Source organism: Candidatus Neomarinimicrobiota bacterium (assembly GCA_018647265.1).
Classification (GTDB): domain Bacteria; phylum Fidelibacterota; class Marinisomatia; order Marinisomatales; family TCS55; genus TCS55.
Genome location: JABGTK010000004.1, coordinates 57672 through 113849, shown reverse-complemented (window position 1 = coordinate 113849; position 56178 = coordinate 57672). Strand labels below are relative to the sequence as shown.

The following is a 56178-nucleotide window of genomic DNA, read 5'->3' as shown; positions in this document are numbered from 1 at the left end:
GTATATGTTATTTCAGTACTCAGCTACTTTATATCCATAATGGGTAAGTATAATTTTTTATTAAAATGGACATTACCACTTTTTTTAGTCGCACATTTACTTGAAATATTTACGCCATTTGCACAAAAGGTTATTCATGCATCACCCAATAAAAATAGTGCCATTATACAATCATTGGTTTGGGGTGCAGCCTACTGGTTACCAGAGTATAAAAAATTAGAGCGGATAAATAATTGAGCTGGAAAACCCAACCCATATTAATCCGATTTTTGACATTCTTCTTTTTACTATTTGCTTGTGAAGATAAAGATGATGCACAAGAATTATCTGAAGCTATTTTAATTTGGGATGGTGAATACGCATCAGATGGTTGCGGCTTTTCTGTTGAACTGAATGGTAAAACATATAAGCCTTTTAACGAATCAAATATTGGAGCAGAGTTTAAAGAAAATCATAAAACTACTGTTATAATTGAGTATTCTTTGCCGAACAAAATGTTAGAATATTTATGCGGTGATGCACCTTCTTATCAAAAGAAAGATGCGATTGATATTATATCAATAAAAAAGAAAAATTAAATTATATAATTTGTTTTATATAAATCCCAAAAGATAAATGATTAACATTGTTCAGCACATTTCACACCATCAATTGCTGCTGAAATAATTCCGCCGGCATATCCCGCACCTTCACCACAAGGAAATAACCCTTTTATTTGTGGGTGTTGCAAAGTGTTTTTATCCCGTGGAATCCTCACCGGAGAAGATGTTCTACTTTCGGGTGCATGGACGATGGCCTCATTGGTCAAATAGCCCTTCATTTGTTTTCCAAAATGCTTAAACCCTTCTTGCAAGTTTTGATAAATAAATGATGGAAATACTTCACTTAATTTAGTTGATGTTGTTCCGGGGAAATATGAAGTCTTCGGAATATCACCTGACAACTTATTTTGGGTAAAATCAACTAACCGCTGTGCTGGAACGTTTTGTGTTTCTCCACCCATTCTCCAAGCCCTTTGCTCTATTTCTTTCTGAAAATACATACCCGCCAATGGACCATGTTCATTATATTTAGCAAAATCTTTAACATTGAGTTCTACAACAATACCTGAATTAGATGTTTCATAATCTCTTCTCGATGGCGACCAACCATTGGTTACAACTTCACCAGGACCTGTTGCACAAGGCGCAATTATACCCCCTGGGCACATGCAAAATGAATAAACACCTCTACCGTTTACTTGCTTCACAATTGAGTAGGATGCCGGCGGTAAATATTCTCCTCTATTTTTACACTTGTATTGTATTTGATCAATAAGCTCTTGAGAATGTTCAACCCTAACACCCATTGCAAATGCTTTAGCTTCTATCTCAATTCCTTTTCTATATAATAATTCAAAGATATCTCTGGCTGAATGTCCCGTGGCTAAAATTATTTTATTAGAATCAATTTCCGTTCCATTTTGTAATACAACACCATTTACAGCATTATTTTTAATAATAATATCTGTTACTCTACTATTAAATAATACTTCGCCCCCAAATTCAATTATAGCCTCCCTAATGGCTTGAATAATTTTTGGTAATTTATTTGTACCAATATGTGGATGAGCATCTACTCTAATTTCTGGCGAGGCACCAAATTGGACTAAAATATCTAAGATTACATTTACATCGCCTCTTTTTTTACTTCTAGTATATAATTTACCATCAGAGAAAGTACCGGCACCTCCTTCGCCAAAACAATAGTTTGAGTCCTCGTTAACAATATGTTGTTTTGTTAAATTCGCTATATCTTTTCTCCTGCTTTTTACCTCTTTTCCTCTTTCAAGGATAATGGGTTTAATTCCCCTTTCAATAAGTTTTAATGCAGCAAAAAGCCCCGCAGGTCCGGCCCCAACAATGATGACACCATCCTCATGACTTACATCTTTATAATCGGGTATATTTTCTCGTTTTTCTTTAAATGCTTCATGAATAAAGACATCAACAATTAAATTGATTTTTGTTACTTTTTGCCTTGCATCAATAGATCGTTTTAAAATCTGGATATGCATTATATCCGAGATTTCAGTGTTGATTCTTTTTGAAACGACTTTTAATAATTGATCAGAATTTTCAGCGACTTCAGGAAGGACTTGGAGTTGAATGTTTTTAATCATTAAAACAACATAGCACTATAGATATATCTAAACATCGTTATTTATAAATAGATTAATTCGTCTTATGTAAGAAATAAAATTAAATCCGCTCGAAGCGGCGGTCCAGTTCATCCATAGATAACTGAACAATAATCGGTCTGCCATGAGGACAGTAATATGGATGTTTGGTACCGAATAATCGATTCACCAATTCACGCATTTCATTAATATTTAAAACGTCCCCTGCCTTCACTGCTGCCTTACAGGAAAAACTTGCCGCCAATGCTTCCTGGAAAGATACGTTTTTCTTTTGAGTCTCTTGAAAATTATCCAACATTTCACGAATAATATTCTTCTCATTCCCCCATGACATTTCTGATGGAATAGCTTCAATCATAACTGTATTCTCTCCGAACTCCTTCATGCGAAAACCCATTTTTTCTAAATAGGGTAATACATCTAGAAGGACTGAATAATCATCGGGAGAGAATTCCATCTCTTCAGGAAATAACAAAGTCTGGGCTGCCATTGCATTGGCATCAAAAGCCGCCATCGCCTCTTCATAAAGGACACGTTCGTGAGCCACATGCTGGTCGATAATTACCAATCCACTTGAGATAGGCGACACAATATATTTTGAATGGACTTGCCAGATATTTTCCAAATCCACTTTACCCGAATCCGGTTCCGGCCGATTGGCTAATTGAGATGCATAAGATTTGGCTCGATCCACTGCCGGTTGAAATTTGATAGCAGATTCTGTGCCAGAGAATGAAAGAGGAAGTCCTTCCTGATCAGGATTCAACTGCCCTTCTTGGGGCGTAAATGTGGTGGGAAAATCAAATTTTCCTCCAAATTTCGGTTTTTCAAAATCAGGAATTGTATTTAAAATTGGGGTCAATGCTTCTTCGATTGCAGATTTCAATACATGGTAGATTCGCCACTCATCCTTAAAACGGACTTCCGTTTTCATCGGATGAACATTAACATCCACTTGATCGTGGGGCACACTAATATTGAGAGCAAAAAATGGAAATTCTCCACGATTAATAATGGATTTATAGGCGCCATAAACACCGGAATTCATCAATCGATTCTGGATAAAGCGGTCATTTAAAAAGATATACTGTTCACCGGGACGGGTGCGGATCAAATTGAGATTCCCCACAAATCCTGAAATTGAATAATCTCCTTTGGTGAAATTCACCGGCAACAGTTGATCCCGATAGGCGGGATCCATTACATGGACAATCCTGTTTTCTAAATCTTCAGGCAGAAGGTTCATAATATCCCGATTATCGGAAACCAGTTTAAAGGCACGATCGGGGTAAGAAAGAGAAAATCGCCGCACCATTTCTACCACTTTGCGGAATTCCATGCGGGGGCTTTTAAGAAATTTTTTGCGAGCCGGTGTATTATAAAATAAATTTCGAATTGTAACGGATGTGCCTTGTACCGCCGGCGCTGGTTGAACTTCACCCAATTTACCATTTAAAATGGACATTTCAGCCCCATCGCCACTTCTATTCGCCGATACAATATTTACTTCAGAAACAGATGCAATACTGGCTAATGCTTCTCCACGGAACCCCAGGGTGTCAATATTAAACAAATCATCCATTGAGCCGATCTTACTTGTGGTGTAGCGTTCAAAAGCGATGGGTAATTCGGCCGAATTTATTCCGGAACCATTGTCCGAAACCTGAATTAGTTGTTGACCTCCCTTTTCTACAACAATTGAAATTTCCGTAGCGCCTGCATCGAGACTGTTTTCCACCAATTCCTTTACCACCGAAGCGGGACGTTCTACCACTTCTCCGGCAGAGATCTTATTGCGTAAATCTTCTGATAATTGTTTAATCATGTTGTTTAGAATTGAAATTTGGAGCCTGAAACCTGAAACCAATTTTTCTCATTTTTTTAGTTTCAACTTTTAATTTTACTATGAGTTTTGTCAAAGACCACTTTATGCTTGGCTTCAGCCTTTTGGATTAATATTTCTACAGCCCTTCTTTTTTCATCGCAATAGGCTTCATCCACCACACCGGGTAAGTTGATTAGCACATTCATGGATGCGCCCCGTACGCCTGCCAAACCGACTTCTGCCGCTACCCCCCCATCGCTCACTGAATTTGGATTCCCCTTTTCTACCAACACTTCTGCTATTTCTATAACACGATAACATTTTTCCGCCGTCTCTAAGGGAATATCTATGGCATATTTATTCGAGTTTTCTACCGCTTTTTCTTTAGCCATTCGTTCTTCATTCGTTGTAGCTGACATTCGATTTGCGTCCATTACCTTGTTAAAGGCATTCGTATCTTCATCGACCAAAAAGGATAATCTATCTTTGAGTGCTTGTGCCTCTACGCCAATCTCATCCATTTCTGGTTTGCTGTTCAGCATTTCTTTTTTCTCGTGGGTTAATGCTGCCACCATGGATGCCAAGGCCGCCCCTAATGCACCAGCCAAAGCTGATACTGACCCACCACCAGGCGCTGGACTATTGGTAGATAATTCTTCCACAAAGTTTTTTCCGACCAATGACATTAATGGACGATCCTCAGATTGAACTGCATAATCAATGATCTTTTCCTCGGGATTAAATTCAGTCACATCATTTAGTCCTAAAGACTGGACGGCACATTCTACAATATCAGTTTCAGGCACACCAATGGATCTATTTTGCTTCTGTAAATAATGTCTCCCCGCCATAATCATCGCTTCCAATGGGATGAGTCCTACCAATTCACTTCCCGTAACTCTTATGCCTCGTACCTCGGCCAGTTTACATGCAGCGTCATAAACATCATGAATTGTAGAAACTTTATAATTATTAAAATTAATGGAAATCTGAGCACGGTTGAACGCATCTACATACCAGCCAATTCCTTTCACATATTTAAACATGCCAGGAACCTTTACTGCTGAGCCATCATCGTTTCGGACAATTTCACCATCTAATAAGTTTTTAGAATTTGGATTGGGTGTCCGCTTACTCCGTCCAGCTTCTCTTAATTCAAAAGCAATGTCCGTAGCTAAACGGTGGTCTTTTGTATTGAGATTAATGTTGTAGGCAATAAGGAATTCCCGACAGCCCATTACTATTGCACCTGCTTTTACATGGAGCGTTTCAGGTCCAAAATCCGGCCGCCAATTCTTATCTTTTAATTTTTCTGATAGTCCCTCGTATTCCCCTTTTCGGATGGTGGGCAATTTTTCCCTATCCGGTTTTTGTGCAGATTTTTCATACAGATAAACTGGGATTCCCAATTCTTCGCCAACTCGTTGACCCACTTGTTTTGACAATTCGATACATTCCTCAATTGTCACACCACTCACAGGAATAAATGGACACACATCTGTGGCGCCCATTCTTGGATGTGTACCAGAATGTTGACTCATATCAATAACTTCAGAAGCAGTTTTTATTCCTTGAAACGCTGCTTCCGCCACCGTATTCGGTTCGCCGACAAAGGTGACCACAGTACGGTTAGTATCGGCGCCGGGATCCACATCCAGTACTGTAATACCGTCTACAGCTTTAATCGCATTCGTTATGGTTTTGATTTTGGTGAAATCTCTGCCTTCACTAAAATTGGGGACACATTCAACCAGTTTCATCTATCCGCCCTGAGCAATTTGGATTAAATAATTTATAAGAAATATGACCACGATCAAGGTGGCGATTGTTCCGAATAAAGATCGTTTTGACCTTCTCGGTTCAATTAAATTTTTGAAAAACCGATCCATTACATACCAGCAAATAAGAACATGAAAAAATTAACGAATGGACTCATCACCATCCAAATGGGAGAAATATTGGTAAACATGCCAAATAAGATTAAGCCCATTAATATCTGTGGGCCGAAGGTCTGGAGTTTATAAACTAAATTCGGATTTTTCCTTATCATCAATCCTGAGAATATTTGGGAACCATCTAATGGTGGAATTGGAATCATATTGAATACGGCCAACATTATATTAATCTGGGTAAACATCATAAGCATCGAAGTGAAGGAACCCATATAACCAGTCATCCGGATCAATGTACCACCTACGAATGCCAATAGTAAATTTGCTGCAGGACCGGCAAAAGCGATTTTCATCATATCCGTTCGGGGATTGGCCAAATAACGTGAATCCACCGGGACAGGTTTGGCCCAGCCAAATCCCACAAAAAGTATCATGAGTGTACCAAACATATCCAAATGTGCCATAGGGTTCAGCGTCAGTCTGCCGGCATATTTGGCTGTAGGGTCGCCTAGTTTATTAGCCACCCATCCATGGGAAAATTCATGAAAAACCAGTGCAAATAAAAGCACCGGAATCAGCATAATGAGTACTTCTGGCGGTAAACGAAATAGCATTAATCAAACCTCGGGTGAAATGTGCGATGCACTTCTTTTAAATGTTCTTTGTCCAAATGGGTATACACCTGGGTGGTGGCAATATCAGTATGTCCCAGCATTTCTTGGACGGATCGAAGGTCAGCGCCGCCCTCCAAAAGATGGGTGGCAAAAGAATGTCTCAGCGTGTGTGGACTTACTTCTTTGTTAATTTCTGCAGCGTTTGTCCATTTTTTAAGCAATATCCAAATCATCATCCGTGTTAGTTTCCGACCATTTCTGCTCAAAAATACTTCAGCAGTATTTGGATTTTTATCTACCAATGACGGTCGTTCATGGTTAATATAATTTTTCAAATTTTCCCGGGCAATTGGGCCAATTGGAATAAAACGCTGCTTTTCTCCCTTTCCTTGAACACGGATCATTTCTGAATCCCATAAAATTTCAGTGGTCTTCAGATCACAAAGTTCCGTCACTCGCAAACCGCAGGAATACATTAATTCAAAAATGGCCAAATCCCGAAGTGCCATAGGCGCCTTTTTGGGAATTATGCTCAAGATAACATCTATCTCTTGAATTGTAAGCACATTAGGCAATTTCCGTGGAATTTTGGGTGTATCAAGAAGTTGGGCAGGATTATCATTAATATGGCCTTCTGCCGATAAAAAATTATGGTAAGTGCGGATTGAAGATATGGCACGTTTAATAGAATTAGCTGCCAATCCTTTATCATTTAATTGGCGAATGTAAGAACGAATATGTCCCATTGTAACATTAAGTACAGTCGTTAAACCAAGATCAGATTCTAAAAAATGATGGTATTGCTTCAAATCCCGTAAATAGGATTCTAAAGAATTTTTGGCCAAATTCCGTTCGACCTTTAGCATGACCATATAGTCCCGGAGATAATTTTCCATTTATCCCGCCAGGATTGCCGCTTCGACAGATTCGCACATTATGTGTTCAGCCAATAAGTGACCTTCTTGAATTCGCTGGGTATCGTCGCTTGGAATACAAATTGTTACATCGCCCACGTCTGCCATTTTACCGCCGGATTTTCCTGTTAAAACAATTACATGAATTCCCTTCGATTTGGCTTCATTAATAGCGCGAATCACATTGGCAGAATTTCCACTGGTAGAAATAGCCACCAACACATCTCCTGCATTTCCCAATCCTTCTATCTGGCGGGAAAATATAGATTCATAGTCTGTATCGTTGGCCCAAGCTGTGACAAAAGATGAGTCTGTTGTGAGTGCAATAGACGCAATGGCTGGACGATCGTGGTCACGGAGTCCACCCATAAGTTCTGCAGCCATGTGCTGCGCATCCGCAGCTGAACCACCATTACCACACCATAATATTTTTTTACCCATTTTCGCCGCATTAATCATCATTTGTGAAGCATTTGAAATATCATTAGCGCAATGGGTAAGCATGGCTACTTTTACATTAGCGCTGTCCTGGATAATACCTTTTACATCAAGCATGATTAACCGATCAATTCAGCGTATTGGTCAACTGTGAGCAGTTCATCTAATTCACCAGCATCAGAAACGGAAACTTTTACAATCCATCCTTCACCGAAAGCATCTTCATTCACTGTTTCAGGACTGTCTTCTAAACTTTCGTTTATTTCAGTAACCGTGCCGCTAACCGGCGCAAATAAATCTGCAACAGTTTTAACAGCTTCGATGGTGCCGAAGGGTTCATCTTTTTCAATCTTTTGATCTACATCGGGAAATTCAATAAAAATGATATCACCTAATTCTCCCTGGGCATGGTCAGTGATGCCAATGGTTACATTCTCACCATCAATCTTTATCCATTCATGTTCTTTGGTATATTTTAAATCCTGTGGAAGACTCATTCTTCTTTAACCTCTTTTTTGTATTCAAATGTTTCTAAAAAACTCGTATCGAATTCTCCCGAACGAAATTTTTCATCTTTCATAATAGCCTGGTGAAAAGGGATTGTCGTTTTTGGTCCCTCAATAATTGTTTCTTCCAGAGCACGTTCCATCCTGTTAATGGCCGCTTCCCTTGTTGGTGAATGGACAATTAATTTTCCAATGAGAGAATCGTAATGAGACGGAATTTCATAACCGGCATAAGCATGGGAATCAACCCGTACACCCTTGCCACCAGGCATGTGATAACTGGTGATTGGCATGGGCGAAGGGGCAAAATTCATATCGGGGTTTTCTGCATTAATCCTGCATTCAATGGAATGGCCCCGCAGTTTCATATTATATAAATAATCGGGAAATTTATCGCCCGCATGGGTTCGAATTTGCCACTTGATCAAATCTGCACCAGTGACCATCTCTGTAATGGGATGCTCCACCTGGATTCGGGTATTCATTTCCATAAAATAGAAATCTTTATTTTTATCTAACAGAAATTCAACGGTACCCACACCCACATAATTCACCGCTTTGGCGCCAGAAATAGCCGCATCTCCCATTCGTTTACGAAGATCTTCATCTACAGCAGCGGAGGGCGATTCTTCCAGTAATTTTTGATGACGTCTTTGAATTGAACATTCACGTTCACCCAAGCTTACTACATTCCCATAGGCATCGGCTAAAATCTGAATTTCAATATGGCGGGGATTTTCGACGAATTTTTCTATATACATGTCCCCATTATTAAAAGAAGTAAGTGACTCTGAACTGGCCATGTTATAGGAATTAATTACTTCACTTTCTTCATGGACGAGTCGCATTCCTTTACCACCACCACCGGCTGATGCCTTAAGCATTACAGGATAACCCATTTCGTTGGCCAATTCACGCGCTTCTTCTGCATCCTTCAAAACACCAACATTTCCGGGGATGACGGGTACACCAGATGCTTTCATTGTCTTTTTTGCCTGAGCTTTATTTCCCATGGCGTTAATAATCTCAGCTGAGGGTCCTATAAAGGCAAATCCATTATCTTCGCAGATTTTAGAAAAATCTGCATTCTCAGCTAAAAAACCGTATCCCGGATGAATCGCATCAGCGTTGGTGATTTGGCCCGCTGCAATGATACGCGGAATATTCAAATAGGATTCAACACTTGGGGGCGGGCCAATGCATACAGCTTCGTCTGCAAATTTCACATGGAGGGAATATTTATCTGCAGTGGAGTATACAGCAACAGATTTTAATCCTAACTCGTGGCAGGCACGGATGATTCGAAGTGCAATTTCACCACGGTTGGCGATTAGTATTTTTTTGTACATACCGATTCTGAGGTTAAATCAGGAAGGATCAATCACAAATAAGGGTTGGTTATATTCCACAGCTTGCCCATCATCCATAAAGATCTTGGTAATGGTACCGTTTGTTTCAGCCTCAATTTCATTCATAATCTTCATGGCTTCGATGATACAAAGGGTATCCCCTTCTGAAACTGAATCACCGACTTTAACAAATGCATCTAAATCGGGAGACGGAGATTTGTAATATGTTCCCGGCATGGGGGATAATATTTCTTCTCCACTAACTACTTCTTCCTCAGGTGCTGTTGCTTCGGGAGAAGAAGATGCCGGCGGCGCGATAGGAGCAGCGGGAGCATGAACAACGGACGGCGCGGAACTTACACCTGCCGATTTTACAACGCGAAAACGACGACCCCAAAAGTTGACATCAATTTCATTAACATTACTGTTTTCTAATAAATAGATTATTTCTTTAAGTTTATCTTGCCACATGTTTTACCTTCAATATTTATGTATAACGGTTGAAACTACGATTAAGATTTCACACGTTCAATATATTCTCCGGACCGTGTGTCAATTTTTAACACTTCACCTTCATTGATAAATAAAGGTACCTGAACAGTGTATCCAGTCTCCACAGTAGCCGGTTTAGTGGCTCCTGTGGCAGTGTTTCCTTTTAAGCCCGGATCCGTTTGAGTTACTTCTAATTGAACGTGGGCCGGCATACGAATATCCAAAACTTCTTCTTCATCAAAAAGAATATCAACATTCATACCACCCTTGAGAAACCTTTTTGCATTTCCCACTAAATCATTCATTACATTAATTTGGTCATAAGTGAAATTATCCATAAAAATATGGGAATCACCATCTTCATAAAGAAACTGCATTGTTTTTGCTTCAATTTTCAGGAAAGATAGTTTCATACCTGCGTTGAATGTTTCGTCAAAAATTTTCCCTGAAGCAATATCCTTCAGTTTGGTGCGGACAAAGGCGGGACCTTTACCTGGTTTTACATGGAGGAATTCTATAACGCGCATGCGTTTATTTTTGTGCAAAATAACTGCACCGTTTTTAATATCTGATGTGGTTGCCATTTTTCTCCCTTAATTAGCCGGGGAATTTACAATCTAGAATAAGTATATCGAGGAGAGTTTTCTCAAGAGATTGATTCAATCTTCCAGTATTGAACAGTGTCTTTAACCAAAACCTGGGAATTTGTGAGATCATTCGCACATTGATCTAAAGCGGCTATATGTTTGGCATATTTAGCCATGTCCGCCCCAGAGAGGATATTGAGATAGGTTTCTAATTGAGAATCAGTATAGGGAAATCCAGAGCGATGGGTCCGAATTTCTTCTGTAGTCATTTCCAAAGTACGTATGTAGAGACTGCTTTCCGTATACTCCCTAAGGATCAGGGAAAGGCGTGCATAAAATTCTTTAATATCCCCTTTGTCCAAAATATCGGACTGATTCAATTCATCCAACTTTTGTAATGCAACCGTATCCGGCTCTTCTAAAAATTCCGGTTTATCTTCGAATGAGATTTCCAATTTCTGTCGCTTTTTCCAAATAAACACGATACCCACCAGAAGGGCCACCAATATCAAAACTAGCATAATGGTTTGCCAAGGGAGTGGAAATCTTACCGGCACCGGATCTTTGATGGGCATTATGCCGCCACCGGATTGTTTATAACTTGGGTCTTGCTCGGTGATAGAAACTACTTCAATAAACATGGAATCGGCGCTCATTTCATACGCGAAAGTACTATCAGCATTTAAAACAGAAACTGTCACCCCAGGAATAGCCACTTTTCCAGTATCCCAGAATACCAATTCAAATTTGCCTAGGCGACCCATATCTTCATCATAAATAGAAAAGGACCGAATCTCCAAAGGATCTTCCAATACCCATTCAGGGAATTGAATAATCTTATCTTTTGGTGCACGAACCATAACGGCATAAGTAACAGGACTACCAATAGTGGTATAGGTGGTATCCAATTCAACTATCATTTCTACTGATTTGGATGGTTGATCCTGACTACAAGCAATTAAGAGAATCAGACCTATATATGTTATTTTTCCCACGGAGCTAATACCGTTTTTCCCTACGGCGGAAATAAGTCATAAGTGGTTCTACATAATCTTTATCAGTCCCTACATTGATTACATCAAATCGACTACGGCCACACTCATTTTCAAAATTTTCCCATTTTTCCTTAATGGAATTTGAAAAATCTTTCCGTTCACTTTCAGAGGACATATCGGCCCAAAACTGCTCCCCCGTTTCAGGGTCATGGACTTTAATTAATCCTAAATTCGGTAAATTTTCCTCCGCTGGATCCGTAATCCGGATTCCGATCATATCGTGCTTTTTGTTAGCCAGTTTAAGGGATTTCCAATAGCCATCATCCAGAAAATCAGAAATGAGAAAAACCACTGCTTTGCGTTTGGCCACATTCATGAGAAAATCTAAACCGGATTGGAGTGATGTTCCCGTCCCTTCCGGTTCATGAAATAATACTTCCCTCACGACTCGTAGAATATGTGAGCGGTCTTTTTTAGGCGCAATATATTTTTCTACATGATCGGAAAATAAAATGAGCCCCACCTTATCTTTATTCTTGATGGCCGAAAAACCCAGGACGGCAGCAATCTCCGCCGCCATTTCGGATTTAAATTGGGCCACTGTACCGAAATGACCGGAACGGCTTACATCTACCATGAGAAATACGGTCAGTTCACGTTCTTCTTCAAAAATTTTAACGAAAGGTGCATTGCTACGAGCAGTTACATTCCAATCGATCATGCGAATATCATCACCGGGCGTATATTCACGGACTTCAGAAAATGTCATACCACGGCCCTTAAAGACAGAATGGTATTCACCACCGAAAAGGTCATTCACCAATCCTTTGGTGCGAATCTCAATATGGCGGACTTTTTGTAGTATCTCTTTTGGAATCATTGGTTAATTGATTAGGGCAGATTGAAAAAGGGTAAAGTGGTCCTTCTAGGGCAAAAACAGCTGTTTCGGAATTCCCTCTCTTTTCTCCTTTTTACTTTTTCCTTGGTTACGGAATTTCGATTGAATCAAAAAGTCTTTGAATAACATCTTCAGAAGTGAGTTCTTCCGCTTCCGCTTCATAGGTGAGAATGACACGATGGCGTAAAACATCTTTACCAATATAACGCACATCTTCTGGGGTGATATAACCCCGATGTTCTATAAAAGCCCGCGCCTTGGATGCAAGAATCAAGTTTATTGTGGCCCTGGGACTGGCGCCATACTCAATCAATTGAGATAAATCTCCCAATCCAAATTCATCAGGATTTCGTGTGGCAAAAACTAAATTCAAAACATAGTCCTCTACCTTTTCATCCACATAAATATCATTTATTGTTTTTTGTGCATTGAGGATATCTTTTGCTTTGACGGCAGGTTTAATCGGTTTTGATTGGCCAGTCCTGGCCGCCTGTCTAAGGATTTTCCGTTCTTCATCCTTCTTAGGATAATCCACCTTTAACTTCATCATAAATCGATCCACTTGCGCTTCTGGCAATGGGTATGTCCCCTCTTGCTCAATGGGATTCTGCGTAGCTAACACAAGGAATGGCGCATCCAATTTAAATGTTTCTTCACCGATGGTGACTTGGCGTTCCTGCATAGCCTCCAGCAAAGCGCTCTGAACTTTTGATGGGGCACGGTTAATTTCATCCGCTAAAATTATATTAGAAAAAATGGGGCCTTTACGAATTTCAAATGCACCAGTTTTTTGGTTAAAGATCAATGTTCCTAATAAATCTGCCGGAAGCATATCGGGTGTAAACTGGATACGTTGAAATCCCGTGGCAATGGCCTGTGCAAGCGTATTCACCGTTAAGGTTTTGGCTAGCCCTGGAACACCTTCCAACAGCAGGTGACCATTGGCAAGAAGACCGATTAAAATTTTATTAATAAGTTCATCCTGGCCGACGATTACTTCGCCCACGGATTGGCGGAGGGGATCGATAAACGCTGATTCTTTGACGATTCGATCGTTAATTTCTGATAGACTGAATTCTGACATATTGTGTTACTTCGTAAGGTGTTTGAGTTCTGGGATATCCTTAACATCTCGGCCAAGGTATTTCAATTCAAATGATACGGATTTTGCTAATTCATGTTCCGCATACATTTCTAAAAATTCGTTATAGTGGGACTCAGCATGGGCAAAATCCGACAGCATGTTGGCATAAATAAAGCCCTCCATAAAAAGGGCAAACGGTACTTGCCTGTCCTCAGGATAAGATTTTCTAAGAGTACTATATTCTTCGATTGCTTTTGAAAAATCGCGCATATCCCTGTAATAGATTTCAGCAATCAAATATTGTGCTTCTGGTGCAATCTCATCATCTCCATATTTTGAAATCACTTTTTCCAGAAGCGCCAGTGCCGCTTTGGCTTCGCCACTATTGCGTTTAATTTCAGCTTCGGAAAATAGGTCATCAGCTGTTTTAAACAGTCCGCAACTAGATATGGCAAAGGCGACAAATAAGATGAATATATGTTTTGATTTCATTTGATTTCTTTTGATTTAAGGGCGGTGAATTTATATGATATCTTTCGCTACCACCACCTCGAATTCTACCTTACGATATGATATATTATTTGTTCCATTAAAAGGAATACAAAAATCCCAAATGAATTTGGTTTATTGTAGGATCCTCTTCACTCTCGGCATAATCTATTCGAATTGGCCCAATAGGCAGATCAATGGTAATTCCTATGCCCCTATTCCATTGAAGATCTTTCCATTGGACAGATTCAATTGAATCAGAAATATAACCACCGTCATAGAATAACACACCTCCCAATCTCCAAAAGAGAGGAAACCTTATTTCCAAATTGGAGAGAACTTTGGCTGTCATCCCAAGAGGTAAAGTGACCCCTCCCTCCGATTTATATGTCATGAATTGCAATGGTTTCCAGGCTCGAAGGGTGTTGCTTCCTCCTAAATAAAATTTTTCAAAGAGTACTGTTTCATATTGATCGTAAGCTTCAGTCCAAGCTGTAATTAAACCAGCATTTATTCGGCCGGCAATTGTAACCTTTTCCAAAGGAGATATATATTGCCTATAATCTAAATCGTACTTGCTATAAGAGCGATTGCCACCAAGCCATCCTCCAAAAGCATCCATTTTAAATACAATTACATTTCCTTTTGTAGGATAAACAGGATTGTCACGATTATCCTGATGCAAATGTAAACTAAATTTTCGCTGTTCAATGTTATCCTTGAATTCATCCGATTCATCAAATCGTTCTAATCTTATACCAACATCCAGAAACGATCGTTGACGATTCCATCTAAAAATATTGGAATACTGTAAACCAATCCGCCTCACGTAGGGTCCTTCTTCATCACCAAAATTTTTAAACTGCTGATAGAACACTTTTACTTGCGTGGGCAATTTCAATGAGAAAGGACGCTGGTTTGAAATTTTAATATCAATACTGAAGCGAGGATATACAAAACCTTCTTCAGTTGGCATGACAACAGATCCACGAGCATCAAACCTATTTTTTGAACCAAATATCATCCGATCTGACCACTGTACAGACCCACCCATACCCACCATTGAGTTCACCCCAGGGACATACTCGATATCCTCATAACCGAAGTCAATATCCTGAACGCCCCGATTTTGAAATTCTTTCATGCGGACTTCTATATTAATGAGGCTGTCTACCTCTGATATAACAGGATGTGTAATAAGACTAGCAGAAGAAAAGAATCCTGCCTGGAGGAGGGTACGTTTTGTTTTATCCATAAGGCTTTTTCGAAATAGATCACCTTTTTTAAAAGCAAATTCCCGACGGACATAACTGGAGTCGATCAATTCTGTCCCTGAAACCCATGATTCATGAATAAAAACATCTGCACCTTCATTAATCTTGATTGTAAGGTTGACTGAATCTTTTATTTCCTGTTGAATATCTATTTGGGCAAAAAGCTTTCCCACTTCCTGGAAGGCTTCATAGGCCATGGCAAGGTTGGTATTGATTTGCACCGGGTTATAAGGGCTACCCTCCTTTAATCCCAATAATGAAATAACCTTTTTTTCTTTTAAGGTTTTAAGTCCAATAATTTCTACAGAATTCAGGTAATACCGATTACCCTCATTGATTATAAAATATATATCTGCTTTATCCTCATTTACAGAAAAAGAATCCTTTACAGTCGCTTCTAAAAACCCGTTTGAGTTGTAAAAATTTTTAATAGAGATTGCATCCAATTTGAGGAGTCTTCGATCAAATTCAATTTGAGCAAATTTGAGAACCGACAATGGTTTTAACTCAATCTGCTCCCTTAATGCACGTTGATTGAATGAATTATTATCTATAAAATTTACTGTATTGACTAATACTATCTCCTCTTGTTGAGCAGACAGCGGTAGTGTAGCGACGGCTGTCGCCAGGCATAAAATTATTTTTCGCATTGATATTTAGTAGATTCGACGAATGCGGAACTTCATGTGGACTTTTCCCGTCTCATCCACATTTCCAATAACGGAGAAATTAGGATTTAATTTATATTCTACACCCACCTTCTTTTTATAAGCACCTTGCAATGAAAAAGATCGGCGATAACTAAAACTAAAATTTTGATTTACTTTGGCGCTGATGCTGAATTCTTCACCCTCTCGTTGGCTCAAATAATCTGTTGAACCGGATATCTCTACATCTTCAATCAATCCAGCAGATTTTAAACCCGTAGCCCGGACGAAATTCCGCTCTAATTGTCTTTCTAAATATGCTCCAAGGATTGTTTGTGCTTGGGTACCAAGACCTTCTGCAGTGAATCCTTCTTCAGCAACACGAGTGTTAAATGTTAGCAACTGAAGAATATCGCTTTCCGTATAACCCTTATTACTCTCGAAACGCCATTCAGGATTATCAAAAGGTCCAAACACGCCAAGCATGATTTCAGCATCTCCTATTCTTGTGGATGCAGATACATCCAAAGTCGGGTTAAAGCCTTGGCCGTCCAGGGTCATTACACCTTGTAAATTCTCAAAAACATCTCCAAGATAATAATAAATTTTACCCTCAACAAATTCGATTTCACCGGAATAATTCCAATCACCGTCAAATTGTTTAGACATGGCTATTTCACCGGAAATTTTCGCATCAATCTGTGAATTTCGAATTGAAAATGTATCTTCAATCGGAAAACGAATATTATAATTGGTAGTCGTCCGCCCCTTTTCTTCAACAGCTTCAAGTGCATCATCGCCGGAAAATTCCATATAAATAGCGCCTGTTTTTGCAGCCACCACACCGGTGATCTCTAATGTATCCTTTCCTGAAATTGTTACATCCACATCACCATATCCTTCAATATCACCATTCAATGAACGGAAAAATACCTGATTACCAACGGCATGCAGATCAAACCGAGGTTCAAAAAACTTGGTGAAATCCATACTGCCATTGAGGGTGAAATTTTGGTCGACATCCACCTTGGAATGAGAATCATAAATGTTCCCAGTGAATGATTGAATAGACAATTGGTTATCGTTTAGACTGCCCATGGTGGAAATCTGGCGTATGGGTTCATCCATGAGAACAGTATAAATTTCTCCGTTTACAATACGAATACTACCATTGCGCATCAATGCATCGGGAGGTCCGGAAATATCCAATTTTATATTAATATCACCAATGATGGAATCAGTCTCGGCTAAATATTCTGATAAAAATACGGCCGAATGGATATTCCCCTCTGTCTTTACCATTAATTCAGCCCCCGGATGCCATTTTTGCACATTAGGAGATGTAATGTCATAATCAATGGGTAATGACGCTTTCCCAGTTAGAAGATTGTTATTCCATGTTGAACTAAATTGATTAATTTTCAGTTTTTTATTTGAATAATGGGCCTCACCTTTCACAGTCCCTAATGGTATGGGACCAAAGAAAGTATTATCAATTTTTCCCTCCAAATCAAAACGTGTTCTTTGGGTGCTTCCACCCATATTGAAATTGCCCGTAAATTGACCAAATAATAAGGTTTCCCATTTTGGGGCGAATTGGGTTAGAATAGTTAAATCCACATTTTTAAAACTAGATTGGACGTCTACCATTGTCGGCTTGGTGGAATCAGCTTTAACTGGGAAGGTCCCCGTAACTTGGAGGCCTGTTTTTTCACCATCCGTTAGTGTTAAATCTTCCAAGTGTAAAATACCATCTCGGTATAATGAAGAAATATAAAAGTCATCAAAGGGTTGATTTGCTATTACACCATTTTTTAAAGTTATGTCCAAACTCACATCATCAGGATTTAAATCCTGCCCAATAGACACTTCACCAAATATATCTCCGGTCAAATCATAACCAAAATCCCGGTTGGCCAATTTTAATAATTCTGTAGAAACATTGGAGAATTTCAAGCGGCCTTGGAATGGATTGGTTTTAATAAAACCTTCAATTATACCGTCATCCATATGAATTTCAAATGGTTCAAAAGAAATTCGGTCATCCGTACTAACGATGGTTATGGGACTTGGATTAATCAAATAATGCCCTTTGTTGGCGATTTGGAATCGTTCCAAAATAAGGATACTATCTTGCTCTACCGACCCGTTGAATTGGAGATAATCCTGGCCATTTTTCAATTCAAAACTGGATATTTCGATCTCATCTTCTCTGAATTGAAATTCTCCAGTCCCATTTTCAAAACCATATTCATTCCATGTGCCATTGCCAAACTTTACCTTTATAGCACCACCGCTAAACGCATTTAAATTATCCAGATTACCCAACAATTCAAATGATGATAGAGATATATTATTATACTCAAGACCGACAATAACCAAGTCTGTTGATACACCTAAGGTATCTATTGAACCATTGAGTTTTAGCGATCCAGTTGCCCTACCACCAGATAATGAATCAGCCCAAAAATTATTAATTAAAAATGTGGATGCATCAGTGAGATTAAATTCGAGATTCACCGAATTATCTTCAAAATTGGTGGTTCCAATTACCGACACGATTGAAGGACCAATTGACATAGTGATGGGATTGGTAATGTTCAACTTAAAATCTTTATAGGAAATTCCACCAGAAAATGAAGATGCCTCTCGGTCAAATAGTAAAGATTCACTTATTTCAGCATTAATATCCAAGGACGTGATTGTCGTTTCATGTGCTTCACCATTGACCAAAACATAACCAGATAAATTTGTTTTGGGTTGGTCCAGAATCCATTGGCTCACATCCAATGCTTCAAGTTGAGCAGTACCATTGAATCTTCCTTTATCCTCAAATAATCCCTGTAATTTAAATTTTGCATCATTACCGGCCAATTCCAAGGATTCCAATCGAAAATATTCGGCATGCCTTACAAGGTCAAAACTTCCACCCATATCTAACCCAAGATCATTCCTTATAAACAGGTCCCCCACATAATGGGTAAGATCAGATTCAAAATGAAAGGTTGCCGAAAGTTTAGACAAATTTGGCTGGAGGGGTAACTTTGAAAATATTTGCGTAGGAATTTCATATTCCGACAATTCCAATTGTGATCGAATGGTAGACTTTTCACCTCTGTCATAATCAAAATGACCACTCACATTGAACCCATTTATGATTGCATTTTTTATATCAACTTCCAACTCTTTAGATGACAAACTCCCACTAATATTATTAATAACTATGTCAATTCTGGGACTTGCACAATAAACTTCAAATTCCTGTAAATCGATGACCATTTCATCCTTACCGTCACCCACACTTCCCGCAATCAAGAAATGAACAGTTCGACTGGAGTCATCAAAAGGGATGTATATATTTCCATCCACATTTAATTGGCGAATATTTAGAGGAATATTCTCTGGCGCAAAATTAAACGAATCGATGGAAGTAGAATCGTCATTAGGCTTGAAATAGGGTTGAATAGCCGCGTGGGAAACGGATAATTGGTCGATTTCAATTCGGCCTTTTAAAAGAGGTGCTACTTTAATTCTCGTCATTATACTAGGTAAAAATACGGTTGCACCATTTTCATGAATAAGAGAAACATTTTCAGAATAAAGTGTAGAAAATAAATGACCAGAAAGATCGTTGATCTCGATTGTCCACCCTTTCTCATTAACTTGTTCATTGAGGTAGGATTCTATACGATCTTGCCAAACGCCTGGTCTAAAAAGCAAAAAGCCCGCAATACTAATTGCGAAGGCAAGGATTAAATAAATGGTTTGGCGTTTGTTCATTATCAGATGAATCGCTTTGACTCTCATATGAAGTTACGTGTCTTCAGTTCCATAAACAAAAAAAGCGTCCCAAAGTTGGAACGCTTTTTTCAGTTTGATTTTTGACGGAAATTTAGTCTACAACTTCAAAGTCTGCATCTTCGATTTCAGCATCGTCTTTTTTCTTAGACTTTGATTTCGGTTCACCCTGAGGTGCCTCCGCATCTGGTGCAGCTCCTTCTTCTTTGGCTGCTTCATACATTTTTGAAGCGACGCCATTCCAAGCAGTATTCAGCTCGTCAATTGCAGCTTTAAGATCATCGGAACTGGATCCTTCATTGGCTGTTTTTACTTTAGCCACTGAATCTTCCAGGGATTTCTTTTCGCCTTCATCCAACTTATCTTTATATTCTTCCAGATTCTTTTCAGTCTGATAAATCAACTGTTCAGCCTGGTTTTGCATATCGATCATTTCACGCTTAGCTTTATCTTCACCTTCGTATTTTTTTCCATCATTCACCATTTTATCCACTTCCGAATCGGAAAGGCCGCTAGATGCTTCAATACGAATGCTCTGTTCCTTACCCGTTGCTTTATCTTTAGCATGGACATTCAGGATACCATTGGCATCAATGTCAAAGGATACTTCAATTTGGGGAACACCACGGGGTGCGGGCGGCATACCGTCTAAATGAAAACGGCCGATCGTTTTATTATCCACAGCCATTTCTCGTTCACCTTGCAAAACATGAATTTCAACAGTGGTCTGGTTATCCGCCGCTGTTGAAAATACTTGCGATTTTTTGGTTGGAATAGTTGTGTTTCTTTCAATCAATTTGGTAGAAACACTGCCTAAAGTTTCAATCCCTAAGGAAAGCGGAGTTACGTCCAGAAGCAGAATATCATCTACATCGCCGGCCAACACGCCACCTTGGATTGCAGCCCCAAGGGCAACAACTTCATCAGGATTCACACTTTTGTTTGGTTCTTTTCCAAAGATTTCTTTGACTTTTTCCTGGATTTTTGGAATCCGCGATGAACCACCAACAAGAATTACTTCATGGATATCAGAAGCAGAAAGACCCGCATCTTTAATCGCTTTGAGACAAGGATTAACCGTTCTCTCAATAAGGTCTGAAACCAATTCTTCAAACTTGGCACGAGTAAGAGTCAGGTTTAAGTGCTTTGGTCCGGAGGAATCTGCCGTAATAAAAGGCAAGTTAATTTCAGTTTGTTTAGAACTGGAAAGTTCTGTTTTAGCAGTTTCTGCAGCTTCACGCAAACGCTGCAATGCCATGGGATCTTTCTTCAGATCAATGCCGTCACTCTTTTTGAATTCAGACGCAATCCAGTTAATCACTTTTTGGTCGAAGTCGTCACCACCCAGGTGAGTGTCTCCATTTGTAGATTTTACTTCAAAAACACCGTCTCCTAATTCAAGGATAGAAATATCAAACGTACCTCCGCCTAAGTCAAATACGGCGATTGTTTCTTCTTTTTTCTTATCCATACCATAAGCAAGTGAAGCAGCCGTTGGCTCATTAATTATTCGGCGAACATTCAGTCCGGCAATTTTACCAGCATCTTTGGTTGCTTGACGCTGAGAGTCATTAAAATAAGCTGGAACTGTAATGACAGCATCTGTGACTGTTGTTCCTAAATGTTCTTCGGCAGTCTGCTTTAGTTTTTGCAAAACCATCGCACCGATTTCCGGTGGTGTATAATCTTTACCACCTGCTTTTACAACGACTGAACCTGATTTGCCTTTAGCAACTTGGTAGGGTACTTCTTCAATTTCAGTACCCACTTCATCGAACGTACGTCCCATAAAGCGTTTAATTGAAAATACAGTATTTTGTGGATTGGTCACTGCTTGGCGTTTAGCCGGCTGACCAACAATTCGGTCACCATCTTTAGTAAATGCTACAATTGACGGTGTAGTACGGCCACCTTCAGTACTAGTGATTACAGTTGGTTCGCCACCTTCAAGAACGGCCACACATGAGTTGGTTGTTCCAAGGTCAATTCCGATAATTTTTCCCATTTTATTACTCCTTAAGTGGGTGAAAAATAAATTCTGTCCACTTAAAGTCAATTACTGTGCCAAGGAGATTAGTCAACCGATATGGCAGACTTATGCTATATTGTCACTACATATGTCAGACGTGGGGTGAAACCAGGTCTAAGAGTCGAGGGAATTGGCTGGTTTTTTTCCTTCTTTGGATTTTTTTTGAGTTGGTGCTTTTTTTCTGGATTTTGGCTTAACAGGTAAAAATTCTAACTCTTTTTGCTTTGCGTCAACTTTGATGCCTTTTGAACCGCTGAAAGCCTTTCCCAACAATAATTCAGATAATGGGTCTTCCAGGGAACTTTGTATTTCCCTCCGTAGGAATCGAACTCCATATTCAGCGTTAAATCCTCTATCGACTATTAACATTTTTGCCTTTTTTGATACAGACAACGTTAATCCAATTTTATCCAAGTTTTCATGAAGGTCCATCAATTGCAAATCTATGATTTGCAATACATTCTTTTTAGTCAATGGGTGATAAACAATAGTTTCATCAAGGCGATTTAAAAATTCAGGATTAAAGGTGCCTTTAACACGGTCCAAAATACAGTCTCGCATAGCTTCATAATTGGCCTCTTCTGAGTCTTCTGCAAAACCAAATGATCCGCCACCTTGAATTTCTTTCGTACCAATATTAGAAGTCAAAATTATAATCGTATTTCGGAAGTCGACCTTCCGCCCCAATCCATCAGTCAATACACCTTCATCAAATAATTGCAATAACACATTGAATACATCAGGATGTGCTTTTTCAATTTCATCAAACAAAATTACAGAATAAGGATTGCGTCGTACTTTTTCCGTTAATTCGCCCCCCTCTTCATAACCCACGTACCCCGGTGGTGCACCGATAAGCCGTGAAACGGAAAAGCGTTCTCCATATTCACTCATATCTAATTTAATGAGTGACTCACCATGACTAAAAAGATAATTGGCCAACACTTTGGCTGTTTCAGTCTTTCCAACGCCGGTTGGACCTAAAAATAAAAATACACCAATGGGACGGTTCGGACTTTTCAATCCAGCTCTTGACCGTTGAATGGCTCGGCTTAATCCATTAATGGCCCGTTCCTGTCCAACAATGTTCTCGGACATTTCATCCTTCATCTTCAGCAATTTTTGACCTTCAGATTCAGCTACTTTCCTTACAGGAATTCGCGTAATCATAGAAACAACATCGGCAATACTATCTTCCGTCACGCGGATTGGATGGGAAGCTTCATCCAATTGCCAATCTTTCTGGAGATTTTTCAACTTCCGTATCAATTTTTGTTCTGTATCTCGAAGGTTAGCGGCATCTTCAAATTTCTGCGCAACCACGACTGAATCTTTTTCTGATCGAACTTTTTCGATTTCCAATTCAAGATCAATGACTTCTTGGGGTACTTTCATATTCAACATATGAGATCGGGAACCAGCCTCATCCATGATATCAATAGCTTTGTCCGGTAAATATTTATCGGTGATATAACGGTGGGACAAATGCACACAAGCTTCAATCGCATCGTCATCATAAATCACGTTATGATGTTTTTCATAACTAAGTTGAAGTCCCTTTAGGATTGCAATGGATTCGTCTTCTGACGGTGGTGCCACTGTAATCTTTTGGAAACGCCGTTCTAAGGCGCCGTCTTTTTCTATATATTTTCGGAATTCATCTAAGGTTGTCGCACCAATACAATGAATATCACCTCGGGCTAAAGCTGGTTTAAACATATTGGAGGCATCCAATGAACCTGAAGCACCGCCGGCACCCACAAGTGTATGGAGTTCATCAATGAATAATATCAAATTATCAGTTTTCTCTAACTCAACCATGATTGTTTTCATTCGTTCTTCAAACTGCCCACGATATTTTGTCCCAGCCACAAGTCCCGCCAAGTCCAAAGATAAAATGCGTTTATTGTGTAGTAGACGGGGGACGTCCTTATTTATAATTTTTTGGGCAAGTCCTTCAATGATGGCTGTTTTGCCAACACCCGGTTCACCAATTAAGACAGGATTATTCTTTTTCCGCCGGGATAAAATCTGGGCCACCCGTTCAATTTCATCTCTTCGGCCAATGACAGGGTCAAGTTTTCCCTGCCGCGCCAATCGAGTAATGTCCCTAGAAAAATGATCTAGGGCAGGCGTTTTAGATTTAATTGTTTTTTCTTTCCTTTTCGCAGGTACATTTGATTCAGGAGCCTGTTTATCATCTTGAATTAAATCTACAACACTATCATAACCTAAATTGTGGGCATTGAGAACTTCATAAGCAATTCCCTCAGTTTCTTTAAGCATGGCCAGCAAAAGGTGCTCATCATCGGCAATTGTGGCGCCAACGGATGATGCCTCATTAAATGCATTTCTCAGGATACGTTCAGCCCGGCGTGTAAGTGGTAAATGGCCTAAGGTCATTGTGCCACCGGAAGTTTTGATCATGTCCTCTACCATTGCGCGGATATCTTCGATATCGCAGTCATAAATATCAAAAATTTTGGCACCGAGTCCCGAATCCTCCCGCAGGAGGCCCAGGAGTAAGTGCTCTGAACCGACATAGCTATGCCCAAGACGGATTGCTTCCTCTTTGGCATATTTCATAATATTTTGAACGCGCTTGGAAAAATTTTCTTTCATACTACCGTGAAATTAAACAAGGAAAGTTCAGATTCAAATACTATCTGAAAAAGAAAGTGTTCCACCCTCTAAATAAAATCTTTTATTTCCGATGGCTGCCACTTCAGGATTATGGGTTGTGATTACAAATGCTTGGTTGAAATCATAATTGATCTTTTTAAATAGGTCCACCAATCTGTTTGCATTCCCTAAATCGAGATTTCCGGTAGGTTCATCTGCCAAAACTAGTTTGGGCTCATTCATAAGGGCGCGTATTACAGCGACACGAAGACGCTCTCCACCCGATAGTTGGGATGGAAAATGATCCATCCTTTCACTAAGACCAATATATGCCAACAATTCTTTACCTTTGTCAGTATTGCCATCTTTCCCCGCAATTTGATTGGGAATAAGCACATTCTCTAAAGCAGTGAATTCCGGCAACAAGTGGTGAAATTGGAATACAAATCCCAAGTATGAATTCCGAATTTTGGCAATTTTATTTTGAGATAACGTTTCCACATCCTCACCATCCATTAGGACAGAGCCAGTATCGGGTTTATCCAATGTTCCTAAAATATTCAACAATGTTGATTTCCCCGAACCGCTGGGACCCATGATTGTAATGAGATCACCTACCTCAATTTCCATGGAAATATCATGAAAAACGGACAAAGTTTTTTCGCCATTACGAAAGGATTTTGATAAATTTTCTGCTTTTAAAATCATTTTTCTAAATAGACTGCTTCTATGGGTGAAATCATCAAAGCCCTTCGGGCGGCAATGAAGGCGGATAAAATGACCATTCCTACTGAAATAGACAAGATAGTAATTACATCTTTTGTCAAAATAATCATGGGAAGTGTGGGTGTGAAATAAATGTCCTCTGGCAGTGTAACGATGCCAAAAACATTTTGCACCATTATCATCAACAACCCAATTCCAATTCCGGCTACAATGCCCATACCGCCAATCATGCCACCTTGGTGCATTACAATGGATCGAACCGATTCTTGTGTTGTACCCATAACTTGTAAAATACCGAATTCCCGCACTTTCTGAGCTGTGACCAGCACCAGAGTTGTAACCAAATTAAAACAAGCCACGAGGATGATTAAGCTGAGAACAGCCAAAGCACCGATTCGTTCAAATTTCATGGCACCAAATAATTCTCGGTGAAGGTCACCCCAAGTTTCTACTTTTGCATTTGGGAATTGTTGGCGGATTGATTCGGCAACCTTTTCCGCATTATCATTTTCATTGAGTCGAATATCTAAACCATCGGGACCATTTTTGCGAATAAATAATTTTCGCCCAAATTCAGCCGGAATAAATGCGATCTTATCATCCAAATCCAAAACTTGGACGCTGAATACACCGCCTACCACACATTGGATTTGACGAGGCAATCCCCATGCAGACCCTTGGTCGATGGGACTCATAATTCGTAAGCCATCTCCGATAGATAGGTTTAGTCTACGCGCCGTCATTTCGCCTAAAAATACTTGCGGCAAGTCCGTTTCTTTTGCTGTTATCATATTTAATTCATAAAATGATGTAATCAATTCTGGATTTACTGCTTTCAAGAGCACCATCCTTTGGGCATCGTCCCGCCCTAGAATCAATCCTTTTCGTTCCTGAAATGGCATCACTGTTTTCACCCCATCTATGGATTGAATCGTATTTACATCATTTGCCCAATCTGTAAGTGCACTCACGCGAATGTCACCTTCAAAACCAATGATGCGATTTATCACTCTAGATTCAAATCCGTTAAGGATTGAGACAGAAAGAATCATAGCCATGCACCCTACGGTAAGGCCGATAATGGCGATCCATCCAGTCAGACGACTGGGTCCGGCACCCTTTCCTCCCAACATAAAACGACGTGCAATGGCAAAGGGGAAATTCATTCGTATTTCAATGCTTCTGCCGGCTCGATTTGTCCCGCTCTTGCCGTAGGCCAAAGTGCAGCTAAAATAGAGAGAATTGTTGCAACAATCATCACGGACAACATGTTAGAAAAATTTATATCCATGGGAATGAAATCCATGAAATAGACATCCTCCGGCACGGTGATTAATTTAAAATTATTTTGCAGCCAAGCCACAACTAAAGCTAACAAAGATCCACCAGTTGTGCCGGCAACGCCAATGATCAGCCCATTGGCAAGGAATACCTGTTTTAATTTCCCTTGGGTTATTCCCAAAGATTTCAGTATCCCAATCTGGCGTGTTTTATCAATAATGATCATGGCCAACGCAGATATAATATTCACTACACCCACTAAGGCAATGAGTCCAAATATAAATATGATTGGCCAGCGCTGAACATCCATCCATTTAAAGAGGGCGCGGTTCTTCTCTTTCCAGGTCATTACCATATATGGATAGGCCAAATTGCTTTCGAGAGTTTCAGTAAGAAGCGAAACCTGTTTTTGATCTTTTAGCCTTAAAATATATCCGGTTACCTTACCCTCTAAGTTGAATAATCCCTTGGCTAATTCAAGATTCATAAAAATGAGTGATTTGTCGTATTCAGTCATTCCTGAGTGAAAGAGCCCACTAACGGTGAATTGCTTCAGTCGTTTCTTTGAACCACGCAAAGTGGCAATATCAAAAAGCACCACTTTATTTCCAATGGATAATCCCAATTGATCTGCCAATTTTTTTCCGATAATAATATCGTTTTTACCCAGAGAAACACTTCCCGAAACCAGCATATTACTAAGGAAATCAGCTCCTGCTGGTTCAATGCCTTCTACGATTACACCTTCGGCCAATTTACCTTTTCTAAGAAGGGCGGGTCCTTGAATAAATCCGGATTGAATTACATCGCCATTGAAATTAGAAATGACACTATCCATGCCGGCGATCTTAGGATTAATGGGATTATTTAAAAAATGGCGAATACGGATGTGCCCATCAAAATCGGCAATCTTCTGGGAGATAACTCTTTCGAAGCCATTAAGAATAAACAATGTTATAAGTAGGGCGGCAATACCGACAGCCAAACCGGCAACGGATAAAACGCCAGCGATGCGAGTGAAACTCCCTTTTTGGGTCGAACGCAAATAACGGGTCGATAAGTAAAAAGGGAAATTCACCGTATATAAATTATTCTTCCGTGCGCATGGCGGGGAACAGAATAACATCCTTAATGTTGATATTTTCTGTCAATAACATAACAAGCCTATCCACACCAATTCCTACGCCGCCGGTTGGTGGCATACCACATTCAACAGCTTGGAGAAAGTTCTCGTCCACTGGATGGGCCTCATCATCTCCACCTTCCGCCAATCGCGCTTGAGATTCAAAGCGCTCCCGCTGATCGATGGGATCATTCAATTCAGTAAAAGCATTAGCGAATTCTGCGCCGCCGATAAATAGCTCAAACCTTTCAACCAAATGGGGATTTCCATTGCGATGTTTTTTGGCTAATGGAGAAATAGCTTTTGGGTAATCCGTGATGAACGTCGGCTGAATCAATTTTGGCTCAACCAATTCACTCATGAGTCCATCAAGCATTTGACCATAATTGGCATTATCCTCAAAATCTACATGATGCGTTTTACACACTTCCTTCATTTTATCCACCGATGCTTCTGTAAGATCTTCTCCAGTGGCTTCTTTCAATAAATCTAAAATTGGTCGTCTCTCGAATGGCTTGGACAAGTCAATAGTCATATCACCCCATTGTAGTTCAATGGCGTCTATGCTTGTGGCAACGGCACGAATCATATCTTCTACTAAATTCATATTGTCTTCAAAATCGGCATAGGCCCAATAAAATTCCAGCATAGTGAATTCGGGATTGTGATTACGGTCCATTCCTTCGTTACGGAAATCTTTAGCTATTTCATAGACCCTATCGATACCGCCAATGATTAGGCGTTTTAAATAAAGTTCATCGGCAATCCGTAAATAAAGCTGCTGATCCAGTGCATTGTGATGGGTAGTAAAAGGCCGTGCGTTTGCGCCGCCATATAGGGGTTGAAGAACAGGCGTTTCAACTTCCAGAAAACCCATATTGTCCAAGTGATTTCGAAGACCTTTAATAATATTGGCGCGCTTCACAAAAGTATCTTTCACTTCTGGATTAACGATTAAATCCAGATGGCGATTACGATAACGCTGTTCTTTATCCGCAAAGGCATCGAAAGTTTCCCCATCTTTTTCTTTCACCACCGGCAATGGTCGAATGGACTTACAGAGGACAGTCAATTCACTGGCATGGATAGATGTTTCACCCATTTTGGTTTTGAATACGTATCCTTTTACGCCGACAAAGTCACCCATATCCAATAGTTTAAAATGGGCATAATTATCTTCACCCACATCATCTCGTCGAATAAAGATCTGAATCTTTCCTTTCAAATCTTGAATATGGAAAAATGAAGCTTTTCCCATTTTCCGCATGGACATAATACGTCCAGCAATATCCACATCCTGTTTTTCAAGGTTATCAAAATCGCCGAGAATATCAGCGCTGAAATGGGTGGGTTCATATTTCTGGGGATAAGGCTCTACACCCGCTTCTCGCAGTTTGGTTAATTTTTCTTTCCGAAAATCAATGATTTGATTTAGACTTTTATTTGATTCTTGGTTGGGTTGATTTTTATTCATTTATCTAATTTCTATGGGCTGTTTGTTTCTTAAAGTATTAATAATCTAACGTTGAAATTACAGAACAATTTTAATTCGATTGAACAGGAAACAATAATTTAATAGCAATTAAAAATTCTTTAATGTCGTCGGCATATTAATTTTGGATTCCATCAACCGTGTTGATGCTCAAGTAATCAATGAATTATACCTTCATCCTTTTCGACTTCTTTTTTCAACAATTTTGTAAACTGAGTCCTTGCTCCGTTTCCCGATGGCGATGACCAGAATGTATAATTCATTATCTATTACTTCATAAACAAGACGATAACCCCGCGATCTAAGTTTTATTTTATAATGGTTTTTAAATCCCCTGAGCTGACTGGATTTCACATGTGGATTTTCAAGCCGTTCTTTTAATTTCTTTTTTAATTGGGACTGAATGGAATTATCCAGTTTTTTCCACTCTTTAAGTGCCGTTGGAAGAAATTTCAGTTTATAATTCATCAATATCAACTTCTACAGCTAATATTTTTTCATTTTGCCTTTCTTTCACAATGATTCCCAGTTGATAATCTTCAATCCCTTCTAACAAATCTTCATATGTTTTTGCAGGAATTAGGTAAGCTGTTGGTTTATTATGATTGAGGATCGCAATAGGTTCTCCATCGGACTGGTCAATAAGCGCACTAGGGTTATTTTTTAATTCTGATATGCTTGCAGAACAGTTTGCCAAAACATTTTTCATTTCAATCACCTTATTTTTAGGTTTAAATACCGGTCTATATTATGGTCGTAATTTAGGTCTTTTTTATGAATTAGGCAAAAGTTTTTGATGAGGAAAATACCAGTGATTCACCTATAGAAGGGCAGATATTGCATGACTATTGGAAAGCTCTAGATACGCCTTAAATCTATCGTTCTGATAAATCGCTATTCGTTGTAATTAAAATGGCACCTTCCGCAAAGGTGGCTTTAGTTGGAAGCTATTTACAAATTTCTAACAATTCAAAATATCGGTGTCTAGACATACCGGCTGTACGCATATTTGCTTTTATAATATCTGCGTAAATTTCTTTATATCTCGAATAATAACAGGTCTGAATATTTTGGGTTTTGTATAATCTCTGTGATCACCCATTTCTCCGGCGAATCCACGTACCCATGTTTAACGGGATTATACCAAATATAATTTAATCGGGTAAAATATGAATTCTCATAAGTGATACAGGTATCCCAATAATTATAAAAAACTTTTTTGGACTGAATTAACCGTGTTAATTCGTTTTTCAAGTTTAACCATGTTAATTCTCCATCAACACTGTTGATGGACTCCAAAGTATCGAACTCCAAAATATTAGACTCCAAAGTATCGATATTAAAATTATTGGATTCTAAATTATTTAATAGAATATTTAGATTCTTTTTAATCCACAAGGCCGTAAAACGATGTGCTTCTTTAAAAATAGTTAGTAGTGTGGTTGAGTCTTCGGGAGCATTCACCATTAAATGGTAGTGATTATCCAAAATCACCCAATCTTCAATCTCCCAATGGTATTTAGTAAACTCGATTTGCAGAGAAGAATACAGTATTTCTTTTGCCGTTGATAACCTTAAAAATGGCTCCCCTTCAAAAGTAGAAGCAGTTATAAAATATTTTGCATTAGACTTAAATAAATGGGGCGGATTATGTTTGTATGTTTTGAATTCGGCCATTCTTCTCCCCACCTTATAAAGAAAATAAACGAATAATGACTTAGACTTCTTCTGGAATTTCTTTCCGTTCGCCCAGTTGATTCATCAAAAAGGCACGAATAAATTTATCAATATCCCCATCCATCACCGCCGAAACATTCCCAGTCTCTTCTTTAGTGCGATGGTCCTTCACCATATTATAAGGATGGAAAACATAGGACCGAATCTGGCTACCCCAGGCGATATCCATTTTTGTATTTTCTAAGTCCTTCATGGCTTCTTTTTCTTTTTCCACTTCCGCTTGGTAAAGCCGCGCTTTAAGAACTTTCATCGCCGATGCTTTGTTCTTATGCTGGCTTCGTTCGTTTTGGCACTGGACAACAATTCCTGATGGAATATGGGTAATTCGGATGGCCGAGTCAGTTTTATTTACGTGTTGGCCTCCGGCCCCGCTGGCACGATAAGTATCAATTCTTAGATCGCCTTGATCAATTTCAATTTCAATTTCATCCTCTGTAGAAGGATAGACAAATACGGATACAAAAGATGTATGGCGCCGGCTGTTGGAATCAAATGGTGATATCCGCACCAAACGGTGGACACCCGCTTCTGCTTTCAATAACCCATAAGCGTAATCGCCCTTGATCTCTATAGTAATATCTTTGATCCCAGCTTCATCGCCGGGCTGATAATCCATAATCTCTTTTTTAAACCCCTTACGCTCGATCCAGCGGTTATACATACGATAAAGCATCTCCGCCCAATCTTGGCTTTCTGTTCCCCCTGCCCCGGGATGAATCGTTATGATGGCATCTTGCGTATCTTCTGGATCGCCGAGGATCATCTTCAGTTCTAGATCTTCGATGGTCGTAACGAATTTTTGTAATTCAGTATGCACTTCTTCTAAGGATGATTCACCCGCATCTGCAAATTCTAAAAGTACCTCTACATCGCCTTGTGCCGTATCTAATTCTTGCCACAGTGTGATCTCTTTTTCCAAAAGGGATATTTTTTTCAGGAGTGCTGAAGCCGCCGCGTTATCATTCCAGAAATCAGGTACGGCGGACGCTTGACGCAATTTTTCTAAATCAGACCCTTTTGTGGACAGGTCAAAGGTACCTCCGCAATTCTGAGCATTTTTTCTTCGCGGCAGCGTATTGATCTTTTAAATCGAACAATTCCATGGATAAAATTACACTTTCATTATAATGGCTTCAGACGAAAATATTTAGAATTTCACAGCCAAAAAGGTCATGACTGCCACACCAGCAACGAGCATCAACAATTGGATGAATGACTTTTTCGCATCCGTATTATGATGAAGCTCTGGGATAAGATCAGAACCGGCGATATAGAGAAATCCACCGGCGGTAATGGGTACCAACGCATCGGTAAATCCAGTAATGCTCTTTCCCATTTGGAGGGCGAATAACGCACCCACCATTGCCAAAGATGCGCTCATAAGGTTAACCATCAATGCTTTCTTTACTGATAATCCCCCATTAATCAAGATTGAATAATCACTGATTTCCTGTGGAATTTCATGAAAAAGTACTGCCACAGTTGTGGCTACTCCCAAAGGAATGCTGGCGGAATAGCTAATTGCAATAAGTACACCATCAATAAAATTATGCATGGCATCGCCAAAAATATTCATCGGGACAATTGGATGAACATGTTCATTTGTGGTAGGATGGTGACAATGACGCCAGCGGAAAAACTTTTCCATAACGAAAAAGGTAGCGAGCCCACCGATTGTCCACAGTGAAACATGAAGGGGATTTGACGCAGAGGCAAAAGCTTCTGGCAGTAAATGAATCAGCGCACCGCCGAAAAGGCTCCCCGTGGCAAAACTGACCAAATAGGTCATAATTCGATCCAATAGTTTTCGGGATATAGATAGAGTTACAAGTCCCACTAGAGAGACGAGGCTTACCATAAGTACGCTAAGAATTGTGTATGTTAAAACAGTCATTATAAATAGTTGTCATTCTGGACACAGTGTCCGCCTGCCAATCGGGCAGGAACAATCTCATAAATTCGTTTAAAGGCATTCATATGCTTGAGATTTTTTCTTTCACTTTGTTTAGGTTCAGAATGAAAAGTTGATGTTAATCCCCAGAAGCGATGAACATTCTGTCGTTTAAATATTTTCTCAGTGCCAAATCGTCCATATCTATGTGAGCAAAACGGCCATTCTCAGCCACAGATATTCTTGCGCGTTCTTCCGAAATCAATACCACAATCGCATCCGTTTCTTCTGAAATTCCCAATGCGGCGCGATGGCGTGTACCCATTTCTGGATCAATCATTGTACTTTCTGTTAAAGGTAAAATACAAGCAGCCGCATCAATAATCTCATTTTGAATAATCACGGCGCCATCATGCAATGGTGAAGAGGGATTAAAGATTGATACCAATAATGGTGCCGTCACTTCTGCTTTGAGCTGTGTCCCCTGTTCTTTATATGTCCTTAAACCAGTTTCTCGCTGGATGACAATCAATCCGCCCCAGTGCCGTTCTTTCAATTGGGAGGCCGCTTCCACGATAGAGACGATGGATCTGGATGTGCCCACACGAAATATCTTCTGGAAAAATCTGGTTTGACCTACATATATTAGCAATCGGCGAAGTTCAGGTTGGAATAAAATCACAAAAGCCACCACCCATACCGTTTGGAATTGGTTCACCAGCCAACTGGAGGCGCTCATTCCAAATGCATTAAATAAGAATGAGGCTACCATAAGGATAATTAATCCTGCCAACATCTGCCCGGCGCGGGTGCCTTTGAAATATATATAGACTTTGTAGAAGAGCCAACTCACCAATAAGAGGTCGATTACATCAATTAAAGTGACGGTGAGAAAACCGATTTGGAAGAGTACCATTTAAATCATCCCCATAATTTTTTCTGTAATGGTGACGGCGCGGCGTGTTTCTTTTACATCATGAACGCGGACCATCTTTGCCCCATTAATTATTCCGGCAGTGATGGATGCCAAAGTGCCCTCCAGCCGTTCTTCAACCGGGAGGTCAAGAACAGTGCCGATAAAAGATTTACGCGACGGACCTAATAAAACAGGATATCCCATAGCGCAAATTTGCCTCAATTCACGGATGATTTCAAAATTATCTTCTAAGCGTTTTCCAAATCCAATTCCCGGATCTAAAATGATCATTTCATCCGAAACACCTTTTGCCTTGGCACTTGCCACTTGATTCTTAAAAAATTGACGTATCTCTCTCATCAGATTGTCATAGTGCGGGTCTTTCTGCATATCCCGAGGTATACCCTTAATATGCATCAAAATAACAGGAACATTGCGTTTTGCTACCAAGGGAGCCATGCCATTATCAAAGGTGAATCCTGAAATATCATTCACCATATCAGCCCCCGCGTCCAATGCCGCTTTAGCTACAGTTGGTTTATAGGTATCAATCGAAATGAGACAATCAGATTTTTGCCGAATCGCTTCAATTACTGGAATAGTTCGATTCAATTCTTCATCCATCGAAACCGGTTCAGCACCAGGACGGCTACTTTCACCGCCGATGTCGATCATATCTGCACCTTCATCTATCATTTGCAACGCATGGTCCCTAGCGATTTTCCTATCGGCAAATTTGCCCCCATCACTGAAGGAGTCTGGCGTAACATTAAGAATACCCATAATCAGTGTATGGGACGGGGCCTTTAGCCATGATTGAAATCGGGTGATATTCATTGTGTTTTTTGGTTAAACAAGTCCTGAATTTAAAGTAATACTTTGGCCCATATTGAATTAATTCTGACGAGAAAAAGAATGAATTAGTATTAAAATATACATCTATTTTAAATATTGTACTTATACAACATTATATATTATTTTTGCTATAAGTTATGTCAGAAAAGATTTACAACAGAATACGGTTGCTACGCCAGGAAAAAGGGATTAGTAGACAATCATTAGCCGGCGCCCTTGGGGTCAACTTCCAAACCATCGGCTACCTTGAACGAGGTGAATACAACCCCAGTATGAAGCTAGCTTTTAAGTTTAGCCGCTACTTTAACTTGCCCGTAGAAGCCATTTTTTCCGATAAACCGTTTGAGTCTCTAACAGAAATACTAAAACGGGAAAATGAATAAAAGTTAATTAGGAGTTATTAATGAACAATCTTAACCCACTCCTAAAACACAAGAAAATCGGCCGAGTCCTTGGCTGGGACGATTTTCAAAATTCAACCAAAGAAGGCATTAAAAAAGCCTTAAAAAAGGAACGCAATAAGGGGCGAATCGGTTCAATTATTTTATTATTTTATCCCATCCAATTTTCACTGGGATTGAAAATTGGTACATATATTCCGGGTATTTAGCGCTTTTAATCTCACCCCTCCCATTTCTTGGTTGGATATGGCAGCAAAAAAGAGCCACCGATGTTTCAGACGAAGAAATCGAAGAACAACTAGTGATCTATAAAAAATGGGCTGGAAAAAATTAACAATATTAATTGTTAAAATTATTCTCGCAGGCGTTTTTATCTTTTATTTTCTTCTAATAGAAGACTATACAACAAGAGAATTTTCGGCTGCCATCTTAGTATATGCTACAGTGGCGACTGGATTATATTTTCAATACAAAGATGATGATAGAGTGGATTGACTAAATCAATCCATGCATCAACACAGTTGATGCAAACCAAAATGCCTAAATAGATTTTACTCGATTTCAGGTTTTTTCTTTTTCTCCGGTGCCGGTTTTCGCCGAGGACGTTTTTTCTTCGGTTTCTTCGTAGCGCCGTTTTGTGAGCGCTTGATCTCTTTTCCATCCATCACTGCCAACACTTCTTCACCATCAATGGTTTCATGTTCTAGCAATGCTTTAGAAAGATTATGAAGATGTTCTACATTTTCTTTTAAAATACGGTTAGCTGTGGCCTGAGCTTTGCGAATAATTCTCACTACTTCTTCATCAATCATCCGTGCCGTTGCTTCAGAAAAGTCTCGATGGCTTTGTATTTCGCGCCCAAGGAATATTTCTTCATTCTTCTTCCCAAATGTCATGGGACCCAGCACATCGCTCATACCCCATTCACAGACCATTTTCCGGGCAATTTGTGTCGCTTGTTCAATATCATTACCGGCGCCGGTGGTCAGTTCGTTAAATATTAATTCTTCCGCCGCGCGACCACCCATTAAAATGGCCAAACGTCCTTCAATATATCCTCTAGAATAACCATGCTTTTCATCAATAGGGATCTGCATGGTAACACCTAAAGCACGACCCCGAGGAATAATGGAGACTTTATGAACAGGATCAGCACCTTTCGTTCGCCCTGCCACTAGCGTATGACCCGCTTCGTGGTAAGCGGTTGTTTTCTTTTCTTCTTCAGAAAGGACAACACTTTTTCGCTGAACGCCCATCATTACTTTATCTTTGGCTTCTTCAAAGTCGGACATATCCACGGAATTTTTCTTTTTCCGCGCCGCCAAAAGAGCAGCTTCATTAACAATATTTTCCAGATCTGCACCCACCATGCCAGGCGTACCTTTAGCGATAGCTTCCAGGTTTACCTTCTTTTTATTCATGACAATTTTCTTGGTGTGCACTTTCAGGATACCCAAGCGACCAATCAGATCCGGCACATCCACCACAACCTGTCTGTCAAACCGTCCGGGGCGAAGTAAGGCTGAATCTAAAACGTCGGGACGGTTCGTGGCTGCCATGAGGATTATATCCTCGTTGGGTTCAAAACCATCCATTTCAACCAAGAGTGCATTTAGTGTTTGTTCACGCTCATCATGACCGCCGCCTAATCCGGCACCACGCTGACGGCCTACCGCATCCAACTCATCGATAAAAATAATACAAGGTTGATTCTTCTTCCCTTGTTCAAATAAATCTCTCACACGAGATGCCCCAACACCAACGAACATTTCTACAAAGTCCGCCCCGCTTAAGCTGAAGAATGCCACATTGGCTTCCCCTGCAATGGCCCGTGCCAATAATGTTTTACCGGTCCCAGGAGGTCCCACCAACAAGACTCCTCTTGGAATTTTTGCGCCCAGCTTCTGGTATCGCTTTGGCTTCTTGAGGAAATCCACGATTTCTTTCAATTCTTCCTTCGCTTCTACACAGCCTGCCACATCATTAAAAGTGACTTTGGACATATCAGATGTCCATATTTTGGCTTTACTTTTACCAAAATTAAATATGTTTTTCATTCCACCGCCACCACCTTGCATGCGCCGCATTAGGAATATCCAGAATGCCAGTATGGCAATCCATGGTAGAATATTCAGGAAATAGCCCGTCCAATCGATAGATTTTTGTCTAAAGGTATAATCCACTTTGTATTGGTCCCACTCGGTCATGACTTCCCGATCAATGAATGGGAGTTTCAAGCGAAACTTTACCACTTCCTGGGAAATGCCACCCGCATTCAGAACAGTTTTTGTTTCAGATAATTCACCATGAAAAATGTCATCAACGATCCTGCCTTTGGCGATATGGCCGTCGGTCAAAAAAGTACGATATTCCGAATATTGAATTTCTACTTCATCGACGCCTTGACCGGTGAATATACTGGATAAAAAGACAGCAGATATAATTATCAGTACCCAAACGAAGCTGGTTTTTCCGGCACGTTTCCATTGGAACTGATCGTTCTCTTTTTGGTTTTTATTCGAATTCTGGGGAGACTTTTTTTGTCCCTTCAATCCGTTTTGTTTTGGTTTATTTTCTTTTTTAGAATTCACGTTACTCACTCTCAATTTCCCCCAGGCGGTAAACACCCCTTAAATTTCTTAATTTCTGGTCGTAATCCAGCCCGTATCCTACGACGAATTCAGGCGGAATTTCAAACCCTACCCAATCTATTTCAAAATCCAATTTGGCAATATCAGGTTTCATCAATAGTGTCGCAATTGCTACTGATTTTGTGCCCGCATTATGCATTCGGTCACGGATAAAATTAATAGTTAATCCTGAATCAATGATGTCTTCTACAATAATTACATGGCGGTCGGTAATGTCCGCCGATATATCTTTACGCAGGCGTACCGTTCCTTTTGAAGCAGTCCCTGCATAACTAGATACTTTAATAAAATCAATTTCACAATCAATATCAATAGCGCGCATGAGGTCAGCGGCAAATATAAAACTACCATTTAGGATACCGATAAGGATTGGAGCCTCATCCACATATCTATTTGAAATTTGGGTGGCGATATCTCCCACCCGTTTCAACACTTCCTTCTCCGAAATCAATTCGGTTAAATTTTCTCTTTTATTTGCCATGGCTATCCTACAAAAGATTCTATGTTAAGTTCCAAAAATTCAGTAGTGGATTGTGTGACTTTGGCGTTGTCACTCAAGCGCAGTCCACATACCCAAATAATTTCATCATCCGCTGTTAATACTAATTGATTCTCTTTAGAAAAACGATTCACTTTTTTATCCACCAATAGATCACTTACCTTTTTTCGTCCATTCATTCCCATTGGAGTAAAACGATCCCCTTTTCTCCAGGAACGGAGAACCAACTTTTTCCCGTTTACATATTCCGCATCAATTACTTCATGAAAAGGGTTGGAGTCCATCGAAGGTGAATCAATCTTACTCAAGGAAAAACTGAATCCATCAGACCCAAACTGACCCTGTTTATTAATGTCCATATTAATCTTTTTCTGAATTTCATGATTTATAATGAAACAGTCACGGTCCCGCAAAATTGTCCATTGTTTACTCAATTTGAGTATTGAACCAATTTTAGGTGATTTAAGCCACTGATTTAATGCCTCCCATTGATGCCGTCGCCATGAAATTTCTGTTTCACCCAATATATGTTTAATGAGCCGAACCATTTGGTTTGTAGTTATTTTTTTTACTAAATCATCATTAATTATTTTTTGATGATTCCGATCCTCAATATTTGCAGAAATTTCAATTATTATTTTATTCATACGATCAACTACATCTGTGGCTTTTTGGGATAAACTGATAAATCTATCTATAAATTCGTTTGTTTGATTTTCCCAAGGCTTCATTACTTTATGGCGGACAAAATTCCGCTTAATGGATGTATCGCTATTGGACTCATCCTCCATATAATTCAGTCTGTGGTGACGAGCATATTTTTCAATATCCCTACGACTGAATTTTAAGAGTGGACGTATAATGGATCCATTCTGTTGTGGAATGCCTCGAACTCCTTCTATGCCACAGCCGTCATCTAAATGCATTAATATCGTTTCCACATTATCATTGGCGTGGTGAGCCGTCAAAATAAAATCGCATTGAAATTCATTTCGGGCCAATTCAAAAGATTTTTGGCGAATTCGTCGGGCCCACATTTCCATACTTTCATTTGGGGCAATATCTTTTTTAGCTTGATGTACTGTTAAAGCAATATCAAAATTATGACATAGATTATGCACAAAATTTTCCTCTGAATCAGATGCATCTCTAAGTCCATGGTTAATATGGACAGCATAAATGTCATATTCCAGCTTCAGTCTTGAAGTAAGATGAAGCAGCGTTACAGAATCTATTCCGCCGGAGACGGCAACTAAAAGGCGGCTCTTTTTAGAAATTAATGAATTCAGTTCCCCGATAAATCGGGTAAATGTAAGTGACGAACCCATTTTAATTTTAATTGAATTGAGAGACAACTTTCGCTACTGAATTGGCAGAAGACATAATGTAAAAATGGACACACGGCACTTTTGCATCCACCAATTCCTGAACTTGATTCATGGCCCAATCAATACCAATACGTCGAATTTCTTCTTTCGATTGGCCTATGACTTGGTTGGATAATTCCTCGGGAATATCTACATAAAAGTTTTTCGGAATTACCCTCAAATGGGCTTCGGTGCTCAAAATTTTCAATCCCGGAATAATGGGAATATCAATCCCGGCGGCGTGGCAATCGTCTCTAAATTTGAAAAATGCATCATTGTTATAAAACATTTGTGTAACGATATAATCGGCTCCCGCATCCACTTTCGCTTTAAGATATTTTATATCGGTGGACATGTTAGGCGCTTCAAAATGCTTTTCAGGATAGGCACCCACACCAATACAGAAGTCCGTCGGTGCCGCATCCAACAATTCTTCAACGTAGTGACCCTCATTCATTTCTTTAATTTGTTCCACCAATCCTGCGGCAAATTTATGTTTTGTCTTTCCCGGTGCATTGGGTGGATCTTTCCGCAATTCGTCGCCACGGACTGCCAAGACATTTTTAATACCAAGATAATTAAGTTCAATGAGTGCATCTTCAGTTTCTTCCCGTGTGAATCCGCGACATAAAATATGAGGGACTGTTTCTACATTAAATTTATTTTTTATGGCAGCACTGATACCGATTGTACCGGGCCGTTTTCTGCGGATAAATCGAATGACTTTTCCGTCACCGGCGTCTTCATAATATACTTCCGCAGAGCGGCTGGTGAGATCGATAAAAGGTGGATCAAAGGGCATTAGCTCTTCAACCAGATTAAATATTTTATCAATTGATCCGCCACGGTTGGGTGGAATAATTTCATAACTAAATAGCGTTTTGTTCGCTTTCTCGAGGAAATCTATAACTTTCATAACTTTCAATTTAACCTGTCTTTTAAGGGAATTAAAAAGGGGTTTTCTCTTATTTCAAATTCTATTGTTGTATCGGGGCCATGACCAGAATGGACAATCCGTTCATGGTTTACAGTTTTCACCAAATGAATCAATGATGATTCTAATGTATTCCAATCACCGCCGGGCAAATCGGTTCGTCCTACACTTCCACGAAAAAGAGTATCACCAACAAAAATATGGTTTTCTATCTCCAAGCAAGTACCTCCTGGCGTATGCCCTGGAGTATTCACCGTATTAAAATGAAAATCACCGATTGTTATCTCAGTCTCATCCTTAAACCATATATCCACTGTTGGTGTTTGTTTTGGCGGCATTCCAAACATTTGACATGTCGCTTCATAGGTATCAAGAATATATTTTTCATCCTCATGGAGATAAAATGGAATTTGATACTTTTCTTTTAAAGGATGTACAGCACCAATATGATCCAAATGAGCATGGGTATTAATAATGGCAACGGGAATCAAGTTATGATTCTCAAGGGTCTGCATAATTAAGCTATCATCATCACCTGGATCCACCAGTACCGCCTGAGATGAATCAGGATACCAAGCAATATAACTATTCTCTTGAAACGGGCCCGTGACGACCGTTTCTACATTAAAGCTCAAATTTCGTCAAAGAAAAGTTCGTTAAGACACTGAATCTTATCCTCATAAGAATGGGGATAAAGGAATCGTTCTGCGGCAGAAATACTACTCAAGATGGAATTGCCATCCTGCGGTGTAAAGCAGAATCCATAGATCTCGTGTTCATTCCTTACATGAAGGGATTGTTCCACCACAACAGTTTGATTTAAAATGCGTCCAAAATGGCCATGATCTCTCCCGAATGAATAAACTGTACTGGTCATATTTTTAGTTGTCATAGCAACCAGATCATTGGCTGCAAGACGATCTTTTACTTCATTCAAATTGGTGGGTTCTTTTGTCTTTAGGGCAAACCAAAGTACATGCATATACTGGCTGTTCACCTTCATTGCTGAAGAAAATAAATTCAATTCATACCCTAAAGTGGCGAATAGCTCTGATGCATCTTTGGCATGGTGAGAACCGAACATTTCATCACTGTGGCCACCCACTGCTGGCGCAGGGATAAAACCCCCGGCCTGGCTCGTATCATTGGCACGACGGACACAAACAAAACGGCCTTCCTTGAGATTTTCAGGACCATGGCCATCTAAGGCTAGGGTATTTGTAATACATGAAATATTATGAGTATTGCAGGACACCACTTGGATAAATTGATTGTCTCCATTCTTAAGGACAGAATCATTGATACCACGGGCATACTTTACACCGAAGCCATCTTCACTGCCCTGCGCCATAAATCCTTTTACTTTATCATCAAATTTATGGTAATACCTTTCCTTATTCTGATGACCCACACCGGATGGCGTACAGTCAATCACAACTGAAGCACGACCAATGGCCTCTTCCGTTTCAAGTTCAGGATCCATTCCTAACACTTTAAATCCTTCAACTTTGTCCTCACCCACTGCAAGGCGAGCTCCTCTTTTTAAAAGATCTATAACTTTTGAACGATCGCTACGTAGAGGAGAATTTTTATTAAATGTGACCTCGTCAATTCCAAGTTGATCGCGATAATCACATAGCAAACCGATCAGCGGCTCACCTATAGTTCCTGTCCCAACGACATGGACAATTTTACGCTCCATTTAATACGACTCCTTATTCGAATTTTTTGTTTGATTTTTGTTCAGCAAACGACTTTCTGAACAAAGTTGAATGGTGAACCATACCACAATGGTTCCAAATACAATTATATAAACGGCCAGAAAATAACCAAAAAAATTATACATGAGCCACATTCCTGTTGTTAATTCGTATCACATGAATTCTATATCTCAACATTAATGTATACAGTAATGTAAAAATGCCTAAAGATAATAAAAATGGCACTAGGATTCCCGTAGGCTGTTGGGCCATTTCTACCTGAGGATGGGATTGAATTTCTGGTGACCAAAACTGGACCGATATAAAGATAATTGGAACATCCGCAAAGGCAATAATACCCAAGGCGGCGGCATAACGTTTTACACGTTCTGCATGGCCACCAAATGATCGCATCATGAAATAACCGATATAGATTAAGAATAAGATTAATGTTGTGGTGAGGCGCGGTTCCCATACCCATGGTTGGCCCCAAATTGGCGTAGCCCAAATTGGCCCTGTCGTTAAAACGAGTGCCGTAAATAAGGTGCCAATTTCAGCCGCCGCAAGACCTACATCATCCCAACGATCGTCCCCTTTGACGAAAAACATAATGCCTGCAACCATGACAATAAAAAAGGATAGGAATGCAACCCAGGCTGAGGGTACATGAACATAGAAAATCTTTTGAGCCCAGTGCTGATCAGGTACCATGGGTGTAACAAAAATTACATGCCATATATTGAACAGCATTAGACAGACTGTCAATAGAAACCAAACTTGGTTGGTTTTATTTTGAAAAAATGGTTTCATTATTCTTCAGTAATAAAGTCGAATAAAGTGTATCCAACTAGGCCGAAAATTACTATAACAGATAGGACGATTAACAACCATATTTTCCATAATTCAATGGGGTCTGCAGCCATGATTCCTGCAGATATTTTTGTCGCCGCTATTATTACAGGTGATACCAGTGGAAATAATAAAACTGGTAATAGAACTTCGCTCAATCTTGCCCGCATTGCGAGTCCGGAAACAAGATTGGCAATTGCCATAATAGCTAAATTAATCAACAATGTTGTTCCCAATGCAAATAATGGCTGTGCTGGGAAATTTATTAGTAAAAATTTAAAAAATGGAAGAACAATAAGCAGTTCCATTATAGATAAAAAGATGAATCCGCTAATCCATTTTGAAAGAAAAATGAGTCCTCGATCAACTGGTGCGCTAATCAACATTGAAAAAGCATCAAATTCTTTTTCATAAGCGAAGGATCGGTGAACACCCAAAACTGCTACAAACAACACCATAATCCAAAACATTCCCGGGGCATAGTTGGCCACGATCACCGGCGATACGTTAGATGTAAATGCGAAAGTAAGAATGATGGAAAGTCCAAAAACCAACATGGAAAGGGTAACTTCCCGAGATCGAAATTCAATAAATAATTCTTTTTTAAGTAATGTGAAAAACATCAAGATTCAAGGAATATTCCATCCTCCAGTTGAAGAATCCGATCACCATATTCTTCTGCCCGCTCTTTGTTGTGAAGCACCATGCAGATAGATTTTCCTATATTTTTCCAACCGTTTATAGCGTTATCCATGAGGTCGATTCCGTCCCTATCTAAACCTGAGAATGGTTCATCAATGAGCAACAAATCCCAATGAGCTAGTTCAGCATAGGTCAATTTCAAGCGCTGGAGCATACCTTGAGAATAAATCGAGATTGGATCGTCTACTTGATCAAATAATCCAAATTGACCCAGCTGTTTTTTAATCTTTGAGCGACCGATGGTCATACCTCTTAATTGCATGGCTAATTTTAAATTTTCAACTGCCGATAAAGCGGTATACATTGCCGGTGCATGACCTAGATATAATATATTTTTTCTTATAGAGGGAAGTCCTTTTAGCAAATCACCATTTTGGAATGATATTTCACCGCCATCGCATGCCATGATCCGCGCCAATATCCGAAGCAAAGTAGATTTTCCTGCACCATTCTTACCCATGATGACTACTGTTTCTTCTTTCTTTATAGAAAAGGAAACATTTTTTAACACGGGACGATGATTAAAGGATTTTTTTACATTTGAAACTAATAGCATTAAAACACGCTACTTGGCCATCAATAGGGCAATGATTTCAGAAACTTCCTGCTTTAATTCATTCCGGCCAGACTGGAAATCTTCTTCATTTATATTCCCAATGTCAAACTCCATTTCTAATTCATTAATTTGGCGGTATAGTAAAAGTTTTTTGCGTCTTAATGAAGGAATATCGGCAACATCATCCGGCGCTTCAAAATAGGGTAAAAATAAGGGCTGAAGTATAAAGATTATTGGCAATATGAAGAAGATAAGTACCAAGCTATAATCACGGATTATATCCATTGTTGATCTTTCCTTGGCCACATTGCTACCACCGTACCAAAAACGAGAATATAACCGCCGACCCAAACCCAGCGCACGAGAGGATTTACCATAATTTTTATAAATGCAACTCCATTCTCATTGTCAACAGCAGAAAAGATTGAATAAATATCTTTATTCATTGTAGTATAAATATCCAATTCGCTATGAGGTTGTCGACGATTTATATCTGGATTATTATGGAAATAGATTCTTTTTTCAGGATGAAGATTAGTGACGAATTCACCCTCAGAATTTGTTACCCGTAAATCTGAAATCCAGGCATAATGGTTAAGTCGTTCTGATTCTGATAATTGAGTTAATTCAAATTCATATCCCGCCACATGATTCTTCTCCCCGACCTTTAGACTGAATTCTTTCTCCTTGTCAAAGGCATGGCCCGTGAAACCAATGAACATAAATACGATACCTAAATGAACAACATATCCACCATAACGGGAACGATTTTTACTCACCATTCGGATTAATGCAGTAAATATAGATTCATTAAATTTATTCGTTCGAGCCCGAATGCCACGGACAAATTCAGTTAAAACTGTAGCCGTTACAAAAGCACATAAGCTAAATGAAATCACTACATTTCCAGTATACCCAAGGATCAGAAGGATTATCATTGTAATCAATCCAGTTAAAATTGGGAATGTAAAATTTCTGATTAAGCTTTTTCTTCCTGTCTTTCGCCAAGCTAATAATGGCCCAATACCTGTTAATGCCAATAAAATCAATCCGATTGGTATATTGATTTGATTAAAGAATGGTGGGCCAACAGTAATTTTTGTTCCCCGAACCGCTTCAGAGATCACTGGAAAAAGCGTCCCCCAAAACACAGAAAAACACAAAACAACAAAAACCATATTGTTGAATAAAAAACCACTTTCACGGGATGTGAAAGATTCCATTTTTCGTGGTGAGCGTAAATCGTTCAATCGAGTGTACATTAATCCAAAAGATGCTACCAGTATAAAGAAAACAAATGTTAAGAAAATCGGACCCAATGAAGAAGCTGTGAATGAATGAACAGAACTCATAACGCCAGACCGCGTAAGAAAAGTACCAAAAATACAAAGTGTAAATGTGATTATAATTAAAACCATATTCCACACTCGAAGCATGTCCTTCTTTTCCTGGATTATGATGGAATGAATAAAAGCAGTTGCAGTTAGCCAAGGCATAAAACTGGCATTTTCAACTGGGTCCCAAGCCCAGTAACCGCCCCAACCTAATTCCTGGTAGGCCCACCAGCCGCCGAGGATAATTCCCATACTTAAAAATAACCATGCCACCAATGTCCAGCGACGAATACTCTGGATCCATAATGGGCTAGTGTCGCGGTTCATGAGTGCTGAAATGGCAAAACCAAAAGGGACTGAAAAACCCACATAGCCTAAATACAAGGTAGGTGGGTGAATTGCCATCGTTATATTTTGTAAAAGCGGATTCAACCCATTCCCATTGGCTACGATAAAGTCTGCTTCTGTGGGTGAAAATGGATTAACCACAAAATTAGTCAGCACCAGAAAAAACATTTGAATAATTGCTAATGTAATAATCACCCAAGGCATAAGTCTATTATGCTTCCGCTGGTTTTGCAATATCACAATGGTGGTGTAAATTGATAAAATAAATAACCAAAATAATAGTGATCCGGACTGTCCGGCCCAAAGGGCGGATATTTTATAAATAGTTGGCGTTTCTATACTGGTATATCGGGCAACATAATCCACATCAAAATTGCCAATCAGCAATTGGTAACTGAGAATAAAAGTGGCAAGAAATACAAAGAATGAAACACCCAAAGCCAATCGTTGGCCGGTGAGAACCAAGCGTTGATCTTTGGTTTGCGTATAGAAAATCAGTGTTATTACAGTGAGAATGCTAAACCCGAATGCCAGGTTTAGTGCCACACTACCGGCAATTGGGGTCATGTATCGATTTCGTTTAAGTTATAACTAGTTTCATCCCGAAGATCACCTTCGTAACGGGAAGCACATTTGGTTTGCAATTCGTCGGCGTAAAACGTGCCATTGAGATAGTGACCGGTGACAATAACCTCTGCTCCGTCTTTGAAAAGATCTGGACGTGTACGGTCATACTTTACTCCCAATTCTGTTTCGCCTTCTTTCAGAATAAAAGTGCAATCCAGATAATTTGTTTCTGATATCACAATAGAACCATCTTTTACCAACCCTCCCAATTTCGTACGGCGGTTCGTCTTATCCTTGATGAGTTCATCCACGGACACAAAAGTTGCCATGGCTTTTTCATCAGCAGGATTTGAAGAAACCCAGCTAATCCAAAAAATCACAACAGCAATTACCCCACTGATCATTAGTTTAAATTTTTTATTACTATTCATGTTTTCCCTTAAAATATAGCAGATTCTTGCCATTCGCCAAATTCAGATTTCATGGCCACCACAATTTCACCCATTGTTGCAAATATTTTGGCCGCTTCTACGATAGGTGGCATAATGTTATCCCCATTAGCACAAGCTTCCTGTATTTGGATTAGTGCCACCTTTACAGCATTCTCATTTCTCCCAATCCTCAAATCGGCCAAAGCTTTCAACTGAAGGGTTTCAGCTTTATCACCAATTTCCAATAAAGGAATATCAATTTCTTCATCCTTCTTTACGAATTTATTTACACCCACATGAATCAATTGTTTATTATCAATTTTCTGTTGGTAAATAGAGGCAGCACGGGCAATTTCCCGTTGAAAGTATCCCTTTTCAATAGCAGAGATTACACCACCTTGGTTTTCAATTTCATCAAAATATTTTTCTGCTTCTGCTTCCATTTGATCTGTTAAGGATTCCACAAACCATGATCCCCCTAGCGGATCGGCTACATTAGCTACACCAGTTTCAAAAGCAATCAATTGTTGGGTTCGCAGTGCAATCTCGGCTGATTTTTCTGTGGGTAATGCTAAAGTTTCATCCATTGAATTTGTATGAAGCGATTGGGTGCCGCCTAAAACTGCCGCCATAGCTTGAAAGCCCGTTCGGGCGATATTGTTCTCAGGCTGTTGAGCTGTAAGTGAGCATCCTGCAGTTTGGGTATGGAATCTCAATTTCCATGAGCGCGGATTCTTGGCGCCATATTTATTTTTCATCCGTTTAGCCCAAATGCGACGGGCGGCACGGTACTTTGCAATTTCTTCAAAGAAATCCATGTGGGAATTAAAAAAGAAGGATAAGCGAGGCGCGAATGCATCAACATCCAAGCCTGCATCTATAGCGTATTCCACATAGGTAAATCCATCCGCCAGTGTAAAAGCCAACTCCTGGGCGGCGGTGGATCCTGCTTCCCGGATGTGGTAACCAGAAATTGAAATGGTATTGTACTGAGGCATATGCTCAGTGCAAAAAGACATCATATCAGTAATAACTCTCATGGATGGTTCCGGTGGAAATATCCATTCTTTTTGGGCAATAAATTCTTTCAGAATATCATTTTGGAGGGTGCCGCGCAAATTTTCTAATGGTACTCCTTGATTTTGGGCAACGGCAATATAAAAGGCCAATAAGATGACAGCGGGACCATTAATCGTCTGGGACACAGAAATATCACCCAAATTTATTCCTTCAAACAGCCGTTCCATATCTTTGATGGATGCAATACTGACACCGCACTTCCCCACTTCACCTTTAGACCAAGGGTGATCTGGATCATAGCCCATTAATGTGGGCATATCAAAGGCAACCGATAATCCAGTCTGTCCTTTGCTTAATAAAGAATGGTAGCGGGCGTTGGTTTCTTCCGGCGTGCCAAATCCGGAGAATTGCCGTTTGGTCCAAAGTTTACCCCGATACATATTGGCGTGGACACCACGCGTATATGGGAATTGCCCGGGGAATCCCAATTTATCTAAAAATCCATTACCAGGGTTTTTAGGATAATATAGCGATTCCAATGATTCACCGCTCAGTGTTTCAAAGCTATAATCTCTAGTGGCAGAAGATTTCGCTTCCTCTTTCCACTGTTGTTTGGCTTGATTAAATAATTCTAATTGATCAGACATATCCGTATTGGCTGTAATTGTAATTTGAAATTTACGGTGCTCGGCGAATTTCTAATACCTTATTCACACCTTCAAAAGCCATCCAAATAATGAGTCCTATGAGAATAACGGTTAATCCGAAAAGAATATTATTGGTACCATAAAATTTTATCGCATTCGTAGCCAAAGCTGTAAAAGTGAGAGCCATGATGAGCAACATTGGAATCAATAATGGCAGAATGGGCTTCTTCTTTTGCCAATAATAAAGGGTCAGAACCATAAGTGTGAGTGCCGCTAGCATTTGGTTACTCGCCCCAAAGATTGGCCATAATAACCAACCGGCCTGACGAGTGGCACCCGTCCCAGGATCGGATACATTCCAAAAGGCCAATAGAATTGCCGGCACAATTGCAATAACAGTGGCAATATATCGATTCGTCAATAGTTTTATATTTGTGGCAACGCCGAATTCATTCAAGATAAATCGTTGAATTCTTGTGGCTGTATCCAAAGTTGTGGCGGCAAATGAAATTACCAAAACGGCCATAAGGGTAGTTGCAATTTCAGATGAAATTCCTAATGATTGCAGTAATGCGCCACCGCCCAGTACAAATGCTGTTGCTTTATTTCCACTGGCATGTTCCCATGAATCGTAATAAACTGCCCAATTCAAATCTGCAACTGGACCAACAGTGGGCAAATTACATTGGGTAACCAAAGATATCCCCGCCACCGCCGCGATGGTTGAGGCCAAGGCTAACGTTCCCTCCCCGATCATTCCGCCATAGCCAACCATTCGAGCATCAGATAACTTTTCTAACTGTTTTGAAGATGTTCCTGATGCCACCAATCCATGAAATCCACTAATTGCGCCACAGGCAACTGTAACGAAAAGAAGAGGGAACAGCCCTGGCACTCCAGGCTCAGAAAAAGACCTAATGGCCGGTGCATCAACTATAGGCTGGGCTACAAAAATTCCTAAAAACAATAGTCCCAAGCCCACAAATAGTTGGTGGCTGTTAATATAATCCCGAGGCTGAAGCAGGGTCCATACCGGTAATAAACTGGCAATAGCTGAATAAATAAATAACAAGATGATCCACAAATTCTTAGCATCTTGAACCGGCATTGCTGTAGTGAAATCAATGGGCGCTTTTGTACCAACCCAGATAAAAAAGTATAATAAAGCTAAAGCAACCAAGGATGGAATTAGGATATCCATTTTCTTTTTATAAATCAAAAACCCCATAATGATAGCGATAATAATTTCAATATTGATGGGAATTACTGATGCAGGAATTCCTACGAATAAATCGGCAATTGCCATAGCAAAAACAGCCAAAACTAGCCAGACCAATAGAATGATAAAGATTAGAAACATGAGACGAACTCTTTTACTGATCGTCGTAGAAGCAATATCAGCTATACTGCGACCTTTTTCTTTTGCACTGGTGACTAGTGCGCCAAAATCATGGACGGCTCCCATAAATACAGTACCTACCAATATCCATACTAAGGCCGGCAGCCATCCCCAATATGCTGCCACACAAGGACCAATTATAGGCGCTGCCCCAGCAATGGATGTAAAGTGATGTCCGAAAAGTATATGTTTTTTTGTCGGGACAAAATCCACACCATCTTCAAATTCTTTGGAAGGCATTGGATGACTCTCATCTTTCATACCAAAAATTCGTTGACCTACAAATTTGGAGTAAAATTTATATCCGAGGAAAAGAAAAGAAAGACCTATAAGGACCAATACGATTGAGCTCATTGACTATTTATCCAATTCAACATGATATTGAGATACATCAACCGCATCAACAATACCATTTTGGCTAATACCGCAATTCTTCAATAAAATATCACGAGGACCATGCTCAACAAATTCATTTGGAAGGCTAATAATTCGAGTTTTCCCTACAAAGTCATGGGTGGATAGCCATGCCAATACACCTTCACCAAAACCGCCGGTTTTTACACCTTCTTCTACCGTGACCACTTGATTGAAGCGGCCAATAATTGATTCTAAATATCCCTCGTCCATTGGTTTAATGAAGCGACAGTTTACTATTTCACAATTCACTCCGGATTGGCTCAACCTATCAGCCGCGTCTAAGGCATCATAAACTTGGGCACCCACTGCAAGGATCACCACATCAGTTCCGTGGCGCATAACTTCCCAACTGCCAATGGGCAAAAGTTCAGCTTGACCATTGGTATCAAATTCTTTCGAGGATCCTTTAGGATATCGAATGGCAAAAGGGCCATCTTGGTAATCGAGTCCAGTATAAAGTAAATGGCGCAATTCATTTCCATTCTTTGGCGCCGCAACAACCATTCCCTGTATGCATTTCAAGTAAGAAATATCCAATGCGCCATGATGGGTGGGGCCATCTTCACCGGCTATACCTGAGCGATCCAAACAGAATACAACAGGTAAATGTTGAATGGCCACATCGTGGACAATATGGTCAAAAGCACGTTGTAAAAATGTTGAATAAATAGCGACGATGGGACGAACACCTTCAGTAGCTAATCCTGCCGCAAAAGTAACACCATGGCCTTCTGCAATACCCACATCATAATAGCGATCGGGAAATTCCTTCGCAAAGGGTACCAAGCCTGTCCCCTCACGCATGGCAGCTGTTATACAAACTGTATCATCCCTGTTTCGAGCTACTTCACAAACCAGCGCTCCGAATACATTCTGAAAAATGGGCGCACTGGGTTCTACATCCGTTGGAGAAGAAATTTTTTCTTTTGCCTTCCCGTTTGGTTTCACAGCATGGAATTTTACCGCATCGCTGTAGTATTGTCCATTCTCTCCATTAGTAGAGACCATACCCTTACCCTTTTTAGTTAGGATATGCAACAAGGCAGGTGTTTTTAAATCTTTGATTCGATCCAAGGTTGGTACCAATTCATCCAAGTTATGGCCATCTACAGGACCAATATAACGAAACCCCAATTCTTCAAATAGCATCCCCGGGACTAGTAAAGATTTTAAACTTTCTTCTATTCGATGCAGCATGGTTCGGGCTGTGCGCTTTCCAAAAGGTAATTTTCCAGAAATTTTCCAGATCTCATCCCGAATCCTGTTATAAAGTGGATTTGTTACAATTCTAGTTAAATAAGTATTGATAGCGCCTACATTGGGACTAATGGACATTTCATTATCATTCAGAACCACTAGCATTGGTGTTCGCAAATGGCCCGCATTGTTTAATGCTTCAAAAGCTAATCCGCCCGTCATTGAACCATCGCCAATAACTGAAACAACACGATAATTTTTTCCTGTACGTTTTTGCGCTTCTGCAATGCCTGTAGCAGCCGAAATAGATGTGGATGCATGACCTGCCCCAAATGCATCATATTCACTTTCGGATCGCTTTAAAAAACCACTTAAGCCACCATATTGGCGTATGGTTGGGAATGCATCAAATCGTCCCGTAAGTAGTTTATGGGCATAGCCTTGATGACCCACATCCCAAACAATTTTATCATCCGGTGTATTAAATACTTTGTGAAGGGCTACGGTTAATTCAACAACACCCAATGTTGGGGCCAAATGACCGCCCACCTGACTAACCACTTCTATTGTATGGTGCCTTACTTCATCAGCCAATTGTCGCAGTTCATCCATGGAATAATTTTTAATATCCGCTGGAGATTTAATATTGGGCAGAAGACTAAGCTGCATATGTTTTTTGAAATTGTTTTTTAAAAATATAATTGTGAAAAATAGTGATGCCATCCAATTCAGGATGAAACGATAATCCAAGGTGGTGGCCTTGTTTCACTGCCACAGGATTACCTTTATATTCACTAATAATTTCAACACCATTATTTACTTTTGTAATTTTCGGCGCACGAATAAAAGTAGCCGGAACTTCAGTGACTGTCCCGTTTAATTGAACTGGTAATTCTTTTGTAAAAGAATGGATTTGCCTCCCGTATCCATTCCGATCCACTTCAACATCCAAGACATTTAGAGGTTCCACCTTTGAATCAGGCGCCGTTGAGGACATCATAATCAACCCGGCACATGTGCCCAAAATTGGATATTTTTTTGCGAAATTTCTCAATGGTTCGTGGAAACCAATTCGCTTCATTAAATCGGTCATAGTTGATGATTCTCCGCCAGGAATGACCAATCCTTTAATCTCAACAAGTTCACTGGGATAGCGAATTTCTTTTGCAGGAATTTGGAGCATATTCAATATCTGAATATGTTTTGCATAATCCCCCTGCAATGCTAGGACACCAATCATATTAAAATTGGAAGCCCCACTTCCCTACCAACCTCTTTCCTGGAGACGCTCTCCCTTAGGAATTTCAGCCATATCTAAACCCTTCATGGCTGCTTGAAGACCAGTGGAAATTTCAACAAGTTTGGCGGGATCTTTGTAGTAAGTCACTGCATCCACAATTGCTCTTGCTCTTGGCGCTGGATCATCACTCATGAAAATACCTGAACCAACAAAAACTGTCTCTGCTCCCAACTGCATCATAAGAGATGCATCAGCGGGAGTGGCAATGCCACCGGCGGCAAAATTTGGAACCGGTAATTTACCTAGTTTAGCTACTTGCTGGACTAATTCAAATGGTGCGCCCATATCTTTGGCTGCTGCCATAAGTTCATCTTGATTCATAACTGTTAATTTCTTCATATCACTTTGAACCTGACGCATATGGCGAACTGCTTCAACAATATTTCCGCTTCCTGCTTCACCTTTGGTCCGAATCATTGCCGCACCTTCGCCGATCCGCCGCAGTGCTTCACCCAAGTTTCGGCAACCGCAAACGAAGGGAACTTTAAAATCACTTTTCCAAATATGGTTATGTTCATCGGCAGGTGTGAGGACTTCACTTTCGTCAACAAAATCAACTTCTAGCGCTTCCAGTATCTGCGCTTCTACAAAGTGGCCAATACGAACTTTTGCCATTACCGGGATTGATACAGTTGCTTGAATATCCTTAATCATCTGGGGATCACTGGCACGGGATATACCGCCTTCCTTCCGGATCAATGCAGGGATTCGCTCTAACGCCATCACCGCAACGGCGCCAGCATCTTCTGCTATTTTTGCCTGATCCGCGTTCATCACATCCATGATGACACCACCTTTTAACATTTCGGCTAAACCGACTTTTACTTCGAATGAACCTATATCAGCCATATACAATCTCCTCTGGGACTTTCCCAATTTCTTTAATTTTAGTTAAAACTTCGTCAATAATATTATCCGGTGTACTAGCGCCGGCGGATACACCAACCGCTTCTACACCTTCTATCCATTTAGGATCAATCTCCTCTGCGCAAGTAACTTGGTATGATCTTTCATTTCTTTCTTTAGCTAAAGCGGTGAGACGATTTGAATTGGCGCTTGTGAATGATCCAATAACAATCATGGCATCGCATTGCCTTGCTAATTCTTTAATCTGACTTTGGTTCCGCTTTGTTGGGAAACAAATCGTATTCACAAACCGGAGGTCAAAAACCTTGGTCATGATTATATTAATAATTTCTTGCACATTTTCAATAGTTTGGGTGGATTGACTAACCACACCGGCTCGTTTTGTTTTCCGCAATGCTTCCGCTTCTTCTGGTGTGGCCACAATTATAGGGTCTTTAACTTGGCTGGCAATACCCACAACCTCATCATGCCCGTGGTCACCCACAATAATGATCTTACGACCTTCTGCTTCCAATTTTTTTACTTCTTCATGGATCTCTAACACTAACGGACAAGTGGCATCCACGATATTCATATCTTTGGAATTGGCCTCTCCCCACGTATCTACCGCAGTACCATGAGCGCGAAAAAGGATCGATTTGCCTTCAGGTACGTCATCAAGTGAATCCACAACTTTTGCACCTGAATCATCTAAATCTTTGACCACATTCTCATTATGGACGATGTGACCGAGCATATATACATCGCCATATTTCTCCGTTGTATCGAATGCCAGATTGACCGCATCCCTCACGCCGAAACAATAACCCGCATCTTTAGCCAATATTATTTTCATTCATGATACCCATTCTGTTGCGCCAGTACAGCCCGAGTTTCAGCTAATACTTTTGGAAGTACTTCGTCCAGAGAACCCTCTGCTACAGCGCCGGCAGCTAATTTATGTCCACCACCGCCCATTGCTTTGGCAATTTCATTAATGACATATTTTCCTTTGGAACGAAGATTAATCCGGCAAGTGTTCTCGGAATTTTGAAAGATCATGACCGCCACCTCTACACCGCGGATAGTGCGGACAAAATCAGTAAAGCCGTCCACATCTTTTTTGTTGGCCCCAGCCTCATCCATCATAGTTTGGTCAATGGTAAACCAGGCCAATTCGCCTGTTTCATTATATTGAAGTTTATTCAGTATAAGACCTAGCAAAGCTACTCGCCCTTTGGAACTGCTCTCATATACAGACTGGTAAATCGCCGATGTATTCACGCCTTCTGCGATACATTCCATGGCAATCTTGTGACATTTTTGATTCGTATTGCTATAGCAAAATGAGCCTGTATCCGTCATAACGCCGGTATATATGCCGACCGCAATTTCATTCGTTAGAGGCACATTGCCAGCCTGCATAAAATCGTAAACCATTTCACCGGTGGCTGCCGCTTTAATATTGATAAAATTTTCGGCAAAACGCCCATCGCTTAAATCGGGATGATGATCAATATTAACAACATGAATTTTGTTGGATTCTAATTCATCACCGATTTGTCTCATACGGCGGTAATCGCCCACATCAAAGATTAAGGCCAAATCTACTTGAGAAATCCAATCATCATGAATGTCAGACCGGTATGTTTCAATAATCTCACCTCCATTTAAAAATTCATATTCATAGGGGAGGTCAGAAATTTGGATGAGACGGCAATCTTTTCCCTGGCTTTTGAGGTAATGATACATGGCGCAGGCACTACCGAGTCCATCCCCGTCAGGGTTTTCATGGGTGGAGAGTAAAATCCTTTCCACACCGTCTATTGTTTTATGTAATGATTTCCAGTCTAACATGATGTTTTTAAGACCGCGAATTTAGGTATATTTTTTAGATTTTAAGCAATGATAGAGTACTAAATATTATTTAATTATTTCGTTCCCAAAGAGTTTCACCTTCCCCATGATTCTGAGATATAAATCTTGCCAAAACAAAAAAGTAATCACTGAGGCGGTTGAGGTAAATCAGCCAGAATTTTACATCCGTTCCTGTTTCCATTAATGTTACGCAGGATCGTTCCACCCTTCGGCAAACCGCCCGAACCACATGAATCCTTGCGGACAACTCATCCCCGCCGGGCAAAATAAATTCTGTTAATGGTGGCAGAAATTTATTCATTTTTTCTAAAGACGATTCTAAAATATTGATTCGGTCTTTGCTAAATAATTCCATATCTGTCCCGGGCATTGATGCTTCACCGCCTATATTAAATATATCCTGTTGGATGGATTTTAGTTCAGTTACCAATTCCTTTTCGTTACAAGCTGTAACGGTCAAGCCTAAAAAAGAATTCAATTCA

General features: G+C 39.9%; 54 protein-coding genes (1 of these 54 cut by a window edge). 5 read left to right on the top strand and 49 right to left on the bottom strand.

The genetic code is table 11. From position 1 onward, the window contains the following. The first annotated feature begins 39 nt into the window (after nucleotides 1-39). Both HN459_00655 and HN459_00650 read left to right on the top strand, forming a co-directional pair. The gene (locus HN459_00655) at nucleotides 40-237 is read left to right on the top strand and encodes a hypothetical protein (GenBank protein ID MBT3477952.1); all 198 of its coding nucleotides are present in this window, start codon (nucleotides 40-42) and stop codon (nucleotides 235-237) included. Further along, a complete protein-coding gene (locus HN459_00650) occupies nucleotides 234-578 on the top strand; it encodes a hypothetical protein (protein ID MBT3477951.1) in 345 nt (114 codons plus the stop codon). The genes HN459_00655 and HN459_00650 overlap by 4 nt, the downstream gene beginning before the upstream one ends. A 41-nt stretch (nucleotides 579-619) precedes the next feature. Here HN459_00650 and HN459_00645 read toward each other — a convergent pair whose 3' ends face one another. The 29 genes from HN459_00645 to folP all read right to left on the bottom strand — a co-directional run bounded on the left by HN459_00645 (nucleotide 620) and on the right by folP (nucleotide 34635). Next, complete coding sequence (locus HN459_00645) at nucleotides 620-2161, bottom strand: FAD-binding protein (GenBank protein MBT3477950.1); 1542 nt, start codon at nucleotides 2159-2161, stop codon at nucleotides 620-622. A gap of 79 nt (nucleotides 2162-2240) precedes the next feature. Continuing rightward, nucleotides 2241-4004, bottom strand: a complete 1764-nt coding sequence (mutL, locus tag HN459_00640; protein MBT3477949.1) for a DNA mismatch repair endonuclease MutL — start codon at nucleotides 4002-4004, stop codon at nucleotides 2241-2243. A 62-nt stretch (nucleotides 4005-4066) separates the two neighbouring features. Continuing rightward, a complete protein-coding gene (gene ftcD, locus HN459_00635; GenBank protein MBT3477948.1) occupies nucleotides 4067-5764 on the bottom strand; it encodes a glutamate formimidoyltransferase in 1698 nt (565 codons plus the stop codon). Between the two features lie 128 nt (nucleotides 5765-5892). Next, nucleotides 5893-6510, bottom strand: coding sequence for a site-2 protease family protein (locus HN459_00630; GenBank protein ID MBT3477947.1), 618 nt, complete (start codon nucleotides 6508-6510; stop codon nucleotides 5893-5895). Continuing rightward, nucleotides 6510-7406 (bottom strand): site-specific tyrosine recombinase XerD, encoded by an 897-nt coding sequence (gene xerD, locus HN459_00625; GenBank protein MBT3477946.1) that lies wholly within the window; start codon nucleotides 7404-7406, stop codon nucleotides 6510-6512. Before xerD ends, HN459_00630 begins: the two co-directional genes overlap by 1 nt. After that, the gene (locus HN459_00620) at nucleotides 7407-7979 is read right to left on the bottom strand and encodes an SIS domain-containing protein (protein ID MBT3477945.1); all 573 of its coding nucleotides are present in this window, start codon (nucleotides 7977-7979) and stop codon (nucleotides 7407-7409) included. A 2-nt stretch (nucleotides 7980-7981) separates the two neighbouring features. Then, on the bottom strand, nucleotides 7982-8359 hold the full coding sequence (gene gcvH, locus HN459_00615) for a glycine cleavage system protein GcvH (GenBank protein ID MBT3477944.1): 378 nt from the start codon (nucleotides 8357-8359) through the stop codon (nucleotides 7982-7984). Next, entirely contained in the window at nucleotides 8356-9717 is a 1362-nt protein-coding gene (accC, locus tag HN459_00610) for an acetyl-CoA carboxylase biotin carboxylase subunit (GenBank protein ID MBT3477943.1), read from the bottom strand. Before accC ends, gcvH begins: the two co-directional genes overlap by 4 nt. A gap of 18 nt (nucleotides 9718-9735) precedes the next feature. Next, nucleotides 9736-10188 (bottom strand): acetyl-CoA carboxylase biotin carboxyl carrier protein, encoded by a 453-nt coding sequence (gene accB, locus HN459_00605; GenBank protein ID MBT3477942.1) that lies wholly within the window; start codon nucleotides 10186-10188, stop codon nucleotides 9736-9738. Between the two features lie 41 nt (nucleotides 10189-10229). After that, nucleotides 10230-10793: an elongation factor P gene (efp, locus tag HN459_00600; protein ID MBT3477941.1), complete on the bottom strand. Its 564-nt coding sequence runs from the start codon at nucleotides 10791-10793 to the stop codon at nucleotides 10230-10232. 62 nt (nucleotides 10794-10855) lie between these two features. Continuing rightward, on the bottom strand, nucleotides 10856-11791 hold the full coding sequence (locus HN459_00595) for a hypothetical protein (GenBank protein MBT3477940.1): 936 nt from the start codon (nucleotides 11789-11791) through the stop codon (nucleotides 10856-10858). Nucleotides 11792-11795: 4 nt separating this feature from the next. Then, a complete protein-coding gene (locus HN459_00590) occupies nucleotides 11796-12671 on the bottom strand; it encodes a DUF58 domain-containing protein (protein MBT3477939.1) in 876 nt (291 codons plus the stop codon). Nucleotides 12672-12777: 106 nt separating this feature from the next. Beyond that, nucleotides 12778-13773 carry a MoxR family ATPase gene (locus HN459_00585; GenBank protein MBT3477938.1) on the bottom strand — a complete coding sequence of 332 codons (996 nt, stop codon included), beginning with the start codon at nucleotides 13771-13773 and terminating at the stop codon, nucleotides 12778-12780. 6 nt (nucleotides 13774-13779) lie between these two features. Beyond that, the gene (locus tag HN459_00580) at nucleotides 13780-14265 is read right to left on the bottom strand and encodes a tetratricopeptide repeat protein (protein MBT3477937.1); all 486 of its coding nucleotides are present in this window, start codon (nucleotides 14263-14265) and stop codon (nucleotides 13780-13782) included. Between the two features lie 97 nt (nucleotides 14266-14362). Continuing rightward, nucleotides 14363-16186, bottom strand: coding sequence for a BamA/TamA family outer membrane protein (locus tag HN459_00575; GenBank protein MBT3477936.1), 1824 nt, complete (start codon nucleotides 16184-16186; stop codon nucleotides 14363-14365). Nucleotides 16187-16192: 6 nt separating this feature from the next. Further along, complete coding sequence (locus HN459_00570) at nucleotides 16193-19963, bottom strand: hypothetical protein (protein ID MBT3477935.1); 3771 nt, start codon at nucleotides 19961-19963, stop codon at nucleotides 16193-16195. Nucleotides 19964-20075: 112 nt separating this feature from the next. Continuing rightward, nucleotides 20076-21986, bottom strand: a complete 1911-nt coding sequence (dnaK, locus tag HN459_00565) for a molecular chaperone DnaK (GenBank protein ID MBT3477934.1) — start codon at nucleotides 21984-21986, stop codon at nucleotides 20076-20078. Nucleotides 21987-22124: 138 nt separating this feature from the next. Beyond that, entirely contained in the window at nucleotides 22125-24632 is a 2508-nt protein-coding gene (locus tag HN459_00560) for an ATP-dependent Clp protease ATP-binding subunit (GenBank protein ID MBT3477933.1), read from the bottom strand. Nucleotides 24633-24665: 33 nt separating this feature from the next. Then, on the bottom strand, nucleotides 24666-25337 hold the full coding sequence (locus HN459_00555; GenBank protein ID MBT3477932.1) for an ABC transporter ATP-binding protein: 672 nt from the start codon (nucleotides 25335-25337) through the stop codon (nucleotides 24666-24668). Further along, entirely contained in the window at nucleotides 25337-26524 is a 1188-nt protein-coding gene (locus HN459_00550; GenBank protein ID MBT3477931.1) for an FtsX-like permease family protein, read from the bottom strand. Before HN459_00550 ends, HN459_00555 begins: the two co-directional genes overlap by 1 nt. Then, entirely contained in the window at nucleotides 26521-27717 is a 1197-nt protein-coding gene (locus HN459_00545) for an ABC transporter permease (protein ID MBT3477930.1), read from the bottom strand. Before HN459_00545 ends, HN459_00550 begins: the two co-directional genes overlap by 4 nt. Before the next feature lie 10 nt (nucleotides 27718-27727). Beyond that, nucleotides 27728-29236 carry a lysine--tRNA ligase gene (lysS, locus tag HN459_00540; protein ID MBT3477929.1) on the bottom strand — a complete coding sequence of 503 codons (1509 nt, stop codon included), beginning with the start codon at nucleotides 29234-29236 and terminating at the stop codon, nucleotides 27728-27730. Nucleotides 29237-29428: 192 nt separating this feature from the next. Further along, complete coding sequence (locus HN459_00535; protein ID MBT3477928.1) at nucleotides 29429-29722, bottom strand: type II toxin-antitoxin system RelE/ParE family toxin; 294 nt, start codon at nucleotides 29720-29722, stop codon at nucleotides 29429-29431. Then, nucleotides 29712-29963, bottom strand: coding sequence for a type II toxin-antitoxin system Phd/YefM family antitoxin (locus tag HN459_00530; GenBank protein ID MBT3477927.1), 252 nt, complete (start codon nucleotides 29961-29963; stop codon nucleotides 29712-29714). Before HN459_00530 ends, HN459_00535 begins: the two co-directional genes overlap by 11 nt. Nucleotides 29964-30292: 329 nt before the next feature. Then, on the bottom strand, nucleotides 30293-30931 hold the full coding sequence (locus tag HN459_00525) for a hypothetical protein (GenBank protein MBT3477926.1): 639 nt from the start codon (nucleotides 30929-30931) through the stop codon (nucleotides 30293-30295). Nucleotides 30932-30971: 40 nt separating this feature from the next. Then, complete coding sequence (locus HN459_00520; protein MBT3477925.1) at nucleotides 30972-32072, bottom strand: peptide chain release factor 2; 1101 nt, start codon at nucleotides 32070-32072, stop codon at nucleotides 30972-30974. A 66-nt stretch (nucleotides 32073-32138) separates the two neighbouring features. After that, nucleotides 32139-32885: a ZIP family metal transporter gene (locus tag HN459_00515; GenBank protein MBT3477924.1), complete on the bottom strand. Its 747-nt coding sequence runs from the start codon at nucleotides 32883-32885 to the stop codon at nucleotides 32139-32141. A gap of 136 nt (nucleotides 32886-33021) precedes the next feature. Further along, nucleotides 33022-33798 (bottom strand): TIGR00159 family protein, encoded by a 777-nt coding sequence (locus HN459_00510; protein ID MBT3477923.1) that lies wholly within the window; start codon nucleotides 33796-33798, stop codon nucleotides 33022-33024. After that, the gene (gene folP, locus HN459_00505; GenBank protein ID MBT3477922.1) at nucleotides 33799-34635 is read right to left on the bottom strand and encodes a dihydropteroate synthase; all 837 of its coding nucleotides are present in this window, start codon (nucleotides 34633-34635) and stop codon (nucleotides 33799-33801) included. 155 nt (nucleotides 34636-34790) lie between these two features. On the opposite strand from folP, the gene HN459_00500 reads away from it, so the two are divergent. The 3 genes from HN459_00500 (at nucleotide 34791) to HN459_00490 (ending at nucleotide 35549) form a co-directional block, all read left to right on the top strand. After that, complete coding sequence (locus HN459_00500) at nucleotides 34791-35036, top strand: helix-turn-helix transcriptional regulator (protein ID MBT3477921.1); 246 nt, start codon at nucleotides 34791-34793, stop codon at nucleotides 35034-35036. A gap of 20 nt (nucleotides 35037-35056) precedes the next feature. Then, a complete protein-coding gene (locus tag HN459_00495; protein ID MBT3477920.1) occupies nucleotides 35057-35263 on the top strand; it encodes a hypothetical protein in 207 nt (68 codons plus the stop codon). A 106-nt stretch (nucleotides 35264-35369) separates the two neighbouring features. Continuing rightward, complete coding sequence (locus HN459_00490) at nucleotides 35370-35549, top strand: hypothetical protein (GenBank protein ID MBT3477919.1); 180 nt, start codon at nucleotides 35370-35372, stop codon at nucleotides 35547-35549. 56 nt (nucleotides 35550-35605) lie between these two features. Here HN459_00490 and HN459_00485 read toward each other — a convergent pair whose 3' ends face one another. The 20 genes from HN459_00485 to HN459_00390 all read right to left on the bottom strand — a co-directional run. After that, nucleotides 35606-37261 carry an ATP-dependent zinc metalloprotease FtsH gene (locus tag HN459_00485; protein ID MBT3477918.1) on the bottom strand — a complete coding sequence of 552 codons (1656 nt, stop codon included), beginning with the start codon at nucleotides 37259-37261 and terminating at the stop codon, nucleotides 35606-35608. A gap of 385 nt (nucleotides 37262-37646) precedes the next feature. Beyond that, nucleotides 37647-38186 carry a hypoxanthine phosphoribosyltransferase gene (gene hpt / locus HN459_00480; protein ID MBT3477917.1) on the bottom strand — a complete coding sequence of 180 codons (540 nt, stop codon included), beginning with the start codon at nucleotides 38184-38186 and terminating at the stop codon, nucleotides 37647-37649. A 2-nt stretch (nucleotides 38187-38188) separates the two neighbouring features. Next, nucleotides 38189-39532: a tRNA lysidine(34) synthetase TilS gene (gene tilS / locus HN459_00475; protein ID MBT3477916.1), complete on the bottom strand. Its 1344-nt coding sequence runs from the start codon at nucleotides 39530-39532 to the stop codon at nucleotides 38189-38191. Between the two features lie 7 nt (nucleotides 39533-39539). Next, nucleotides 39540-40487, bottom strand: coding sequence for a methylenetetrahydrofolate reductase [NAD(P)H] (locus HN459_00470; protein MBT3477915.1), 948 nt, complete (start codon nucleotides 40485-40487; stop codon nucleotides 39540-39542). A gap of 5 nt (nucleotides 40488-40492) precedes the next feature. Beyond that, entirely contained in the window at nucleotides 40493-41140 is a 648-nt protein-coding gene (locus HN459_00465) for an MBL fold metallo-hydrolase (protein MBT3477914.1), read from the bottom strand. Beyond that, nucleotides 41137-42207 (bottom strand): hypothetical protein, encoded by a 1071-nt coding sequence (locus HN459_00460; GenBank protein MBT3477913.1) that lies wholly within the window; start codon nucleotides 42205-42207, stop codon nucleotides 41137-41139. Before HN459_00460 ends, HN459_00465 begins: the two co-directional genes overlap by 4 nt. Nucleotides 42208-42343: 136 nt before the next feature. Further along, entirely contained in the window at nucleotides 42344-43015 is a 672-nt protein-coding gene (gene ccsA / locus HN459_00455) for a cytochrome c biogenesis protein CcsA (GenBank protein MBT3477912.1), read from the bottom strand. Continuing rightward, on the bottom strand, nucleotides 43015-43677 hold the full coding sequence (locus tag HN459_00450) for an ABC transporter permease (GenBank protein MBT3477911.1): 663 nt from the start codon (nucleotides 43675-43677) through the stop codon (nucleotides 43015-43017). The genes ccsA and HN459_00450 overlap by 1 nt, the downstream gene beginning before the upstream one ends. Next, nucleotides 43677-44312: an ABC transporter ATP-binding protein gene (locus HN459_00445; protein ID MBT3477910.1), complete on the bottom strand. Its 636-nt coding sequence runs from the start codon at nucleotides 44310-44312 to the stop codon at nucleotides 43677-43679. The genes HN459_00450 and HN459_00445 overlap by 1 nt, the downstream gene beginning before the upstream one ends. A 9-nt stretch (nucleotides 44313-44321) precedes the next feature. Then, nucleotides 44322-44597 carry a hypothetical protein gene (locus tag HN459_00440; GenBank protein ID MBT3477909.1) on the bottom strand — a complete coding sequence of 92 codons (276 nt, stop codon included), beginning with the start codon at nucleotides 44595-44597 and terminating at the stop codon, nucleotides 44322-44324. Beyond that, on the bottom strand, nucleotides 44588-46561 hold the full coding sequence (locus HN459_00435; protein ID MBT3477908.1) for a heme lyase CcmF/NrfE family subunit: 1974 nt from the start codon (nucleotides 46559-46561) through the stop codon (nucleotides 44588-44590). Before HN459_00435 ends, HN459_00440 begins: the two co-directional genes overlap by 10 nt. Next, on the bottom strand, nucleotides 46558-46992 hold the full coding sequence (locus HN459_00430; protein MBT3477907.1) for a cytochrome c maturation protein CcmE: 435 nt from the start codon (nucleotides 46990-46992) through the stop codon (nucleotides 46558-46560). The genes HN459_00435 and HN459_00430 overlap by 4 nt, the downstream gene beginning before the upstream one ends. 8 nt (nucleotides 46993-47000) lie before the next feature. Continuing rightward, nucleotides 47001-48659, bottom strand: coding sequence for a methylmalonyl-CoA mutase family protein (locus HN459_00425; GenBank protein ID MBT3477906.1), 1659 nt, complete (start codon nucleotides 48657-48659; stop codon nucleotides 47001-47003). Between the two features lie 31 nt (nucleotides 48660-48690). Then, a complete protein-coding gene (locus HN459_00420) occupies nucleotides 48691-50412 on the bottom strand; it encodes a carbon starvation protein A (GenBank protein ID MBT3477905.1) in 1722 nt (573 codons plus the stop codon). Between the two features lie 3 nt (nucleotides 50413-50415). Further along, nucleotides 50416-52395, bottom strand: coding sequence for a 1-deoxy-D-xylulose-5-phosphate synthase (locus HN459_00415; GenBank protein MBT3477904.1), 1980 nt, complete (start codon nucleotides 52393-52395; stop codon nucleotides 50416-50418). After that, the gene (pdxT, locus tag HN459_00410; GenBank protein ID MBT3477903.1) at nucleotides 52331-52912 is read right to left on the bottom strand and encodes a pyridoxal 5'-phosphate synthase glutaminase subunit PdxT; all 582 of its coding nucleotides are present in this window, start codon (nucleotides 52910-52912) and stop codon (nucleotides 52331-52333) included. The genes HN459_00415 and pdxT overlap by 65 nt, the downstream gene beginning before the upstream one ends. A 24-nt stretch (nucleotides 52913-52936) precedes the next feature. Then, nucleotides 52937-53821, bottom strand: coding sequence for a pyridoxal 5'-phosphate synthase lyase subunit PdxS (gene pdxS / locus HN459_00405; GenBank protein MBT3477902.1), 885 nt, complete (start codon nucleotides 53819-53821; stop codon nucleotides 52937-52939). Beyond that, nucleotides 53814-54674: a 4-hydroxy-3-methylbut-2-enyl diphosphate reductase gene (gene ispH, locus HN459_00400; GenBank protein ID MBT3477901.1), complete on the bottom strand. Its 861-nt coding sequence runs from the start codon at nucleotides 54672-54674 to the stop codon at nucleotides 53814-53816. The genes pdxS and ispH overlap by 8 nt, the downstream gene beginning before the upstream one ends. After that, the gene (locus HN459_00395; GenBank protein MBT3477900.1) at nucleotides 54671-55675 is read right to left on the bottom strand and encodes a bifunctional oligoribonuclease/PAP phosphatase NrnA; all 1005 of its coding nucleotides are present in this window, start codon (nucleotides 55673-55675) and stop codon (nucleotides 54671-54673) included. Before HN459_00395 ends, ispH begins: the two co-directional genes overlap by 4 nt. A gap of 70 nt (nucleotides 55676-55745) precedes the next feature. Next, nucleotides 55746-56178: the 3' portion of a cob(I)yrinic acid a,c-diamide adenosyltransferase gene (locus HN459_00390; protein MBT3477899.1), read on the bottom strand. 113 nt of this gene lie beyond the right edge of the window; 433 of the gene's 546 nt are visible here — the last part of the coding sequence; its start codon lies off the right edge, out of view — the gene reads right to left on this strand; the stop codon is at nucleotides 55746-55748.

What these genes read in the sequence shown, in the direction of transcription:
- HN459_00490 (MBT3477919.1), top strand. Translation starts at nt 35,370, where the DNA reads ATGGGCTGGAAAAAATTAACAATATTAATTGTTAAAATTATTCTCGCA.
- HN459_00415 (MBT3477904.1), bottom strand. Translation starts at nt 52,395, where the DNA reads ATGGCATCACTATTTTTCACAATTATATTTTTAAAAAACAATTTCAAA.
- efp (MBT3477941.1), bottom strand. Translation starts at nt 10,793, where the DNA reads ATGGCAACCACATCAGATATTAAAAACGGTGCAGTTATTTTGCACAAA.
- HN459_00575 (MBT3477936.1), bottom strand. Translation starts at nt 16,186, where the DNA reads ATGCGAAAAATAATTTTATGCCTGGCGACAGCCGTCGCTACACTACCG.
- folP (MBT3477922.1), bottom strand. Translation starts at nt 34,635, where the DNA reads ATGAATATCACCCGATTTCAATCATGGCTAAAGGCCCCGTCCCATACA.
- HN459_00525 (MBT3477926.1), bottom strand. Translation starts at nt 30,931, where the DNA reads ATGGCCGAATTCAAAACATACAAACATAATCCGCCCCATTTATTTAAG.
- ftcD (MBT3477948.1), bottom strand. Translation starts at nt 5,764, where the DNA reads ATGAAACTGGTTGAATGTGTCCCCAATTTTAGTGAAGGCAGAGATTTC.
- accC (MBT3477943.1), bottom strand. Translation starts at nt 9,717, where the DNA reads ATGTACAAAAAAATACTAATCGCCAACCGTGGTGAAATTGCACTTCGA.
- HN459_00510 (MBT3477923.1), bottom strand. Translation starts at nt 33,798, where the DNA reads ATGGTACTCTTCCAAATCGGTTTTCTCACCGTCACTTTAATTGATGTA.
- HN459_00485 (MBT3477918.1), bottom strand. Translation starts at nt 37,261, where the DNA reads ATGACCGAGTGGGACCAATACAAAGTGGATTATACCTTTAGACAAAAA.
- pdxS (MBT3477902.1), bottom strand. Translation starts at nt 53,821, where the DNA reads ATGGCTGATATAGGTTCATTCGAAGTAAAAGTCGGTTTAGCCGAAATG.
- HN459_00500 (MBT3477921.1), top strand. Translation starts at nt 34,791, where the DNA reads ATGTCAGAAAAGATTTACAACAGAATACGGTTGCTACGCCAGGAAAAA.
- HN459_00535 (MBT3477928.1), bottom strand. Translation starts at nt 29,722, where the DNA reads ATGAATTATAAACTGAAATTTCTTCCAACGGCACTTAAAGAGTGGAAA.
- HN459_00515 (MBT3477924.1), bottom strand. Translation starts at nt 32,885, where the DNA reads ATGACTGTTTTAACATACACAATTCTTAGCGTACTTATGGTAAGCCTC.
- dnaK (MBT3477934.1), bottom strand. Translation starts at nt 21,986, where the DNA reads ATGGGAAAAATTATCGGAATTGACCTTGGAACAACCAACTCATGTGTG.
- HN459_00655 (MBT3477952.1), top strand. Translation starts at nt 40, where the DNA reads ATGGGTAAGTATAATTTTTTATTAAAATGGACATTACCACTTTTTTTA.
- tilS (MBT3477916.1), bottom strand. Translation starts at nt 39,532, where the DNA reads ATGGGTTCGTCACTTACATTTACCCGATTTATCGGGGAACTGAATTCA.
- HN459_00590 (MBT3477939.1), bottom strand. Translation starts at nt 12,671, where the DNA reads ATGATTCCAAAAGAGATACTACAAAAAGTCCGCCATATTGAGATTCGC.
- HN459_00580 (MBT3477937.1), bottom strand. Translation starts at nt 14,265, where the DNA reads ATGAAATCAAAACATATATTCATCTTATTTGTCGCCTTTGCCATATCT.
- HN459_00440 (MBT3477909.1), bottom strand. Translation starts at nt 44,597, where the DNA reads ATGGATATAATCCGTGATTATAGCTTGGTACTTATCTTCTTCATATTG.
- HN459_00550 (MBT3477931.1), bottom strand. Translation starts at nt 26,524, where the DNA reads ATGAATTTCCCCTTTGCCATTGCACGTCGTTTTATGTTGGGAGGAAAG.
- HN459_00495 (MBT3477920.1), top strand. Translation starts at nt 35,057, where the DNA reads ATGAACAATCTTAACCCACTCCTAAAACACAAGAAAATCGGCCGAGTC.
- HN459_00435 (MBT3477908.1), bottom strand. Translation starts at nt 46,561, where the DNA reads ATGACCCCAATTGCCGGTAGTGTGGCACTAAACCTGGCATTCGGGTTT.
- HN459_00620 (MBT3477945.1), bottom strand. Translation starts at nt 7,979, where the DNA reads ATGCTTGATGTAAAAGGTATTATCCAGGACAGCGCTAATGTAAAAGTA.
- HN459_00425 (MBT3477906.1), bottom strand. Translation starts at nt 48,659, where the DNA reads ATGTCTGATCAATTAGAATTATTTAATCAAGCCAAACAACAGTGGAAA.
- HN459_00585 (MBT3477938.1), bottom strand. Translation starts at nt 13,773, where the DNA reads ATGTCAGAATTCAGTCTATCAGAAATTAACGATCGAATCGTCAAAGAA.
- hpt (MBT3477917.1), bottom strand. Translation starts at nt 38,186, where the DNA reads ATGGCAAATAAAAGAGAAAATTTAACCGAATTGATTTCGGAGAAGGAA.
- xerD (MBT3477946.1), bottom strand. Translation starts at nt 7,406, where the DNA reads ATGGAAAATTATCTCCGGGACTATATGGTCATGCTAAAGGTCGAACGG.
- HN459_00430 (MBT3477907.1), bottom strand. Translation starts at nt 46,992, where the DNA reads ATGAATAGTAATAAAAAATTTAAACTAATGATCAGTGGGGTAATTGCT.
- ispH (MBT3477901.1), bottom strand. Translation starts at nt 54,674, where the DNA reads ATGAAAATAATATTGGCTAAAGATGCGGGTTATTGTTTCGGCGTGAGG.
- accB (MBT3477942.1), bottom strand. Translation starts at nt 10,188, where the DNA reads ATGTGGCAAGATAAACTTAAAGAAATAATCTATTTATTAGAAAACAGT.
- HN459_00470 (MBT3477915.1), bottom strand. Translation starts at nt 40,487, where the DNA reads ATGAAAGTTATAGATTTCCTCGAGAAAGCGAACAAAACGCTATTTAGT.
- HN459_00445 (MBT3477910.1), bottom strand. Translation starts at nt 44,312, where the DNA reads ATGCTATTAGTTTCAAATGTAAAAAAATCCTTTAATCATCGTCCCGTG.
- HN459_00530 (MBT3477927.1), bottom strand. Translation starts at nt 29,963, where the DNA reads ATGAAAAATGTTTTGGCAAACTGTTCTGCAAGCATATCAGAATTAAAA.
- ccsA (MBT3477912.1), bottom strand. Translation starts at nt 43,015, where the DNA reads ATGAAACCATTTTTTCAAAATAAAACCAACCAAGTTTGGTTTCTATTG.
- HN459_00420 (MBT3477905.1), bottom strand. Translation starts at nt 50,412, where the DNA reads ATGAGCTCAATCGTATTGGTCCTTATAGGTCTTTCTTTTCTTTTCCTC.
- lysS (MBT3477929.1), bottom strand. Translation starts at nt 29,236, where the DNA reads ATGAATAAAAATCAACCCAACCAAGAATCAAATAAAAGTCTAAATCAA.
- HN459_00645 (MBT3477950.1), bottom strand. Translation starts at nt 2,161, where the DNA reads ATGATTAAAAACATTCAACTCCAAGTCCTTCCTGAAGTCGCTGAAAAT.
- HN459_00630 (MBT3477947.1), bottom strand. Translation starts at nt 6,510, where the DNA reads ATGCTATTTCGTTTACCGCCAGAAGTACTCATTATGCTGATTCCGGTG.
- HN459_00460 (MBT3477913.1), bottom strand. Translation starts at nt 42,207, where the DNA reads ATGGAGCGTAAAATTGTCCATGTCGTTGGGACAGGAACTATAGGTGAG.
- gcvH (MBT3477944.1), bottom strand. Translation starts at nt 8,359, where the DNA reads ATGAGTCTTCCACAGGATTTAAAATATACCAAAGAACATGAATGGATA.
- HN459_00560 (MBT3477933.1), bottom strand. Translation starts at nt 24,632, where the DNA reads ATGAAAGAAAATTTTTCCAAGCGCGTTCAAAATATTATGAAATATGCC.
- HN459_00570 (MBT3477935.1), bottom strand. Translation starts at nt 19,963, where the DNA reads ATGAACAAACGCCAAACCATTTATTTAATCCTTGCCTTCGCAATTAGT.
- mutL (MBT3477949.1), bottom strand. Translation starts at nt 4,004, where the DNA reads ATGATTAAACAATTATCAGAAGATTTACGCAATAAGATCTCTGCCGGA.
- pdxT (MBT3477903.1), bottom strand. Translation starts at nt 52,912, where the DNA reads ATGATTGGTGTCCTAGCATTGCAGGGGGATTATGCAAAACATATTCAG.
- HN459_00395 (MBT3477900.1), bottom strand. Translation starts at nt 55,675, where the DNA reads ATGTTAGACTGGAAATCATTACATAAAACAATAGACGGTGTGGAAAGG.
- HN459_00450 (MBT3477911.1), bottom strand. Translation starts at nt 43,677, where the DNA reads ATGTTTTTCACATTACTTAAAAAAGAATTATTTATTGAATTTCGATCT.